This is a genomic window from Paenibacillus sp. LK1, from assembly GCF_002750415.1.
In the GTDB taxonomy this organism is placed as follows: Bacteria; Bacillota; Bacilli; order Paenibacillales; family Paenibacillaceae; genus Paenibacillus; species Paenibacillus taichungensis.
Map to the genome: position 1 here is coordinate 1 of NZ_PEII01000012.1, position 57671 is coordinate 57671.

General features: G+C 46.9%; 59 protein-coding genes and 1 other annotated feature (1 of these 60 running past the window's edge). Of the genes, 48 read left to right on the top strand and 11 right to left on the bottom strand.

Annotated elements, in window-relative coordinates:
- The 5 genes from CS562_RS33205 to CS562_RS23885 all read left to right on the top strand — a co-directional run.
- A partial coding sequence (locus CS562_RS33205) for a hypothetical protein (protein WP_218966748.1) occupies positions 1-264 on the top strand: 264 nt, incomplete at its 5' end.
- A gap of 135 nt (positions 265-399) precedes the next feature.
- The gene (locus CS562_RS23870) at positions 400-981 is read left to right on the top strand and encodes a hypothetical protein (protein ID WP_099858423.1); all 582 of its coding nucleotides are present in this window, start codon (positions 400-402) and stop codon (positions 979-981) included.
- Positions 982-1023: 42 nt separating this feature from the next.
- Positions 1024-1779, top strand: coding sequence for a nucleotidyl transferase AbiEii/AbiGii toxin family protein (locus CS562_RS23875; RefSeq protein ID WP_257219593.1), 756 nt, complete (start codon positions 1024-1026; stop codon positions 1777-1779).
- 288 nt (positions 1780-2067) lie between these two features.
- Positions 2068-2511, top strand: coding sequence for an Imm48 family immunity protein (gene imm48 / locus CS562_RS23880; protein ID WP_099858424.1), 444 nt, complete (start codon positions 2068-2070; stop codon positions 2509-2511).
- Between the two features lie 84 nt (positions 2512-2595).
- Positions 2596-3132, top strand: coding sequence for an RNA 2'-phosphotransferase (locus tag CS562_RS23885; RefSeq protein WP_099858425.1), 537 nt, complete (start codon positions 2596-2598; stop codon positions 3130-3132).
- 188 nt (positions 3133-3320) lie between these two features.
- Here the strand turns inward: CS562_RS23885 and CS562_RS23890 are convergent, their stop codons facing one another.
- Together CS562_RS23890 and CS562_RS23895 are read right to left on the bottom strand one after the other, a co-directional pair.
- Entirely contained in the window at positions 3321-4178 is an 858-nt protein-coding gene (locus CS562_RS23890; protein ID WP_099858426.1) for an SDR family oxidoreductase, read from the bottom strand.
- Positions 4179-4316: 138 nt separating this feature from the next.
- On the bottom strand, positions 4317-4742 hold the full coding sequence (locus CS562_RS23895) for an Rrf2 family transcriptional regulator (protein ID WP_063567255.1): 426 nt from the start codon (positions 4740-4742) through the stop codon (positions 4317-4319).
- Between the two features lie 76 nt (positions 4743-4818).
- Between CS562_RS23895 and CS562_RS23900 the strand changes: the two genes are divergently transcribed.
- A complete protein-coding gene (locus CS562_RS23900; RefSeq protein WP_256716752.1) occupies positions 4819-5046 on the top strand; it encodes a helix-turn-helix domain-containing protein in 228 nt (75 codons plus the stop codon).
- 52 nt (positions 5047-5098) lie between these two features.
- Here CS562_RS23900 and CS562_RS23905 read toward each other — a convergent pair whose 3' ends face one another.
- The 4 genes from CS562_RS23905 to nirB all read right to left on the bottom strand — a co-directional run bounded on the left by CS562_RS23905 (position 5099) and on the right by nirB (position 9580).
- Complete coding sequence (locus CS562_RS23905) at positions 5099-5728, bottom strand: YfbR-like 5'-deoxynucleotidase (protein ID WP_076288042.1); 630 nt, start codon at positions 5726-5728, stop codon at positions 5099-5101.
- Positions 5729-5916: 188 nt separating this feature from the next.
- Positions 5917-6699 carry a formate/nitrite transporter family protein gene (locus CS562_RS23910; protein ID WP_099858427.1) on the bottom strand — a complete coding sequence of 261 codons (783 nt, stop codon included), beginning with the start codon at positions 6697-6699 and terminating at the stop codon, positions 5917-5919.
- 54 nt (positions 6700-6753) lie between these two features.
- Positions 6754-7080 (bottom strand): nitrite reductase small subunit NirD, encoded by a 327-nt coding sequence (gene nirD, locus CS562_RS23915; RefSeq protein WP_099858428.1) that lies wholly within the window; start codon positions 7078-7080, stop codon positions 6754-6756.
- 70 nt (positions 7081-7150) lie between these two features.
- The gene (nirB, locus tag CS562_RS23920; RefSeq protein WP_099858429.1) at positions 7151-9580 is read right to left on the bottom strand and encodes a nitrite reductase large subunit NirB; all 2430 of its coding nucleotides are present in this window, start codon (positions 9578-9580) and stop codon (positions 7151-7153) included.
- Between the two features lie 298 nt (positions 9581-9878).
- On the opposite strand from nirB, the gene CS562_RS23925 reads away from it, so the two are divergent.
- Positions 9879-10586, top strand: coding sequence for a metal-dependent hydrolase (locus CS562_RS23925; RefSeq protein WP_099858430.1), 708 nt, complete (start codon positions 9879-9881; stop codon positions 10584-10586).
- Positions 10587-10809: 223 nt separating this feature from the next.
- On the opposite strand, the gene CS562_RS23930 is transcribed toward CS562_RS23925, so the two are convergent.
- Together CS562_RS23930 and CS562_RS23935 are read right to left on the bottom strand one after the other, a co-directional pair.
- A complete protein-coding gene (locus CS562_RS23930) occupies positions 10810-11127 on the bottom strand; it encodes a hypothetical protein (protein WP_099858431.1) in 318 nt (105 codons plus the stop codon).
- Positions 11128-11329: 202 nt separating this feature from the next.
- Positions 11330-12403 (bottom strand): M42 family metallopeptidase, encoded by a 1074-nt coding sequence (locus tag CS562_RS23935; protein ID WP_099858432.1) that lies wholly within the window; start codon positions 12401-12403, stop codon positions 11330-11332.
- Between the two features lie 616 nt (positions 12404-13019).
- On the opposite strand from CS562_RS23935, the gene spoVAC reads away from it, so the two are divergent.
- From spoVAC to leuS, 17 genes are all read left to right on the top strand, one after another.
- Entirely contained in the window at positions 13020-13523 is a 504-nt protein-coding gene (gene spoVAC, locus CS562_RS23940; RefSeq protein WP_076288048.1) for a stage V sporulation protein AC, read from the top strand.
- The gene (spoVAD, locus tag CS562_RS23945; protein ID WP_076288049.1) at positions 13520-14536 is read left to right on the top strand and encodes a stage V sporulation protein AD; all 1017 of its coding nucleotides are present in this window, start codon (positions 13520-13522) and stop codon (positions 14534-14536) included. Before spoVAC ends, spoVAD begins: the two co-directional genes overlap by 4 nt.
- A gap of 3 nt (positions 14537-14539) precedes the next feature.
- On the top strand, positions 14540-14890 hold the full coding sequence (gene spoVAE, locus CS562_RS23950) for a stage V sporulation protein AE (RefSeq protein ID WP_053781314.1): 351 nt from the start codon (positions 14540-14542) through the stop codon (positions 14888-14890).
- Positions 14891-15097: 207 nt separating this feature from the next.
- Complete coding sequence (locus tag CS562_RS23955) at positions 15098-16054, top strand: AAA family ATPase (RefSeq protein WP_076288050.1); 957 nt, start codon at positions 15098-15100, stop codon at positions 16052-16054.
- A 3-nt stretch (positions 16055-16057) separates the two neighbouring features.
- Positions 16058-17305, top strand: a complete 1248-nt coding sequence (locus CS562_RS23960; protein WP_099858434.1) for a DUF58 domain-containing protein — start codon at positions 16058-16060, stop codon at positions 17303-17305.
- The gene (locus tag CS562_RS23965; RefSeq protein WP_099858435.1) at positions 17302-19515 is read left to right on the top strand and encodes a transglutaminase TgpA family protein; all 2214 of its coding nucleotides are present in this window, start codon (positions 17302-17304) and stop codon (positions 19513-19515) included. The genes CS562_RS23960 and CS562_RS23965 overlap by 4 nt, the downstream gene beginning before the upstream one ends.
- Before the next feature lie 109 nt (positions 19516-19624).
- Positions 19625-20152, top strand: coding sequence for a YqeG family HAD IIIA-type phosphatase (locus CS562_RS23970; RefSeq protein ID WP_076288052.1), 528 nt, complete (start codon positions 19625-19627; stop codon positions 20150-20152).
- On the top strand, positions 20149-21276 hold the full coding sequence (gene yqeH / locus CS562_RS23975; RefSeq protein WP_024628522.1) for a ribosome biogenesis GTPase YqeH: 1128 nt from the start codon (positions 20149-20151) through the stop codon (positions 21274-21276). The genes CS562_RS23970 and yqeH overlap by 4 nt, the downstream gene beginning before the upstream one ends.
- Positions 21277-21317: 41 nt before the next feature.
- Positions 21318-22181, top strand: coding sequence for a shikimate dehydrogenase (gene aroE / locus CS562_RS23980; protein WP_076288053.1), 864 nt, complete (start codon positions 21318-21320; stop codon positions 22179-22181).
- An 88-nt stretch (positions 22182-22269) separates the two neighbouring features.
- Complete coding sequence (gene yhbY, locus CS562_RS23985; RefSeq protein WP_063567269.1) at positions 22270-22563, top strand: ribosome assembly RNA-binding protein YhbY; 294 nt, start codon at positions 22270-22272, stop codon at positions 22561-22563.
- 15 nt (positions 22564-22578) lie between these two features.
- Positions 22579-23169, top strand: a complete 591-nt coding sequence (locus CS562_RS23990; protein WP_072734524.1) for a nicotinate-nucleotide adenylyltransferase — start codon at positions 22579-22581, stop codon at positions 23167-23169.
- On the top strand, positions 23153-23719 hold the full coding sequence (yqeK, locus tag CS562_RS23995) for a bis(5'-nucleosyl)-tetraphosphatase (symmetrical) YqeK (protein ID WP_099858436.1): 567 nt from the start codon (positions 23153-23155) through the stop codon (positions 23717-23719). Before CS562_RS23990 ends, yqeK begins: the two co-directional genes overlap by 17 nt.
- 22 nt (positions 23720-23741) lie before the next feature.
- Complete coding sequence (gene rsfS, locus CS562_RS24000; RefSeq protein WP_072734522.1) at positions 23742-24089, top strand: ribosome silencing factor; 348 nt, start codon at positions 23742-23744, stop codon at positions 24087-24089.
- Complete coding sequence (locus CS562_RS24005) at positions 24086-24991, top strand: CvfB family protein (protein ID WP_063567272.1); 906 nt, start codon at positions 24086-24088, stop codon at positions 24989-24991. The genes rsfS and CS562_RS24005 overlap by 4 nt, the downstream gene beginning before the upstream one ends.
- Positions 24992-25130: 139 nt before the next feature.
- Complete coding sequence (locus CS562_RS24010; RefSeq protein WP_076288056.1) at positions 25131-25901, top strand: class I SAM-dependent DNA methyltransferase; 771 nt, start codon at positions 25131-25133, stop codon at positions 25899-25901.
- Positions 25902-26078: 177 nt separating this feature from the next.
- Positions 26079-27035, top strand: coding sequence for a phosphotransferase family protein (locus CS562_RS24015; RefSeq protein WP_099858437.1), 957 nt, complete (start codon positions 26079-26081; stop codon positions 27033-27035).
- 98 nt (positions 27036-27133) lie between these two features.
- Positions 27134-27400: a binding site (T-box leader), on the top strand.
- A gap of 71 nt (positions 27401-27471) precedes the next feature.
- On the top strand, positions 27472-29916 hold the full coding sequence (gene leuS, locus CS562_RS24020; RefSeq protein ID WP_099858438.1) for a leucine--tRNA ligase: 2445 nt from the start codon (positions 27472-27474) through the stop codon (positions 29914-29916).
- Here the strand turns inward: leuS and comER are convergent.
- Positions 29897-30742 carry a late competence protein ComER gene (gene comER, locus CS562_RS24025; RefSeq protein WP_076288059.1) on the bottom strand — a complete coding sequence of 282 codons (846 nt, stop codon included), beginning with the start codon at positions 30740-30742 and terminating at the stop codon, positions 29897-29899. The two genes, leuS and comER, sit on opposite strands and share 20 nt — an antisense overlap.
- Before the next feature lie 186 nt (positions 30743-30928).
- On the opposite strand from comER, the gene CS562_RS24030 reads away from it, so the two are divergent.
- From CS562_RS24030 to CS562_RS24040, 3 genes are all read left to right on the top strand, one after another.
- The gene (locus tag CS562_RS24030) at positions 30929-31534 is read left to right on the top strand and encodes a ComEA family DNA-binding protein (protein ID WP_076288060.1); all 606 of its coding nucleotides are present in this window, start codon (positions 30929-30931) and stop codon (positions 31532-31534) included.
- Positions 31535-31630: 96 nt separating this feature from the next.
- Complete coding sequence (locus CS562_RS24035) at positions 31631-32152, top strand: deoxycytidylate deaminase (protein ID WP_076288061.1); 522 nt, start codon at positions 31631-31633, stop codon at positions 32150-32152.
- 104 nt (positions 32153-32256) lie between these two features.
- Complete coding sequence (locus CS562_RS24040; RefSeq protein WP_257219594.1) at positions 32257-35121, top strand: ComEC/Rec2 family competence protein; 2865 nt, start codon at positions 32257-32259, stop codon at positions 35119-35121.
- Between the two features lie 620 nt (positions 35122-35741).
- Here the strand turns inward: CS562_RS24040 and CS562_RS24050 are convergent.
- Positions 35742-36044, bottom strand: coding sequence for a hypothetical protein (locus tag CS562_RS24050; protein ID WP_053781298.1), 303 nt, complete (start codon positions 36042-36044; stop codon positions 35742-35744).
- Between the two features lie 458 nt (positions 36045-36502).
- On the opposite strand from CS562_RS24050, the gene CS562_RS24055 reads away from it, so the two are divergent.
- The 3 genes from CS562_RS24055 to holA all read left to right on the top strand — a co-directional run bounded on the left by CS562_RS24055 (position 36503) and on the right by holA (position 39583).
- A complete protein-coding gene (locus CS562_RS24055) occupies positions 36503-37051 on the top strand; it encodes an RNA polymerase sigma factor (RefSeq protein WP_024628507.1) in 549 nt (182 codons plus the stop codon).
- A complete protein-coding gene (locus tag CS562_RS24060) occupies positions 37048-38307 on the top strand; it encodes an anti-sigma factor family protein (protein WP_099858440.1) in 1260 nt (419 codons plus the stop codon). The genes CS562_RS24055 and CS562_RS24060 overlap by 4 nt, the downstream gene beginning before the upstream one ends.
- A 259-nt stretch (positions 38308-38566) precedes the next feature.
- Positions 38567-39583, top strand: coding sequence for a DNA polymerase III subunit delta (gene holA, locus CS562_RS24065; protein ID WP_076288065.1), 1017 nt, complete (start codon positions 38567-38569; stop codon positions 39581-39583).
- 167 nt (positions 39584-39750) lie between these two features.
- Here the strand turns inward: holA and rpsT are convergent, their stop codons facing one another.
- Entirely contained in the window at positions 39751-40023 is a 273-nt protein-coding gene (rpsT, locus tag CS562_RS24070) for a 30S ribosomal protein S20 (protein ID WP_024628504.1), read from the bottom strand.
- Between the two features lie 175 nt (positions 40024-40198).
- Between rpsT and gpr the strand changes: the two genes are divergently transcribed.
- The 18 genes from gpr to CS562_RS24160 all read left to right on the top strand — a co-directional run.
- Positions 40199-41200 carry a GPR endopeptidase gene (gene gpr, locus CS562_RS24075; protein WP_063567283.1) on the top strand — a complete coding sequence of 334 codons (1002 nt, stop codon included), beginning with the start codon at positions 40199-40201 and terminating at the stop codon, positions 41198-41200.
- Positions 41201-41364: 164 nt separating this feature from the next.
- On the top strand, positions 41365-42660 hold the full coding sequence (locus tag CS562_RS24080) for a stage II sporulation protein P (RefSeq protein WP_099858441.1): 1296 nt from the start codon (positions 41365-41367) through the stop codon (positions 42658-42660).
- Positions 42661-42714: 54 nt separating this feature from the next.
- Complete coding sequence (locus CS562_RS24085) at positions 42715-43074, top strand: DUF3679 domain-containing protein (RefSeq protein ID WP_099858442.1); 360 nt, start codon at positions 42715-42717, stop codon at positions 43072-43074.
- A 146-nt stretch (positions 43075-43220) separates the two neighbouring features.
- Positions 43221-45035 (top strand): translation elongation factor 4, encoded by a 1815-nt coding sequence (gene lepA, locus CS562_RS24090; protein WP_099858443.1) that lies wholly within the window; start codon positions 43221-43223, stop codon positions 45033-45035.
- Between the two features lie 68 nt (positions 45036-45103).
- A complete protein-coding gene (hemW, locus tag CS562_RS24095) occupies positions 45104-46288 on the top strand; it encodes a radical SAM family heme chaperone HemW (protein WP_024628499.1) in 1185 nt (394 codons plus the stop codon).
- A gap of 117 nt (positions 46289-46405) precedes the next feature.
- Positions 46406-46876 carry an N-acetyltransferase gene (locus CS562_RS24100; protein WP_063567287.1) on the top strand — a complete coding sequence of 157 codons (471 nt, stop codon included), beginning with the start codon at positions 46406-46408 and terminating at the stop codon, positions 46874-46876.
- 253 nt (positions 46877-47129) lie between these two features.
- Positions 47130-48161, top strand: coding sequence for a heat-inducible transcriptional repressor HrcA (gene hrcA / locus CS562_RS24105; protein ID WP_076288070.1), 1032 nt, complete (start codon positions 47130-47132; stop codon positions 48159-48161).
- A 39-nt stretch (positions 48162-48200) separates the two neighbouring features.
- Entirely contained in the window at positions 48201-48776 is a 576-nt protein-coding gene (gene grpE, locus CS562_RS24110) for a nucleotide exchange factor GrpE (RefSeq protein ID WP_076288071.1), read from the top strand.
- A gap of 156 nt (positions 48777-48932) precedes the next feature.
- Positions 48933-50777, top strand: coding sequence for a molecular chaperone DnaK (dnaK, locus tag CS562_RS24115; protein ID WP_076288072.1), 1845 nt, complete (start codon positions 48933-48935; stop codon positions 50775-50777).
- 129 nt (positions 50778-50906) lie between these two features.
- A complete protein-coding gene (gene dnaJ / locus CS562_RS24120) occupies positions 50907-52031 on the top strand; it encodes a molecular chaperone DnaJ (protein ID WP_099858444.1) in 1125 nt (374 codons plus the stop codon).
- Between the two features lie 152 nt (positions 52032-52183).
- Positions 52184-52552 carry a hypothetical protein gene (locus CS562_RS24125; protein WP_063567301.1) on the top strand — a complete coding sequence of 123 codons (369 nt, stop codon included), beginning with the start codon at positions 52184-52186 and terminating at the stop codon, positions 52550-52552.
- Between the two features lie 270 nt (positions 52553-52822).
- A complete protein-coding gene (locus CS562_RS24130) occupies positions 52823-53002 on the top strand; it encodes a YfhD family protein (protein ID WP_099858445.1) in 180 nt (59 codons plus the stop codon).
- On the top strand, positions 52995-53387 hold the full coding sequence (locus tag CS562_RS24135) for a hypothetical protein (protein ID WP_076288074.1): 393 nt from the start codon (positions 52995-52997) through the stop codon (positions 53385-53387). Before CS562_RS24130 ends, CS562_RS24135 begins: the two co-directional genes overlap by 8 nt.
- A gap of 162 nt (positions 53388-53549) precedes the next feature.
- A complete protein-coding gene (gene prmA, locus CS562_RS24140; RefSeq protein WP_076288075.1) occupies positions 53550-54515 on the top strand; it encodes a 50S ribosomal protein L11 methyltransferase in 966 nt (321 codons plus the stop codon).
- A gap of 3 nt (positions 54516-54518) precedes the next feature.
- Entirely contained in the window at positions 54519-55193 is a 675-nt protein-coding gene (locus CS562_RS24145) for a site-2 protease family protein (RefSeq protein WP_099858446.1), read from the top strand.
- A gap of 145 nt (positions 55194-55338) precedes the next feature.
- Complete coding sequence (locus CS562_RS24150) at positions 55339-56103, top strand: 16S rRNA (uracil(1498)-N(3))-methyltransferase (RefSeq protein ID WP_099858447.1); 765 nt, start codon at positions 55339-55341, stop codon at positions 56101-56103.
- Positions 56104-56105: 2 nt separating this feature from the next.
- Positions 56106-57452, top strand: a complete 1347-nt coding sequence (gene mtaB, locus CS562_RS24155; RefSeq protein WP_099858448.1) for a tRNA (N(6)-L-threonylcarbamoyladenosine(37)-C(2))-methylthiotransferase MtaB — start codon at positions 56106-56108, stop codon at positions 57450-57452.
- Positions 57453-57563: 111 nt separating this feature from the next.
- Positions 57564-57671 carry the start of an NUDIX hydrolase gene (locus CS562_RS24160; RefSeq protein ID WP_099858449.1) on the top strand. It continues 327 nt past the right edge of the window, so the window shows 108 of its 435 coding nt (coding positions 1-108); its start codon is at positions 57564-57566; its stop codon lies beyond the right edge, outside the window.

Sequence of the window (57671 nt, forward strand, 5' to 3'; positions counted from 1 at the left end):
ACACAACTGGACGATCAGGGCGATGGGGCTAATATCCACAGTGATGTGACCCACCTGACGGGCCAACAGGGCCAGATTCTAAACGCGCATACGTATGATGCCTTCGGCAACATGCAGTCTACAAGAGAGGAACGAAGCAAGCCGTTTCTAATATACGGGAGAAATGCAAGAAGGCAAGTTAGTTTTTGTCTCCAAAAATTCTATATTACGGAGTGCCAACATTTTAATAAAGAATACACGAAGTTCTATGTTGTGATGACTTAATATAATTAAGATTATGAAAATAGCTGAACAATATAAAACAGGAAACCGATGAATAATTTAGAAGGTTATTCAGAAACTTCGATGACAAATAACGATTACATATAGCATCATAGAGAAATGACAGGGAGTGAGCGAATGGAATTTGAGTTTCATATTACAGTGAATGATTTAACGTTTGAAGAGAAGGAAAGCTTTATTGAACTGTGTCAGGTGGAGCAAGTTAAACCGGTTATGATCGTGCTGGATCAGGGGGAATACATCCATCAGCCGATGATTACAGGCTTAATACATAGTACTGATTTTGATGAAGTGAACAGCATCATTAAACAGATGGTCATAAGGTTCCAAGATAACGACTTTACAGTTGTACGAACAAAGGTAGAGGTTCCAGCGAAGGAAGAGAAGTATTTTCATCAACGAATGGTTGCGCATTCCATCCCGTATTTTGAATGGCATGGCAAAGTACAAGTGGATGATGTAGAAAGATTAAAGGAGCTATGTGAAGGCGATGGTGGGCATATTTCAAGGAACTCGCTGAATGCGAATGGGAAAATTAGATTTGTTACGGTCAGAGAATATAATAGTTCTGAAAAATTCTACAGAAGAGTAGAGAAGATACATAATATCTTACAGCAGAACAAGATCGAACTGTTAAAACAGCAATATGAACTCTGCATCTACGACAGCCGGGAAGAACTGGATCGTGGATGGATCTAACCGAATGTTGAGTACGATGAGATGAATAGAGGAGGAGAACAGGTGTCTGGAAAAAATGTACAATTACATAGTTTGAATGAGGATGAGAGATTCATTGTTGTATTAGAAGCTCTATTGAAGCGCGCTTCTCTGGTGAATAGTCCATTTGTATTAAAAGGAAGTTTGCTAACAAGACAGTATTTGGAGAATCCCAATATTCGTTACGTAGACGACATCGACTTTTTGTATGTAGGTCGAATTGAGACTGAGGACCAAGCCAATGAAATATTTACAGACTGGATGATCCGGGTGACGGAGATGGACCTGAATGACGGTATCGTATTTCGAAGCTTTAGTGAGAATGCCTTCTGGCGCAGAATAGACTACGCGATGGCGGATGATTTCCCAACGGTGAACACGGAGCTTGCCTTTTATATTGATAGTGAACCAAGGAGCGAAAATGAGTATGAAGATGAGGATGAGCTGCATCTTGATATATCCTTTAACCTCGAATTGAATGAGAAGTCTATCGCTCTATCGTACCAACCTATGGTTGGAGAAGCTTTTGTCGTTCCTCACACCGTGCCACTCTCCATTCAAATCGCTTGGAAGCTGCATCAAACGATAGTGAGGCCCCGATTCAAAGACTTGTATGATTTGCAGCATCTGTTGTCTAACCCGTCATACGATCAACAGGCTCTGCAGGAGACACTACAGACCCTGGTCAACGAGTGCAATATAGACCCAGCAATTACAAGAGAGGATATGAAAAAGGTACTGGTTAACGAACTGCATGATGTGTATTCGAGGTTAAACTAGGATTACGACCTGCAATATTATGCAGGAAGTCGCAGTCCTGAAGTTTACTTTATGGAGTTTGTTTCGGAGCTCCGCAAAACGATGAATCACGCCGGGATTAATAGTTACGCTTATGATCATTTACCAAGTTGTACTACGCACAAATAGAGCTTCTCATATACAAGTAAGTTGAATCATTGTTTGTCTAACCGTAGATGAATTTGAAAGGAACACCCTATCTCCGATACAATGTTCTCATAGAGTCTGAGAGAATGGATCCAATATGGCTCAGAAATGGAGAATTACAATATGACTGATTTTATCAACGCTGACGATATTAACGACGTGATTTTGGCTGCGGCGGCTTCAGAGTTGGAGCAGATGGTGGGCAAAATATGTGAACTGATCGGTACGCCTTTGGAACAGACAACGGAACTGGAGCGTCAGGTGATAGCTGCTTTTGGATTTGGCGCGGTATATGGCATCACTCATCGGGATCAGCTGGCGGAGCCACAGGCTCATGCACTGAGCATCCGTATGCTGATTAAACCTTTTAACTATAGTGAGCAGCAGGCTGTAGATTTTGCCGATGATCTGATCCGGGTGGCTTCCGATCGGGAAGTTCATCCGGTGATGAACACGATTATTCATCGTGGCATCGATGGACACCGCCAGTTTAATCAGGAAGATGATGAGGGACTCGCCCGCAACATTCAGGAGATTTTAGCGGCGGTAAAACCGGAGAGAACCTGAAGAAGCAGAGCGATCACCCTTTCATGTAGTGGTACAGACAATATATGTCTATTGAATTGTTAACTTAATTGGGAGATGATCGCAATGGATCTGATGAAGTTAAGTAAAGAGCTCTCGTACGCCTTGCGTCACGCCCCTTGGGAGTATGAGCTGGAGCTGGACGAAGAGGGCTGGGTGGAGATTCCGCAATTGCTGGTGGCTTTACATGAAAGTCCACAGTGGAAAGACGTCACGGAAGCGGATCTGGAGCAGATGATTCAAGCTTCTGAGAAAAAGAGACATGAAATCTGTTCTGGCCGCATCCGGGCATTATATGGTCATTCGACTCCGCAAAAGATATCCAAAACACCTGCCGATCCACCGGAGATACTCTATCATGGCACCCCACTGCGGTCGGTTGCTTCCATTGTGGAGCAAGGTTTGCAGCCTCGTCAGAGGCAGTATGTTCATCTATCTGCAGATATGGATACCGCCAATCAGGTGGGACGAAGACGTGATGACGAGCCGGTAATATTGAAAATTAATGCCGCTCAAGCGGCCAAGGACGGAATTCTTTTCTATCATGGCAACGAAAATATTTGGCTGGCCGATCACATTCCGGTACGATATATCGAGCAATGATCGATGTAACGTTGATGGAGATTACCGATATCTAAATCGAATTCAAGTCACAATTAAACTAGTTTAGTATAAAGAGTACGTTCAACTGCTATATCTTTTTATAGATCGCTGTTACACCAAAAGGGACACATCCAACATTCGCTGGTGTGTCCCTTTATGATTCGAACTCTATTATCTTCTGCTTAAACTTACTTGCCCAAAATCGCTTTAACACCCTCACTCAATGGTTGAGCCGGACGGCCAAGTAATGTCTCCAGTGTATCACTCTCTACAGCCAGCGCGCCTTCACGGATGGCACTTTGCATATCAACGAGCATAGAGACTACAAAGTCAGGTAGACCTGCACCCTTCATGATGTCCGCATACGCAGCATCATCTACGTTTTGCACGTTGATGTCCTGTCCAAGTACTTCCCCAACGATGGCTGCTAACTCAGCTTGAGTACGAAGTTTACCAGACAACTCATATACTGAATTCTCATGTCCCTCACCTGTCAGTACTGCAGCGGCAGCATGCGCATAGTCACTGCGAGTAGCCCAGCCGACTTGGCTGGCGTTAGTTGCATGCACCCAAGGTGCGCCCTGGGTAGCTGCTTGAACGCTGCCTGCTTCATTTTCCAGGTACCAGTTGTTGCGCAGGAAGGAATAAGCAATGCCGGATTCGCGGATAGCCTGTTCTGTGGCACGATGTACTTCAGCCAGTGAAAGGGTGTTTTTCTCCGCATTCACAACGCTGGTATAAGCGATGAATCCAACGCCTGCTTTCTTGGCAGCGTGCACGGCAGCTTGATGTTGGCGAATACGGGTTTCATTGTCACCGTCTGTGGAGATCAGCAGCAGCCGATCCACGCCTGCAAATGCTTTTTCCAGCGTTTCCGGTTGATCGAAATCACCGTGACGAACGTCAACACCTTGAGCGCGCAATGCTTCCGCTTTCTCCGGGTTGCGTACACTTACAGCCAAATCCCAAGCAGATACCGTTTGTAACAGTGCTTCTACGACCAGTGAACCCAAGTGACCTGTTGCTCCAGTAACTAAAAATTTCATTGTATTTTCCTCCTATAAAGTATGTTTTGTGTCGACACTAATGTGAAATGTCAATCTACATGAATGGATGTAATCGTATGTGTTATAACAGGTGTGATTACAACAAAAGGTTTAAAAAAAGCTCGTAATGAGCTTTTTTTATTCAGAGACGTGAACCTGATCCATCATCTGTTGTATCGTTACACGTTTCAAACGCTGCTCCATAGCTAGCTGAGCCTCAATAAGTTCGGCACGCAAGGTTTGTTCGATCATGCTGCCAACCGGACAATTTGGGTTCGGATGCTTGTGGAAGTTAAACAACTCGCCATCCTCCACAACCTCAAGTGCACGATATATATCCAAAAGGGTAATGTCCGCGGGGTCCTTTAACAAAGAAGCACCGCCAACACCGGGTCTGACCTCAATCAGGCCGGCCTGTTTCAGCTTGGACATAATGCGCCGAATAATGACGGGATTGGTATTCACACTTTTGGCGATAAAATCTCCCGTGCACTCATTGGGCACAACAGCGACCAGGGACAGCGTATGAACCGCAATGGAAAAGCGACTGCTGATTTGTTTCATGCATGATCACTACCGTTGTAACTATAATAGTTACAAATAAACGTGATGTCAATGAGAGATTTTGAAGTAGCTAAGTGTGGATTACCTGGGGAAGTGTTTCAAAAAGGTGACGGGTGAAACCCCGCTCAAATACATGACTGGGCTTCGAATCAACGAAGCAAAGCGCATGCTCGCGGCCTTTGAAGATATGGATATCAAGACAGTAGGTAAAGCGGTGGGATATAGTGATTCCCATTATTTTAGCCGTATTTTCAAAAACAAGACGGGACTGTATCCCAGCGAGTATCGCCAAAGGTTACAATAACGAAAAAAAGCCCTGTCCATGGCTCTTGAAGAACCACGATGACTGGAGCTGGTTATTGTGACAAAGCATCTTCCGTGATTTGGCGGATATCAAATGGGGAGCGGTTACCTTCCTCAATGATGTCAGGGAGAATATGTTCGAGGAAATATTGTACACAGTGGAGATCAATATTTTTGATTTTGATTAGGGCATATCGGTACATCACGATAAATTCCTTTTCTGTATTGCCACGCTGCAGTTCAGCAAACGCTTCGTACACCTGATCCATTTTGTCGGCCACTTCCAGAATAAGTCCTTCGACAGAATTGTCTTTGCCTTCACGCAGCTGTCTACGGAAAATCGGCTGGAACTCTTCAGGAATATTTTCGTTAATAAAATGCTCAACCATGCCTTCTTCTACCTGCTGTAGCATCGAACGAAGCTCCAGTGAATAATGTTTAACCGGCGTTTTGATATCACCGATGAAAATTTCGCCATAATCATGACTGCTGGTGATCTCATAAAGCTTCTTCCAATCGATGGCTACCCCATGCTGTTCCTCAATATCGGCGAGTGTTTTGGCATACTGCACGACTTTCCAGGAGTGGGCGGATACGCTGTGTTCCTCGAACTTGAATTTTCCCGGGGTACGAATAATGCGTTCGAGATCGTTGAGTGATCTAAAGTACGTATGAATTCCCATGTGTGCAATCATCCTTTTTAGTTATAAGTATGCACTAATTATAACTTGATTATGTCAACTACAGATTAACCCTGATACAGTCGAAGGTAAAGTAGAAGTCGAATCGCTAAATAGCAAAAAACCATCATGTCCTCCCGATTGTAGAATGAGAGAACGTGATGGCTTTTGTTGAGAAGATGGGAATTGGGCTAGCCTTTCTTCCTCACGGGCGAAACAAACCAGTACGCCATACCTACAAACAGCGCACCGCCGATAATATTACCGAGCGTGACCGGAATCATGTTATGCATCCAGCCTGCCAGAGTAATTGTCTCCGGGTGGTTTGGCAACAACCAGGACAAGGAGAGCAAAGTCATATTGGCGACGCTGTGTTCATATCCACTCGCAATAAAGGCGTACAGACACCACCAGATGAGGACGAGTTTGGCAATATCTTCTTTTGAACGGGCCGCCATCCAGATCGCCAGACAGACCAGCCAGTTACAGAGAATGCCACGGAAGAAAAGTTCACTAACGGGAGCAGCCATCTTTTTGGCAGAAACGACAAAAAGCAGATGTTCCGGTGTCGCCGTCTTGAAGAGACCGCTGCCCACAATAAGCAGACTGAGCAGAACGGCACCGATCAGATTGCCAAGGAAGACGAGTCCCCAGTTTTTGAGAGTATCCCGAATAGTAGTCCGACCAGCTAGTGTGCTCATTGTAAAGAACATATTGTTACCAGTAAACAGCTCCGATCCAGCAAAGATGACGAGTGTGAGGGCAAGTCCAAAAGACATGCCCATCAGCATCATCTGCAGTGGGGACTGGGCAGCAAGCAGTGGGGCACCGATACTGAATATCAGAATGATGCCAAGGCCTACATATGCGCCAGCCATCAAAGCGGCAACCATGTAACGTGGCAGGCTTTTGTTCATTTGATCTCGTTTTTTAACCGCTGCTTCAATAATTCCTTCAACATTTGATGTATACATGACGATTTCCCCCATTATGGTGCATCTGTCGTTGACAGTGAAAATCTTATATTGCTATAAAGCGACCCAGACCTGCCCGTTCTCGACCTTCACGGGATACATCTGCACTTGTCCCTGATCGGGGGCCTGCACAAGACCTGTGTTTAGATCAATTTTCCAATCATACAGTGGATCGTACAGATAATACCCGGAGACAATCCCTTCCGCCAGCGGTCCACCCTTGGGATGAGGATTTCTATTTTCTGCAGCAAAGATGGTGCCATCTGAGGTGCGAAATACAGCTAGTTCATGGTCTTTGATCTCAACCACTCTACCTATCTGCAGCAGAAATTCTTCGATCTCTCCGGCAGGATAATAGATGGCAGATTGCTGTGTTGTCATATGAACATCTCCTTCATTATCAGTTTCACGTTACAGGGTCAATATATATCATAATGGCAGAGACAGAGGACTACGGTCGAGCAGAAACTTCTATGCCATGGAAAAGTTTGTTCTGGCCTTCCTCGTTACGCAGTGCTTTTTTCCAAGGATCTTCCACTTGCTCAAGAGCGAATTCAATTCGTTCCATAAGCGCCTTACGCTCTTTCACGTCATCGACAACAACGGCTCGAATCTGCTCCAGACCCATACGTTCCACCCATTCGGATGTTCGCTCCAGGTAGTTGGCTGTCTCCCGATAATGCTGCATGATTGCTCCGCAAAGCTCAACTAGTTCTTGATCGGTCTTCACCTTGCACAGGGAGTCAGCCAGTCTCGCCTTGATGCCGCCATTGCCTCCAATAAATATTTCCCAGCCGCCGTCATTGCCCACGATTCCGATATCTTTTGTACACGACTCTGCACAGTTACGAGGGCAACCGTTTACGGCATATTTGAACTTGGCAGGTAGATCGAGACGTTCGAACTTGCGTTCTAGCAGAGCACCCATCGCCATGGAATCCTGCGTGCCGAAGCGGCAAAATTGTGAGCCGACACATGTTTTGACTGTACGCAGCGATTTGGCGTATGCGTAGCCTGAAGGCATATCCAATTCAGCCCAGACTTTGGGCAGATCTTCTTTTTTGACTCCAATCAGGTCCAGCCGCTGACCTCCAGTCACTTTGACGGCTTTTACATCGTATTTGACCGAAATGTCGGCAATGCGTTTCAAGTCTTCCGGCGTTGTGACGCCGCCATACATGCGCGGTACCACCGTATACGTGCCATCTTTTTGAATATTGGCGTTCATACGTTCGTTGACAAAACGGGATTCCTTTTCATCCACATGGGTATCTGGTGCAATCATGCCAAGGTAATAGTTAATGGCCGGGCGGCATTTGGAACACCCTTCGGGTTGATTCCAACCCAGAACATGCATGACCTCTTTGGTCGTTTGCAATCCTTTTTGTCTAATCTCCGCTACGATCTCATCCCGGCTGAGGGAGGTGCAAGCGCAGATTCCCTGTTTGGCACCCGCTGTAAAGTTGTCTCCAAGCACATATTGCAAAATCTGTTCAACAACCGGTTTACAGCCGCCACAAGAGCGGGTTGCACCCGTACAGGCTTTGATTTCGTCTACGCTGGTCAATCCCTCATTCGTAATGGCATCGACAATGGTTCCTTTGGTTACTCCGTTACATCCACAGACAATTTCGTCTTCTGCCATGGTTTCCACGGATGTGGCTTTTTTGTGCCCACCGCAGCCTGTACCCATCAGTGAAGCATACAGTTCATCTGTCATCTCAGCCTGTTGTTTAATCAATTTCTGTAATTCGGCAGAATCCGTAATATCACCAAAGAGTACAGCGCCAACCATGATATTATCCCGAAGCAGAATTTTTTTGTAGGTGCGTTTCCAGTCGTCTTTATGTGAAATGATCGTATGTTCGGGACTGTCGATAAATTCACCGGTCGAAAAGACGTCTACGCCCGAAATTTTCAATTTCGTGGATACCACAGAACCTTCATAGGGAGCTGTATCAACACCGCATATATGTTTGGCCAGAATCATGCCCTGTTCAAACAGTGGGGCAACGAGGCCGTAGCATACACCGCGATGTTCGGTGCATTCTCCGACAGAATACACGTTATTTAGTGACGTCTGCATATAGTCATCCACTACAATGCCTCGGTTAACTTCCAGGCCACTTTCTCGGGCTACACCCGTATTGGGTTTGATGCCTACTGCCATGACAACAAAATCAGTGTTCAGCACGGAATCGTCTGCAAAACGAATACCTTCTACCCGTTCTCCACCGAGAAGCTCTGCGGTTTGTGCGCCCATCTTGAACCGGATGCCCTGTCGCTCAAGTTCGGTTTTTAACATCGCAGATGCCTGAGGGTCAAGCTGGCGTTCCATCAGATCCTCCATCAGATGCACGACTGTAACTTCCATGCCGAGCTGGACCAAGCCTTTGGCAGCTTCGAGGCCGAGAAGACCTCCTCCAATGACAGCCGCTTTTTTATATTGTTTCGCTGCTTCCAGCATGACGTTACAATCCGCTATATCCCTGAACCCAACGACCCCTTGTTTGTCATGACCCGGTACAGGAAGAATGAAAGAGCTGGAGCCGGTTGCGATGATGACTTTATCGTAAGGGAAACGTAAGCCTTCCGCAGTTACGACTTCACGTGTTTCTGACTCAATGCGTGTTATGGTTGTACCCGTATGGAGGGTGATACCGTAATCTTCATACCAATGCAGATCATTAAGCACAATATCATCAATTGTTTTGCTGCCTTCCAGCACATAGGACAGCATTATCCGATTGTAATTGGGATAGGGCTCTGTGCCAAAGACGGTAATGTCGAACCGGGAACTCAATTTCAAAATTTGTTCAACTGTACTTATGCCTGCCATACCATTACCGATGATAACCAGTTTTTCTTTATTTCCGTTCATGGTTGTATGCCTCCTTTAGTGGATACTTTACGTTACCAGCATTTTTAGTGGATTATATTTAAATCATACCGTTCAATGTTGACATTATATGTGATTAATTTCACTAATAATGATAGAAGCTTCATAATGAAACAGGCTTATTCAGAATATCTACAGTAAAGGTGCGCAGGAGTATTCGATGGAGAAAGATTATAATTGAAATGAGAAATGCGAACTATTGTTCTTATATAGTTTTCGTTGTAAAATCTGGAGTGGACGGTTTATGTTCCCTATTTCTTCGAAAGGAAGTTTTTGCACCATGATGGGAAGATCCCACCTGATTATCGGGACCACTGTATCCCTCTCTGTTCTGCAGTTGGCCGGTATGCCTTTGACTGCACCGGCGGTTACCGTGGCTCTGATCGGTTCGCTGCTGCCAGACATTGATGAGCCGAATTCGCTATTGGTATCCAAAGCATTGCCGAACAGCCTCATTAGGCTATTACAGACAATCCTGCTGCCTGTCGCTGTATTTGTGTACTTCTATGTTCAGGCGAAACCATGGAATCTGCTGCTCGCCATTTTGATTGCGATGGTATCATTCCTGCCGTCGCGTTCCCTGCGCAAAGTGTTGATGTTTGCAATCGGATTGGGACTTGTATTTTATGGGCATGCATTCGCACCATGGAATCTAATTGCTGGCAGTCTGTTAATGCTCTGTACCACTTTAACCCACAGGGGATTGACACACACATTATATGGAACCGCCGTATGGACTGGGTTGCTCTACAGTACAACTCATTTGCAGGGGCCAGAGATCTGGGTAGCCGGAGGTACAGCCTATGTCATGCATCTATTGGCAGATTCGTTGACGAATCGCGGCATTCGTCCATTGCCACCACTCAAGTGGCGTATAAGGATTAATCTCATGAGTACGGGCACGAAGCAAGGGGCCGTTGTGGAAAATGTGTGCATTGTGCTGGCTCTTATTGTGGCCTGGATTGCATTCTCTCCTTTATTTCTGTGATATCTCAAAAATACCAGTCCTGCAATAGGACTGGTATTTCTTTGGTTCATATCCATGGCTGTATTCAATTTGGAGATGGTCAGATCATGTGGTTGTGGGTGTACTCGACAAACCTTCAATATCTGTTGAACCAAATACAAACAACATTACAAGGATAACTACAATTATCAGTTCGGCGAAGCCAATTCCGTCAAAGTCAGACATCATATCAACCTCATTCCTCTTAGGAATTTATCCTTTTCTGAAAAGCCCGAACGACATCATCCAGAGTCACATCACCCATTTCGTCAAGAAATTGGACGAGTTTGTCGGTGTTCGATGGTGTAATACTTTTTAGTGTTTTATACTGTCCAACCAATTCAACAACCAATGTGGCCTCTCGAAACAACGTAACAGCATCCACTCTTAATTTCCCGCTCACCAGCAAGGCTGCGACGATAATTTCCAGGTTCTTTCCTTTAAGGTTGCCATTGAGAAGGGTGTTGGCAGCATTTGTTTTGGTGGAACCTTTATTTGATTTTCCATTCCTTCTCATTGCCATAATAGGTCCCCCGCTACTTGATGTTTAGTTCTTCTACCGTTGTTATATCGTATGAATCTTTTCTATATATGTTCTAGCTATTAAACTAGTTGCAGCAAAAAAAAGAGACGTCCTGCTGAAGCAGAACATCTCTTGAGGTTTTAATCTAAAAGAGGGAAGCCATGAAGCTTATGTAATTCAAGATCCTCCCCTGAATCGATCCTTACGCGTTTCCGATAATTGTGTTTAGTGTTGTCTGATCCAGACCCTTCACCAGTTTCACGAGCAATTCTTTTGCTGCATCATAGTCATCCGTATGAATAATGGAAGAAGAAGTATGAATGTAGCGGGCGCAGATGCCAATTACCGTGGAAGGCACACCGATACCGCTCAAATGTACCGCTCCGGCATCCGTACCGCCAGGAGAGATGAAATATTGCATTTTAATTTGATTGGATGATGCTGTGTCCTGAACATATTCAACAATACCGCGATGGGTGAACATGCCTGGATCGAAGATACGCAGTAAAGCACCTTGTCCAATATGTCCAAATGATTGTTTGTCTCCTGTCATATCATTCGCGGCACTGCAGTCCAGTGCGAAGAAAATATCCGGCTCAATCAGATTGGCAGCCGTGCGTGCACCGCGTAGCCCCAATTCTTCTTGGACTGTTGCACCGCAATAGAGAGTGTTTGGTAATTTTTCTTTATGCAATGCTTCAATCAGCTCAAGTGCAAGGCCTACACCGTAACGGTTATCCCATGCTTTTGCCATAATTTTCTTCGGATTAGCCATCGGTGTGAACTCACAGATCGGCACAATCTGCATGCCTGGGTGAATGCCCCAAGACTCTGCTTCTGCACGGTTATCAGCACCGATATCCAAGTACATATGGTTAAGATCTACCGGTTTATTGCGCTGGGATTCATCGAGAAGATGAGTAGGTGTCGAACCGACAACCCCTGTAATCCGGCGATCCGGAGTGATGAGTTCCAGACGTTGGGACAATACAGCCTGACTCCACCATCCACCGAGGGGGCGGAATTTGATCATGCCTGTTTCCGTAATGCCTGTGGTCATGAAGCCAACTTCGTCGAAGTGACCTGCAACCATGACTTTGGGTCCAGACGCTTCTCCTCGCAATACACCAAAAAGGCTACCCAGGCGATCCTGGACAAATTCATCCGTATAAGGAGACATTTGTTCTTTCATCCATCCGCGAAGCTCGCGTTCAAATCCTGAAACGGAAGGGAATTCCGTTAATGTCCGAAACATTTCCAACGTTTTTTGATTCATGTGTCGACAACTCCTCTGCTTGTATGTAGATCAGGTCTCAGCAGAACGGCTGCCGGACTGTTGTCCTTCAAAAGAGAAGAACGTTTATTTAACCACTGGTCACACTACAGTATGAACCTTGCGCAAGTAATTGTCCATGGTTATGTCACGTATCTCAGGCATAAATACTTGCTCGTTTGATGATTCATCGGGTCATGAAATCCGCACCAAACACAGTCGACAAGCAGCAACATTGAATAAGCATAGAGTGAGGAACCATTTTGCTTAACCTTTTTCCATGAGGGTATTTAATATGCTAATAATTTCACTTGCCTGACAACAGGAAGGAGCTGGGACAATAGATGGAGCCACCCGATGAAGGCAATGAAACCATGCTTTGTATCGTCCTCTTTATTTTGCTCGTAATCATTCTGCTTTATTTATAAATTTCTCCAGACCTCTGATCCGGTGCTGAGCGACTCATCTGATTCAGCTGCTTCATCGTGCTGGAAACAAATGCTGTCTTTCGCCGGATACATAACTTTCCCAACCTTAACAAACAATGAATACAGGATTACACACAGTACATGCAGTCACATCTGTTGACTCATTTTCATTACAAGGGAGGTTCTGTATCTTGCCAGCTCAAACTAAGGGTAGTAGTAAAAAATCATCATCATCCCTGTCCATCAGTGAACAGGAATATAAAAAAGTCGCCAAAAAACATGAGCCTGCCCGTCCAATCTGGGCGAACTGTATTAAGGCATTCCTCGTTGGCGGATTGATTTGCGTCATTGGACAGGCTATCCAGGAAGCGTTTATGGCGGGGTTTGACATGACATCAAAGGAAGCTGCAAGTCCAACCGTTGCGGTCATGATCCTCATTTCAGTTATCCTGACCTGTCTCGGTGTCTACGATAAAATGGCGCAATGGGCGGGTGCAGGGACGGCTGTACCTGTCACGGGATTTGCCAACTCGATGTGCTCTGCAGCACTGGAGCATCGTGCCGAGGGACTGGTGCTTGGAGTTGGTGCCAACATGTTTAAACTTGCAGGCTCGGTCATTGTGTTTGGTGTTGTTGCTGCCTTTATCGTGGGAATCGTATACGCCATTCTCGGTTTTGGAGGTGGACATTTATGAAACGCTTGGGCCAACAAACCTGGCAATTTGAGAACCGTCCACGGATTATTGGCAAATCGGCAGTTGTTGGGCCAGATGAAGGCCAAGGGCCTTTAGTATCTGATTTCGATTATGTATATGACAATTTGGAGATTGGGGAGAAGACTTGGGAAAAGGCAGAGCGCAAGCTTCTCGAACAGGCTTCTCAAATGGCATTAATCAATGCGAATATCACGAAGGAAGAACTGCAGTTCTTTGTTGGCGGGGATCTGATGAACCAGATTATCAGTAGTTCCTTTTCGGCCCGTAAGCTGGGTGTACCTTATCTGGGGGTATTTGGTGCTTGTTCAACTTCTATGGAAACGTTGGCTTTAGCCTCACTCATTGTGGATTCGGGTGCAGGTGATTATGTACTGGCAGGTACGGTGAGTCACAACTGTACGGTGGAAAAGCAATTTCGCTATCCGACAGAGTACGGTTCACAGAAGCCGCCATATGCGCAGTATACGGTCACGGGTTCTGGCTGTGGTGTAGTCTCACGTACTGGTGAAGGCCCGGTAGTTACCAAAGCGACAATTGGCCGAATTATGGATATGGGCATCAAAGATCCCTTTAACATGGGAGCTGCGATGGCTCCAGCGGCAGCAGATACCATTGTTTCGCATTTCCGGGATACAGGTCTGGAACCGGGTTATTATGATCTGATCGTTACGGGTGATCTTGCTTCGGTTGGACTGCCCATCGTTAAAGAGCTTCTGCATAAAGAAGGTGTTCCAATGGAACAAACGGTCTTCAATGATTGTGGCCTGATGATATATAACCTGGAAAAGCAGCCTCAAGTTGTAGCTGGAGGAAGCGGCTGCGGATGTTCAGCGACCGTAACTTACGGTCATATTTTGAACCGGATGCAAAAGGGTGAACTCAATAAGGTATTGGTGGTCGCTACCGGTGCATTGTTGTCTCCACTTTCATATCAGCAGGGCGAGAGCATTCCTTGTATTGCGCATGCCGTAGCCATAGAAAAGGAGGGATAAAGGATGCAGTTTTTATGGGCATTTATTGTTGGCGGATTGATATGTGTCGTGGGACAACTTCTAATGGATGGTGTCAAACTGACTCCAGCACATACGATGAGTACACTTGTTGTCGCTGGTGCGGTTGCGGATGCGTTTGGGCTGTATGATCCACTCGTCAAATTTGCAGGGGCAGGCGCTTCCATCCCCATTACCAGTTTTGGTAACTCCCTCGTGCACGGGGCATTGACGGAACTGGAGAAAGAGGGATGGATCGGTGTCATTACGGGGATATTCGATTTGACCGCGGCGGGTATTTCCTCAGCGATAATCTTTTCTTTTCTCGCGGCATTGGTGGTTCGGCCCAAAGGGTAATAGAGCATGGCAGAGCTAGCCATTATATATGGAATCAGCAGAGGCTTCGGATAACTTCTATCCGAGCCTCTTTTTGTCGTAATCATGCGATAACTGCGGTGAATCTGACGCCTGGAAACAAATTATGAGTTCCTTCGAGTGTACGCGCGCCCTTGGATCATGTACAATAAAAGGAAATCTATATGCTTTTTTAGGAGGTTAGACCACATGCCTGTGCGCAAAGAGTCGATCCAAATCATATCAGCAGTTCGTTCTAATCTGGAATCATGCATAATGGGGAAATCCTTTGAAATTCAACTTTTGCTCACAGCTTTGCTTGCAGGCGGACACGTTCTGATTGAAGACGTACCAGGAACAGGCAAGACGCAGTTGGTTAAAGCGTTATCGAAATCCATGCGCGGAGAGTACCGCCGCATTCAATGTAATCCTGATATTTTACCAAGTGACATCACGGGCGTATCCGTTTTCCATCCACGTGATGAGCGTTTTTACTTCCGTCCGGGTCCGGTCATGACCAATATTTTGCTGGCAGACGAAATTAACCGGGCAACTACGAAAACGCAGTCCGCATTGCTGGAAGTCATGGAAGAGCGCAGTGTGACGGTAGATGGCGATACGTATGATTTGCCTCATCCATTTATGCTCTGTGCAACCCAGAATCCAATTGATTTCGAAGGAACATACACATTGCCGGAAGCACAGCTGGACCGGTTTATGTTGAAAATAAGTCTGGGTTATCCCGACAAGGATATCGAGAAAACGCTGCTGAAGCAGCATCAGTCGGGTCAGCCTGTTGATCGGCTTGAATCCGTAACCCATATGGATCAGATATCAGCCATTCAACAGGAGATCAAGGAAGTATTCATCGGTGATCCGGTCATGGATTATCTGCTTGATGTCGTTCGCAAAACTCGCTCCCACCCATCCGTATTGCTGGGCGCAAGCCCGCGGGCGGCCATTTCATTTATGATGGCGGTGAAGGCATTTGCCTTTTTGCAAGAACGTGACTACGTGCTTCCGGATGACGTGAAAACGATGGCACCTTACGTCATCTCCCATCGGATTGTGCTGCGTCCCGAATCGAGACTGGACAGCATGAGCTCTGAGGCTGTATTAACTTCCGTACTTCAGCAGGTTCGAGTGCCCGTCTCCATGGGGCAATAATTGATGAAGCCGCTTTTGAGTACATTCAGAAGGGGAATACGCCACCCCCGCGTATGGAGCATCGCGGCGGTGTGGATGTGCTGTTTGGCTTATGTTTTATTCCAGGGAGGGAAGACCTCCCTGATGTTGCTGTCGATGGTGACTCTACTGTGTATTTACCTTGCAATTGCTGGTTTTAGCGGTGTACGGCGTACTCATGGCGTGCGCAAGCTCTCTTCTGGTCAGGATCATGAAGAGCTGCTGCATGCGGGTGATCAGGTACAGGTAAAGTTAAGTCTGAACATCCCGGGATTTTTACCCCTTCCATATGTGGTTGTGCGCGAAATGTTGCATCGGCATAACGGCGAATCTTGGTCTTTCAAAGAAAGCCTCATTCCCAGCATGCGAGGGTATGGTGAATTGTCATTTCAGACCCCACCGCTGGAGCGAGGAAAGTATGTCTTTTCCGAAACGGAATGTGCCAGCGAGGATATCTTTGGTCTGATCGAGCATCGGGGAACGTTCAAAGCTAAAGGCGAATTCCGGGTGCTGCCGCGGACGGTATTTATACCGTACTGGCAGCTATATGACCGCAAATCACGGTTATCTGGTCCACAGACAGCCTTGACTCGCTCACGCAGGGAAACGACCCAGATTAACGGCGTGCGTGACTACGTTTATGGGGATCGCCTTTCCCGCATTCACTGGAATGCAACGGCTAAGACGGGAACGTGGAAGTCCAAGGAATTTGAACATGAGTCAGTACCGAAAACGATTCTGGTGCTGGATGCGCTGTCAGGCAGCTATGAACATGGTGAGGCCTTTGAACTGGCTGTGTCCACGGCTGCTTCGCTGCTGGAATATGGTACAAGAGAACGAATGGGTATGGGGCTGCTGACACTGTCGGAGAAGACATCATTTTTTGCTCCCAGCGAAAGTCCGATGGAACGGCAGAAGATGATTCATCATCTGGTAGATATCCAATATAACGGCCAGGAGAATCGGCTGCTGCCAGGTGTCGAGAAGATGTCACGTCAGTTTCCTCAAGGCGCGTATTTTGTAGTGATATCTCCCCAGAAAGATGAAAAAGTTCTCGAACTGCTCAGATGGGCTGACACACGGGGGATGACTCCTTGTCATATTCTGATTGAACCTACTGATTCCCGCCGGAGTTCCGAGTGGAATGCGATGCTTCGTGGAAGAGGCACAAGATCCTTTACCGTTTCCCATTTGCAGGAGCTTCCAACGGTTATGGGGGGAGGTAGTGTATGAGTACTAAAGGCCAAGAGCTGACATTGGGGAGAAGATCCTGGTATCATGCAGCTTCGTTGCTCTGGATTTTCCTGATTGGCATGCAGTGGATATCATTTACACAGGAATCCTGGTATACCGAGACCACTTCATTGGTACTGTGGACGCTCGCTGCGGTCAGTATTCTGGAAGTTATTCTGCCTTTCAAAATAATGATTCGAACCATAATCAAGGCGATTGTCCTTGTATATATTTTGCATAAGACATTAATTGATTACACGGTTTATATTCCTTACGGCACGTTAATGGAGCGTACAGAGCAATTTGTGCTGCACCTGACACCTTACATCTGGTTCTCCCTGTGCGCGTGGGTGATGCTTGAAGCTGCCCTACGTCTGGTGACTACAACGCGCCGAATTCTCGTTTTTCTGGGCATTAACATTATCTCGATGGGAATTCTGGACTCTTTTACCCAGTTTCCACTCTGGATTGAAATCGCCTGGGTTATGTTTGCAGGAATGGGATGGCTGGTATGTCAGCACTTCCGTAATTTCCAACTGCAATATCCACAAGGGTGGAAGCGAATTATCCGACATCCTTATAAAATTCTGGCGAACATTGCAATCATATTCTCTCTGATTATCGTAGCCAGTGTGAATATGCCGGAAGTTCCTCCTACCCTTACTGATCCTTATACCGCGTGGCGTAACTACACCGGAAGTTCGGGGAGTCAGACAGGCAACGGAACACTGGACATTCCGACAGCTACCGAGTCAGGATACAGCAGGGAAGACAGCCAGCTTGGCGGAGGATTTAACTTCGACTATACACCTGTCATGTCCGTCACTACCAATGAGCGCAGTTACTGGCGTGGTGAAACGCGGGCAGAGTATACGGGAACAGGTTGGGATGATCGCGGACGAGGTGCGACAGAGGATGTTGAAGCGGGACAAGCTCTGGAGAATGATGAACCCGGAAATGTAACCACCAAGCAAGTCACTCAGAAAGTGACGATGTTGAATGATAACGTGTATCCGATCCTCTTTGGAGCCTATTCCATCTCGGAAGTCACATCTGTCAATGGTGAAGCGAATTCGGACCGGATGTTATGGAATCCGGAGCAGGCAGAACTTCATGTCGTAACAGACCGTCAGCAACCGCAATATCCGAAGACGTATACGATTGTATCCGAAGCGCCAGTTATTGTGGAAGATGAACTTCGTACCAAAACTTTTGATGATCTGTATACGAACAACCCGGCAGATGATATGTACCTGCAGCTGCCATCCAGATTCCCTGATCGGGTGACGGATCTGGCCGCTGAAATTACAGCATCAGCAAATACGCCGTATGAAAAAGTGGCATTACTGCAAAACTATTTACAACAAAATTTTGATTACACAAACAATCCGGATTTATCCCGAAAAGTAAGCAGTGACTTTGTGGAAGGATTTTTATTTGACATTCGTGAAGGGTATTGTGATTACTTCTCGACTGCGCTGGTTATGATGGCGCGCTCTGAAGGGATTCCTGCTCGTTGGGTGAAAGGATACGCACCTGGACAGCTGTCGCTGAATTCAGATATGCAGGCCCCTCGCCAACCTGGGGCCGAGATCGAGACGACTTACACTGTAACGAATGCAGATGCGCATTCTTGGGCTGAAGTTTATTTTGGCGAGTATGGCTGGATTCCGGTTGAAGCGACGCCGGGCTTTGACATGCCGCTGCTCACGGAACAACCAGATGTACAGCCTGTAGATGAGCCTGAAGAACAACCTGAAGAGGAACCGGTAAAAGAGGAAGAACAGACTCCTGCGCCTGAACAGGCTTCATCCAGCATCCCGACTTTTGTAATCTGGGCTGCGGGAGCCATCATCGTATTGTGGGTGGCTTATATGTTCTGGCGAAATCGCCTCTCGCTTCGATTCTTCGTGCTTCGTCTGCGGACAGGTGGACCGCTAACGCCTGAACAAAAGGTAGTGGCAGAGACCGAACGCTGGATTCGATATGTGAAGCGCAAAGGGTTAACTCGGAGCGGCGACGAGACACTTCGTGAATCGGTAACTCGCTGGAGCCAAGCGAAACCAGCTGCAGCAGCGACATTGCATGAACTTCTAGCGAAGTTTGAACAGACTCGCTATAGTCCAGCTTCTGTAACTGCGGACGACTGGAAGGCCGTCTATCAGACCGCTTCGAAGTTGCGTAAGGAACTTAAAGCGGAACGGGCGTAATGTCGCCCGTCCCGTTTTTCCTTTTTTCCTATGCCATCAGGCGCTGTATGCATTTTCAGGAAAGACGGATTTGTGATATAGTGTGTCGTATGAAACTGAGGTGACTTCTTTGTTTGAAATGTTAATGCCCAAGCTGCGTGTAGACACGGTTTTTGACATTAATCTGGAAGAGCTATACGCTCAAGGCTACCGTGGAATTATAACTGATCTGGACAATACACTCGTTGGGGCCAAAGCTCCTGACGCCACGCCCGAACTGATCGAGTGGTTCGCACGTGTCAAAGAGGCTGGTTTCCAGCTCATGATTGTGTCCAATAACAATTTGAATCGTGTATCCCTGTTTGCGACGCCACTGGATATCCAGTTTGTGCATAGTGCACGCAAACCATCGAATGTTCCGTTTCGTAGAGCAATGAAAATGATGGAGTTAACTCCTGAAAAAACGATTGTCGTAGGCGATCAGATGCTTACAGATGTCTTTGGAGGTAATCGACTGGGACTTTATACGGTTCTGGTGTTGCCAATCTCCATCGGAGATGAAGGCTTCATGACCCGCTTCAATCGGCGCGTGGAACGGATTGCTCTAACGAGTTTGCGCAAGAAAGGCTTATGGCTTGAGGAGGAAAAGAAGAAATGACAGAACCGCATAACGGCAATATTGCCGTAAGGTGCAGCGGATGCGGAGTGCATCTGCAAACGGAAAACCCGGAATTACCAGGATTTATCCCCGAAAAAGCGTTGGATCGTGAACCCGTCATTTGCCAGCGTTGTTTCCGTATCAAAAATTACAATGAGTCATCATCCGTTACAGTGGATCAGGACGAGTTCCTGGCCCTGCTGAGCAAAATCGGGGATAAGGATGCACTTGTCATCCATATCGTTGATTTGTTTGACTTTGATGGCAGTATCATCTCTGGTTTGCAGCGTTTTGTAGGCAACAATCCGGTATTGCTTGCCGTAAACAAAACGGACTTGCTACCAAAAGTAACCAACTGGAACAAGGTCCGCAATTGGGTGCAGAAACAGGCCAAAGAACAAGGTTTGCGTACGGTAGATGTCGTTCTGTGCAGTGCGAAGCAAAATCAGGGCTTCGACCGACTGCTTGAGCTTGTTGGGACGTATCGCGGAGATCGTGACGTATACGTGGTTGGTGGTACCAATGTGGGTAAATCCACACTGATTAACCGTCTGATTCGTGACTACAGTGATCTCGAGCAGGAACTCACAACATCCCGCTATCCGGGGACAACGCTGGATATGGTTAATATTCCACTGGACGATGGAAAAGCTATTATTGATACACCGGGAATTGTATACCCTTGGCGTTTCAGTGAGATTGTATCCCGTAAGGATCTGGCTGCCATTATGCCGGAAAAACCGCTTAAACCGGCCGTTTACCAATTGAATTCTGGTCAGACGCTGTTCTTTGGCGGTATGGCTCGTTTTGACTTTGTAGAAGGAGATCGTCAGTCCTTCACATGTTTTATCAGCACTGCGCTTGATATTCACCGGACGAAGTTGGAACGTGCAGACGACTTGTATCGTGACCATCTGGGTGAGTTGCTGTCTCCACCAACGCGTGAAGATGCAGCAGATATGCCTGAATGGACCAGACATGAGTTCCGAATCAAACGTGGTAGTCAGTCGGATGTATTCATTTCCGGACTGGGCTGGATTAAGGTTAACGGTGAGAATGGGGCCCTTGTAGCTGTTCATGCTCCAAAAGGTATTCGTGTATTGATCCGCCCATCCTTGATCTAATGTAATCACAGTAGCATTTTCATCAGATCGGAGGCGGAAGTATGTCGGAACAGAAAAAAACAAATCCTTCACTACCTGTCCTGCTTGGCGTCATGGGTGATCCTATTGCACATTCCAAATCGCCTGCCATGCATAATGCGGCTCTGCAGGCTGCAGGAGTGAATGGAATGTATATGCCACTGCATGTTCGTCCCGAGCAGCTGGAATCAGCCATTCGAGGCATTGTGGCGCTGGGGTATCGTGGTGTGAATGTAACCATTCCGCACAAAGAACAGGTCATGCAGTATCTTGATGTCATTGATGAAAGTGCACGCCTGATTGGCGCGGTGAACACCATTGTTAATGAAGAAGGCAAGCTGACCGGGTATAATACGGATGGCATCGGTTATGTGCGTTCCTTGAAGGAAGAAGCTGTTCCTGAACTCGCAGGCAAACGTATCGCTGTACTGGGGGCTGGCGGAGCAGCGAGAGGTGTGATATACGCCCTTGCTTTGGAAAAGCCTGAACAGATTAGTATTCTTAACCGTACTGCCGACAGAGCCGTAGCCCTTGCTTCCGATTTGCGGGCTCATGGACTGGGCGACATCACGGGTAGTGGAATGGAAGAGGCTGCTGCGGTACTGGCTTCGGCAGATATCGTGATTAACACGACAGCCGCAGGCATGCATCCGCATGTAGATGACGTGCCTGTTGACCCTGCACTCATTCGAGCAGGCGCAGCAGTAAGCGACCTTATCTACAATCCGCTGGAAACACGCCTGCTTCGCGAGTCAAGGCAGCGTGGATGTACTGTGCATGGTGGTCTTGGTATGTTTATATACCAGGGTGCGGTAGCATTCGAGCACTGGCTCGGCATCCCGGCGCCCGTGGAGACGATGCGGCGAGCTGTGTTAGACAGTTTTTAATATTGTAAAAATATAATTGAACGGTCAGGCCCCGACAGTCATTGTGCTGTTGCTGAGGCTTGCTCACCATAAGGAGTATGGAGTATTCATGTTAAACGGTAAACAAAAGCGCTTTTTGCGTTCACAGGCACATCATCTGACCCCTGTATTTCAAATCGGCAAAGGGGGAACGAATGAGCACCTGTTCCGTCACATCGAAGATGCGATTGAGAAGCGCGAATTGATGAAAGTGCAAGTGCTCAACAACAATGACGAGGACAGAAAAGAGATGGCCGAAGAAGTTGCCCGTGAAACGGGTAGTGAGCTTGTACAAGTCATCGGTAACACAATCATCCTGTACAAAGAATCGCGCGATAACAAACAAATCGAACTACCTAGATAAGGGAGTGTGACGCGGGTGAAGATCGGTATCATGGGTGGTACGTTTGATCCGATCCACATGGGACACCTCCTGGCAGCTGAAGCGGCAAGGGATTCGCATGCACTGGATGAGATCTGGTTCATGCCTTCCCATGTTCCACCTCACAAACGCGGCGCCGGAGCTTCGGGACAGCAACGTCTCGATATGACGGAAGCGGCTGTGAAAGGTGTGCAGCAATATGAGGTGCTGGGTATCGAGATGGAACTTGGCGGTGTGTCCTATACCATTGATACCATGAAGGAGCTTTGGCGCCGCTATCCGCAGCATGAATTTTACTTCATTGTTGGAGCGGATATGGTGAACTATCTTCCCAAATGGGAGCAGATCGAAGAGCTCGCCGAACGTTTAACCTTCATCGGTGTGGGAAGACCGGGATTCCAGTTACATCTGGATGACCTGCCGGACGCGTTGCAGGATCGGGTATTGTTGGCTGAGATGCCCCTAGTGGACATATCATCGACAGCCGTACGCAGACGTCTTGCCAAAGGTCATTCGGTACGTTTCATGATTCCTGATGAGGTGCACCAATACATTGTAAGGAGCGGTTTATATGGAACTAAGCCGTGACGAACTGATCCGCGCAGTTTCCGGTCAAATGCCAGAGAAGCGTTGGAAGCATACGCTGGGTGTCATGGAGTCGGCAGTGTTATTGGCTGAAAAATATGGTGCTGATCCTGTAAAAGCGGATTTGGCAGCAATCTTGCATGATGTGGCCAAGTATTGGCCCGTATCTGAGATGGAAGCGGTCATCCGTGATAATGGTTTGAACGAAGAACTTTTGCAGCATGACAAGCAACTCTGGCATTCCGAAGTGGGTGCTTTTGTTGCTGATCGTGACTACGGCATCGATGATGCCGAAATTATTAATGCTATTCGTTGGCATACCTCGGGTCGAGTAGGCATGAGCCTGCTGGATAAAGTGGTATGTCTTGCGGATTATATTGAACCGGGAAGAGATTTCCCGGGAGTAAATCATATTCGCGAACAGGCTGAGCTCAGTCTGGAAGAAGGTCTAATTGCCGGTTTTGACTCAACGATCAGCTTGTTGATCTCGCAGCGCCGTGTCATTTACCCTTTGACCATGTTGTCGCGGAATGACTTGATTGCACATTTATAGATTAGATTATGGAGGTTGGTTCATGACAGTATCATCGAAAGAACTTATGAATATGGCGGTTGCGGCCGCTGACGATAAAAAAGCATCCAACATTGTAGCACTGGATCTGATTGGTATCTCGCTGGTAGCGGACTATTTTGTTATCTGTCACGGGAATTCCGATACTCAGGTACAGGCGATTGCAACAGAGATTCGTAAACAGGCGCATGCTGCCGGCGTGAATATCAAAGGCATCGAAGGTATGGATTCGGCACGTTGGGTATTGATGGATATGGGTGATGTGGTTGTTCATATCTTCCACCGCGACGAGCGTGAGTATTACAACATTGAACGACTGTGGTCTGATGCCAAAGTGGTGGAAACGGTATGAGTTTGATCGCAGGAACAGTCGTCAACTTGCCGGTTTCACGTGAAGTGTCTCCATTTGGCTACTTTTTGACGACAGGATCGGAAGATGTACTGCTTCACTATACGGAGCTCACACGGGACGTGAAAATTGGAGAAACGCTGGAGGTCTTTCTGTTCTTTGATACGGAAGATCGCCTTGCGGCAACCATGAAAAAACCATATCTCACTCTTGGTGAAATGGCACGTCTGGTTGTGGCTGATATTCACCCACGCCTCGGCTGTTTCCTCGAGATGGGGCTTGGGCGGCAATTGCTGCTCCCGATTCGTGAGCTGTCTGAATTGGAAGAGCTGCGTCCCCAGGTGGGCGATGAAGTCTTTGTTATTATGGAACATGACAAGCAGGGACGTTTGCGTGCGAAATTGGCCGGAGAACGTGAGCTTGCACCATTGTCTTTCCATGCGCCAACCTCATGGGTTAATCAATGGGTTGAAGCTACGGTGTACAAGACACTTCAGATGGGTACGTTTGTACTTGTTGAAGGTGGAGTGCTGGGATTTGGAGCCATTGGCATGATCCATTCCTCGGAGCGTAACCGGATGCTGCGTCTGGGTGAAAAGGTAAACTGCCGGGTAACTATGGTCCGTGAAGATGGACGTGTCAATCTGGCGATGTCTCCTCTCAAAGAAGTTGGTCGCAATGAAGATGCAGACAAGCTGCTAGCTTTCATGAAAGAACGCCCTACGGGCGGCATGCCGTATTCGGATGCAACCCCGCCGGACATCATCAAGCAGCGCTTTGGTATTAGTAAATCCGCTTTCAAACGGGCCTTGGGCAAACTGATGAAGGACGGTCTGGTAACTCAAAAGGAAAACTGGACCTATCTGACAGAGTCTGTACCTCAGGATCAGAACGAGGACAAGTAGATAAACAGGTATCATGGATCAAGTATGCGCTTGAATCCACAAGTAAAGGCAGGGCAAGGCTGGGTGAACTCCGGACGCCCCTGCTTTTTCTTTTGTTCAAATGAGATTTGAAAATGAAATTGAAAGTGCGGTGCCTGACATGTCTTACCGGAAATTTGCCTATGTGTACGATGAATTAATGGAGGATATGCCTTATCCGGACTGGATAAGGTTTGCGAGAACGGCTTGGGAACGGCATGGCATGCCGAAAAGTGTGGCTGAACTGGGCTGTGGGACCGGCTCAATTACGATCCCACTGGTGAACTCCGGCTTTGAAGTTACAGGTATTGACCTGTCGGCGGACATGTTGTCTGTTGCGCGAAGTAAAATGGAGGCCACACCTCAAGGCCACCGCTTATATCGGGAAGGCAGTGTCCGCTGGGTGCAGCAGGATATGCGGGACTGGAGAGTTCCGGAGCCTGTGGACTCGGTGATATCGTTCTGTGATTGCGTGAATTATCTGCTTGAAAAAGAGGATGTCGTTCGTACCTTTCAGCGTACTTACGAGATGCTAAAGCCGGAGGGCACATTCCTGTTCGATGTACATCATCCGAATACCCTTATTCGATACGAAGAAGAGCAACCATTTGTGTTGGACGAACGCTCCGTATCGTATATTTGGACCTGTGATATGGATCAAGATCGGTGTGAGATTGAGCATCATCTAAGTATATTTTCACGTGTGGCTGAGAGCGGCAAGGATATGTACCAACGGTTTGAAGAGGTTCATGTTCAGCGCGCGTATGATCCGGACTGGATGAAGCTGGAGCTCACGAAGGCCGGCTTCAGAGATGTACGTGTATATGCTGATTTTGAGTGGAAAGAGGCGGGAGAAGGCGCACAGCGTCTATTCTATGTAGCCGTGAAATAGGAGTATGATAAAGAACTGTCCTTATGATGTATAAGGGCAGTTCTTTGTCTATAAGAATGTTTTTTTATATGTAATAAAAGTTATTGCCAGTAGGGTTAAAGGAAGCCATAATAGTTGGATGGAAAACGTTTTCTAATTAGTAGAATCCTGAAAATTTAATTCCGGGTGGGGTGTAGAATGGAAAGTACATACAAAACAAGGCTGACTTCCGAACAATTAGACAGAATTGTGCAGCAGCACTTTAACACAGGTATCCAAGAATACAAAGAGATGATCGACGGCTGGGCAAACCACGCTTACTTTATCACCAAGAAAGACGGACAGAAGGTTGTACTCAAAATAGCTCCTTCTAATGGCGTTAAGCTGATGCGCTGTGAACAGCAAGTTATGGTTGCTGAGGTTGAGGCACTACGACTTGTGGCAGAACTTCAGGATGTACCCGTTCCCCGGGTATTGGCCTACGATCCATCGCTCACCCTGGTTCCGGCAGAATATTTTATTATGGAATACATGCCAGGAACGCCGTATAACAAAGTCAAAGATCAGTACAGTGCAGAAGAGCAGGAATCCATAGAGCAGCAGCTGGGTGCCCACAATCGTCGAATCAATGAAATTAAAGGAGAGAAGTTTGGTTACTTTTCCTCAAAGAAACCGCATTATACGACGTGGAGAGAAGCTTTCCTTTGCCTAATGGATGATATGCTGGGAGATAGCAGAGCAGCGGGTGTGGAATTTTCGATTCGTTATGAGGAACTGGAGCGTTTGATTCAAGAAAAATCGGATGTGCTGGATGATGTCAAAGAGCCTGTGCTTGTGCATTGGGATTTGTGGGATGGGAATGTATTGGTGGAGGCGGGGCAGATCACGGCCATTATCGATTTCGAACGTTCCCTTTGGGCAGATCCTCTGATGGAGCACTACTTCAGTCATTTTAATAATACACCGGGATTCCTCAAAGGCTATGGTAGAGCAGTTACAACAGACAGTGAACGAAAAAGAAGAAGTTTATATGATCTGTACTTTGATCTGGCGCTGAGAATCGAGTGTCCATATCGTCAATACGATAACAAGGAACATATTCAGTGGTCGATTGATAACCTAGAAGAAGGAATCAAGCGATTCCAGTCGTCTTAATGTGTATACTGATGCATGGCATTGCTTATACTCAACAGACAGTGTAATATTGACTTTAATGCTGTTTTTTTATATAATGTTTCCGATCATATCGTATACATATTTCGATGATAAGGATCAGTAGTGAGTCCTGTACATGACAGAGAGCCGGCGGTTGGTGCAAGTCGGTTGACAGTATTTCACGAACTCGCCTTGGAGAAATGCGGTGATTACACCATCTTGCAACCGACTCATTAACACTCCGGTTCAGGAATGGAAATCCGCATCGGTTAACCGCCGTTACAGGTCCAAAGGGAGTGGATGACGAAGCACGATCGTCCGCTAACTAGGGTGGTACCACGGGAATTCAACCTCTCGTCCCTAGCGCTGCAAACGCTACGGGATGCTGAGGTTTTTTTGTTGCAATAAAAGCGAATAACCAGAGGAGGAACAATAGATGAGTGAGAATCAACAGCCGAAACACGGCTATAAGCCACAAGACATGGAGAAAAGTTGGCAGCAATACTGGGATGACAACAAAACGTTTAAAACGGGTGAGGACCCGGCTAAACCGAAGTTCTATGCCTTGGATATGTTTCCATATCCATCCGGCTCAGGCCTGCACGTAGGTCACCCGGAAGGATACACGGCAACGGATATCGTATCCCGTTTCAAACGTATGCGCGGCTTCAATGTATTGCATCCAATGGGTTGGGACGCTTTCGGCCTGCCTGCTGAGCAGCATGCATTGGATACTGGTGAGCATCCACGGGATATTACATTCCGCAATATTGACAATTTCCGTCGCCAGATCAAATCACTGGGTTTCTCATATGACTGGGATCGTGAGATCAGTACAACAGACCCTGACTATTACAAATGGACGCAATGGATCTTCATCCAGTTGTACAATAAAGGCCTGGCTTATGTAGATGAAGTGCCTGTGAACTGGTGCGAAGCTTTGGGTACAGTACTGGCGAACGAAGAAGTTATCGATGGCAAGAGTGAGCGTGGTGGACATCCGGTCGTTCGTAAACCGATGCGCCAATGGGTATTGAGAATTACGGAATATGCAGAGCGTTTGCTGGAAGACCTGGAAGAGCTGGACTGGTCGGAAAGTATCAAGGATATGCAGCGCAACTGGATCGGCAAATCGACCGGGGCGGAAGTTACTTTTGCCATTGAGGGTCATGAAGAAGTCATCAAAGTGTTTACGACACGTGCAGATACTTTGTTTGGCGCAAGTTATGCTGTATTGGCACCTGAGCATGAGCTGGTGGAAGTCATTACAACTGCTGAACAGCGTGAAGCAATCAAGTCATATCAGGAACAGGCTGCTCGCAAAAGCGATCTGGAACGTACCGATTTGGCTAAAGACAAAACGGGTGTGTTCACAGGAACTTATGCAATCAATCCGGTAAATGGAGCGAAGGTGCCAATCTGGATCGCCGATTATGTTCTGGCTGGATACGGGACAGGGGCGATCATGGCCGTTCCGGGACATGACGCTCGTGACTGGGAGTTTGCAAAACAGTTTGGTCTGGACATCATCGAGGTTGTACAGGGTGGCGACGTGACACAAGAAGCGTATTCCGGAGACGGACCGCATGTGAACTCCGATTTCCTGAACGGATTGAACAACGAAGAAGCTATTGCGAAGATGATCGCCTGGTTGGAAGAGAACGGTAAGGGACAAGGCAAGGTCACCTATCGTCTGCGCGATTGGCTGTTCAGCCGTCAGCGTTACTGGGGTGAGCCAATCCCGATTCTGCATCTGGAAGACGGAACGATGAAGACGGTGCCGGAAGATCAATTGCCTTTGCTGCTGCCGGATATTGACCAGATCAAACCTTCGGGCACTGGAGAGTCACCACTGGCGAATGTTACGGAATGGGTTAACACCGTAGATCCGGAAACGGGAATGAAAGCACGTCGCGAGACGAACACAATGCCACAATGGGCCGGTAGCTGCTGGTATTACCTGCGCTTTATCGATCCGCACAATGACAAGGAACTGATCTCTCAAGAGAAACAGCAGCAGTGGCTGCCGGTTGATCTGTACATCGGGGGAGCAGAGCACGCAGTGCTTCACTTGCTGTACGCTCGTTTCTGGCATAAAGTGCTGTATGATCTGGGTGTGGTGCATACCAAAGAGCCGTTCCACAAACTGGTCAACCAAGGCATGATCCTGGGAACCAACAATGAGAAGATGAGTAAATCCCGTGGTAATGTTATTAACCCGGATGAGATCGTTAATGAATTCGGTGCAGATACATTGCGTCTGTATGAAATGTTTATGGGGCCTCTGGAGGCTACAAAACCGTGGAACGCTAACGGGGTTGAGGGCATGCATCGCTTCCTGTCACGTGTATGGCGTCTGTTCATCAACGAAGATACAGGTGCAATCCATGACAAGATCACAGCCGATGGTGGAACTGATGAGTTCAAGCGCACTGCACACAAGACAATCAAAAAGGTTACAGAGGATCTGGAACATCTGCGTTTCAACACAGCGATCAGCCAGCTGATGATCTTCATCAACGATGCATACAAAGCAGATACGCTGCCGCGTGAAGCCATGGAGAACTTTGTACAGCTGTTGTCACCGCTGGCACCGCATATGGCAGAGGAGCTGTGGAGCCGTCTCGGTCATGATGGTGGAATCTCTTATGTAGCTTGGCCTGAGTATGATGAGTCCATGACGGTGGATGCCGAAGTGGAGATTGTTGTTCAAGTGAATGGCAAAATTGTAACCCGTGCTACGATCGCGAAGGATCTGGACGCACAGGGCATGCAGGACTTTACAATGGAACTGGCACCTGTGAAGCAGGCACTGGAAGGCAAGACCATTCGCAAGGTCATTGCCGTTCCAGGCAAACTCGTTAATATTGTTGCCGGTTAATCTCACCGGTTTTGAATAGTTCATCCAGCTTCAACAAATCTTCATCATATTTGTCGTGAGTCGTCTGGATCAGACTGTCAAAAACACCATTCAGACTTACCTTTAGCAGGGCAAGTGCCTGTGCGGTGATGCCGCCAGGTACAGCCACGCGAGCCTGAAGTTCTTGCGGGGTGTATCCTCCTTCGGTGAGCAGCTTGCCTGTTCCCAGGAGCATCTCGCCGGCAAGAGCGCAGGCGTCGGCTCGTTTGATGCCTGTAAGCTTGACGGCACTCTCGATCCATTGCTCCAGAAAGAACGATATGAATGCAGGTCCGCAGCTGGAGAAGTCGGATGTGATCCGGGTACAGGCTTCATCCACTTGATAGGGTCTGCCGATATGACTGAGCATCCCTTCCAGCACAGCGCGGTCTTCGGTAGTCATTCGCTCACCGTGAATACACAGGGACGCTCCGCTGCCGACCTGGTGCGTAACGCTGGGGATAACTTTGGAGACTTTGCAAGGAAGTGAAGATTCCAGATGGCGCAGCTGCACGGGACTGGTGATCGAGACGATTATATGATTGGGATTCACGACAGGCAGGATGTCGTCAATGACATGTTTGAATTCAAGTGGCTTCACGCACAAAAAGATGATATTGCTGCGGATGACGGTTTCCCGGTTGCTCTGTGATTCATGCAGACCGGGGTAACGGAGGGATAACTGCCGTACTTTGGAAGGGGTTCTATTGCTGGCGGCGATCTGCCGTGGCTCAAGTGCACCGGATTGAATCAAGGCATAGATCAGCAGGCTGCCCATGCTGCCGGTTCCGATAAATCCAACCTTCATTGTTCAGGCCTCCTTTCATGCTTTACGGTAATGGCGCAGTTCTTTCCCTCTAGTGTATGCGTCAGGACCTGCTTCACATGACATGAAAATAGTACAGCTTGGTTTACCAGGCAAGTCCAACGGTTCGGAAGCACCGCCCGTGTTCAGAATAGATTTATTTTGAATCCAGGGAGAGGTGTGGAAGAGATGAGATGGAACAAGGGGATGACCATTGCTGCTGCGGTGGTCGGATGTATACTAATATTATGGTCGGGCAAAAGTGAACAGCCGCCTTCTGGCTGGGAACCTATGCAGCTCGCCACCGAGAAGCCGACGATAGAGCAGGAAACCCCTGCTGTACAGTCGGCTACTTTGGTTCAGGAACAAACGAAAGCTTCCGATGCAGAACAGAGACCGTTAACAACAGAGGCCCCTGTAGAGACTAATCTGGTTGATGCCACAGCAGGGAAAGTGGTTGATCAGACAGTTGCAGTGGATCAGACAGTTGCAGTTAAGCAAACGGATACTCCTACTGATGGGACACAAACGAAATCCGAGGCAGCGGTTGTTTCAACAGACAATAACCAAGCAATGGTGAGCAATGAAGCTGTCGACAATGGTAAAATTGATGTCAATACAGCTCCGGCAGCGAAGCTTATGGACCTTCCTGGAATTGGGGAGAAAAAGGCGCAAGCCATTATTGATTATCGTAATTCGCATGGTCCCTTTACCAAAGTCAGCGATCTGACCAAAGTGAAAGGAATCGGAATGAAGATGCTGGAGAAAATGGCTCCTTATGTGCAGATCAGGTAATCACGCAATATTAAATATTAGGATATAAGTTGAATTGGAAATGACATAAGAAAGAGGTATGGGTTCAACTTTCATCAGATGGGGAGGGAAACGGTTATGAGCACAGCAGACGTACGCAAAGACTGGGATACGTATTTTATGGACATCGCATATATGGTCTCTACCCGTTCCCGCTGTTCACGCCGCCATGTTGGCGCCGTACTTGTGCAGGGGAAGAAACTGCTTGGGACAGCCTATAACGGTGCGCCCATGGGGGTTCCGGACTGCTCGGAAGCAGGGTGCATGATCTCGGAAGAATACGAGCTGGTGGTAACCGACGGTCAGGAGGAAATGGTTAAAAAGCAACGTTGCATTCGTACCATTCATGCGGAGCAGAATTTGCTTTTGTTCACCGATCGAATTGACCGCGAAGGCTCTTCTGTATATGTCACGGATGAACCTTGCTGGACTTGCTCCAATATGCTCGCGAATAGCGGTATTACAGAAATCGTGTTTCATCGCCCATATCCCAAGGATACAGGCAAGGTTACCAACATGATGAAGCAAAAAGGCATTACGTTTCGTCAGCTGGGAAATTACCAGCCTCCACGTGAGACGATGATGACGGTAAGTGATTAGAACCAAAATAATATTCAAATTTGCGGGGAAGAACCTCCGGTTGCTGTATCAGCTGCCGGGGGTTTTTCTGCGTTCATACGGGTGACACAAAGGAGGGGAAGAAAATGAAAGGCAGACCTTTACTGGTATTTACCGTCTGCTGGTTATGCGGTAGCGGGATGGCATGTGCATTATCGGGTTGGTCCTTGATCGTGGGATTGATCGGGGCATTCGTTTGTCTGCCTCTTTTACTACGATGGATTGATATACGAGGTTGGTCCATCTTGTTGCTGATCGGGGCACTCGTTGGCGGTGCTGTGCACTGGGAATGGAATGATGCGCGGAATCGGAGCAGTCTGCCCGATATCAAACATACGGCTGCGGAGGATTTGGACGGTTATGCAGCTACATTCGAAGGAACCCTTATGTCGGATGTACGCATAGATGGGGATCGGGCCGATTTTGAAATGCTAGCCACGTCGATGCTTCCGCTATCCGATGCATCAACAGCAACAGTGTCGGAAGCGGGAACTGCGCCTAACGTGAGGGAACGTCTAATGGTCCAAGTTCGCCTGGCTGAGGAAGAAGAACAGCAAGTAGCAGCGGGGTGGAAGCGAGGAGATTCGATCACATTGACGGGAGCGCTTACGCTTCCCGGCGAAGCCAGAAATTTTGGTGGGTTTGACTATCGAAATTACTTACGAACTCTTCATATCCATTGGTTGTTTAAAGTGAAGGGGGCCAGTTCAGTAACCACCGTTCCGCCTGAAGGGCTGGGGAAACTCAACATCCTTCGGTGGAATGACATCGTTAGGCATAAGCTTGGCGCAGCGGTAGAACGGATATTTCCCGAACCTCATGCGGGCTATATGAAAGGTCTGATTATCGGGATGGCTAATGATATCGATCCGGATACATATGGACAATTTTCACAGCTTGGTTTAACTCATATATTGGCGATCTCCGGAACACATGTCGCGGTTTATGTGGCATCGCTGCTGCTCCTTTTATCTTGGCTTAGGTTAACCCGAGAAACCTCGCTCACTATTGTGTTACTGCTAATACCTGCATATGTACTGTTGTCTGGCGGTTCGCCATCGGTCATTCGTGCGGGTATCATGTCCATGATTGGTTTGTATATGGCGCGGCGCGGGCTTGCGCGGGATGGATTGCAGATGATCAGTGCAGCAGCGTTGTTGATGATGTGGTGGAACCCGTATTTTTTATTAAGCGTGAGCTTTCAGCTATCTTTTCTGGTAACAGCTGGACTAATGATTTACATGCCACTGATTAATCGGATATTTAGCAGTTGGCCCAAGGGCCTTGCAGCAACAGCTTCTGTGACGGTAACAGCACAGCTCATTTCGTTTCCGGTCACGATTCTGTATTTCAACCAGTTTTCTCTGCTTTCATTTGTCGCTAACTTCCTGCTTGTATCTTTGATCAGTGCCATTGTACTTCCTCTTGGAACGGTTGCCCTGTTTTTATCGTTTATTTGGATGCCTCTAGCCAAACCATTGGCGTGGATTGCTATTATGCTGAACAAATTGACCTTTGTAAGTGTGGAGTGGATGAACAGCTTGCCTGGTTTTGTGCTGATCTGGGCTACCCCATCGCTACTATGGATTGCAGCATATTATGCCGTTCTCTATGCACTTTTGAGGGTCCTTCATCGCGGCCGAGGTGACCAACCTGCAGTTCAGGGCACAGAAGAGGATACGGCTCCGCTGAATCGCCGATATGTTGGGGGGGCGCCTAAAGCGGCTCTGGGGCTGTCTGGATTGTCTAATGTATCATCACAAGGGTTAAACAAAGGTGGACGTGAGGCTAGTCCTGGTTCGATGACAACCTTAAGTGCAAGTATTGCCTGGCCGGAATATACCAGTGCATTTGCTGCTCGAGGGGCGGGTTTTTACTCTGGTGAACGGATGAACGTCTTCCACAAATGGATGTGTGCGCTACTAGCTCTCAGCTTTGTGGTGGAATTATGGTGGGCTTACCGGACACCGCAGCCTGCGGGGACAGGCGTGGTGCAGTTTTTGGATATCGGACAAGGGGACAGTACACTTATTACAACACCTGGGGGTAAACATATTTTGGTCGATGGTGGAGGTACAGTCCAGTTCGGGAAGTCAGAACAATCCTGGAAGACACGACGTGATCCATACGAAGTAGGGGCCAAGGTGGTCGTTCCTTTATTAAAAAAGCGGGGAATTCATCGGCTGGACGCCGTAATCGTAACCCATGCCGATCAGGATCATGCTGGGGGATTACAGGCTGTGCTCGAACAGATCCCGGTGGAACGGTTCATGTTTAATGGGACAACCAGTGGTACAGCCAATTTTGAGAAATTGCTGGATACCGCTATAGACAAGCAGATACCGTTATATGCCATTCGCCAAGGGATGTCCTACTCTCCTGATGGGGAGACCAGACTACATTTTATATATCCGGATCTGGAGAAGGCGAAGGATACAGGAGAAAGATTGCCCGTCTCAGAACATCAGAATCATGATTCGGTTGTCTTTTTGCTGGAGATGGCAGGCGCCTCCTTATTGTTCACGGGAGACATGGATGCTGCAGCCGAGCAGGATCTGCTCTTTATGATTCAGGATGGATCACTTGCAGCCTCGTTTGGACAGTACGATGCAGATGCTGCATTAGCAGATGGTACTGTTCAGGAGATGTTCACACGTCACTCGGGGGAGAATCATAAGGAGGTTCCTGTCACCATAGATGTATTAAAAGTTGCACACCACGGTAGCAAAACATCATCAACGGAAGCTTGGTTACAGTATTGGAATGCATCCGCATCCGTGATATCTGCTGGGGCCAACAATACATATGGACATCCTAATCCTGGTGTGCTTGATCGTCTTGTAAAATCGGGTACAGAGATCTATCGAACTGATCGAATGGGGGAAATTCAGATGAGAATCAAAGATGGAGAGATTGATGTGTGTTATAAGTTGAGGATGGATGAATCATGAATTTTTGTGAGAGTTGGCTAAAATGGATTACTCTCTTGCTTTTGAAATAGCAACTATTAAGCTAATTATAGTCGCACTGAATAAGTTAATCGTGTGATCGATTTCATCCCATGTTTTATGGCGTATTATCATATTGAATACAATAAATGATAGACTACAGAGTAGAAAAAATCCTAGGAAGTATTTTAAGAAGATTTTCAAACTCATAAATCTGCCTCATATCCGCTTATAAATTTTGTTGCACCGTTGTGGACTCTATTTCGTTTGTGCGGCTCGAATTACTATAAAAATAGTGTCCCGATTTTCCGTTAGTTGTCTGATTTCGCTTCTATACGGACCTATATTTTCTATTTTAAGTTATAAAGCGGGATTAATTATGCTGTTTATGTGAAACTAATGTAAAATTTCGTGTAAAATATGTAATACTACTGCGTTAATCATGTTCGCTTAATAAAGGTGAAATCTACACTGTCCCAATCCACAATCTTATTGTGATTTATTAATTTTCTGTATGAAGCACTTCATATGCTCAAAGAATAAAACCAAAAGCCCGCTTTCCGGATACTCCTCGGGGAGAATGCCGGAAAGCGGGCTCATTTGGAATGACTTATAACAATGAATTATTCAACGCCATCTTTAAAGTGTTTACTCCAATGTTTGTCACCTTTGTGCAACAGATCTTCTACAGTTTTCTCAAGCGTAAGCAAGAGCTGTGCGCGAACATCAAGCACGGTTTCTCTGTACAAGCGTTCTTCCGATCCGACGATTTTATCGCCGTATAATGCCTGTGCAGCGGTGTATTTCCGATGTTCTTCAACCAGGGTATCGATAGATTGCAACGCATGTTCCACAAAATGGGATATGCTTTGATATTCTTTGGGCATTTGTTCTTTTAACGCTTGAATTTTTGCAAGAGCTGGCATGCTCATCACCTCGTGTTATGAATGTAAATTTACAATACACTGTTTTCATGAAAATTACATTAAAATGAGCTTAAATTTGTACGAAATTTGAATTTTTTTATTTTCAATGCTATAAGTGTGGTTAGCTATAATGTATGCCATTGTCATTAAATTGAGTCGTGTAAGTACTGGAATGACTTTTGAGCTGGCTTGATGACTCGTTATGCAATTTCTGTTATTCTAAGAGAAGATTTCAGCGGCCCGAATACATAAGCCGTTATTTTGTTATGGCAATATAAGAAAAACGTCTATCCACGTACCCCAGGGGAACAGACCGCGTTTAGTGGAAGTTTTTCTTGCGATATCAGGACGCGGTATCTCTGAAGTTTTACTTTATGATATCTAAAAAAAATACTTAACTTTGCAACAATTTTATTGATGGTCACGTCTGTAAGGTTGCAGGGAGAGGGGGATCCTTTGTGGTAGAGCCGGAACTCATCAGAGCCGCTCAATCGGGCGATCGCGACGCTCTAATTACCCTATTGCGGGACATTGAACAGCATGTTTATCGAACCGCATATTACATTCTAAATAATGAACAAGACGCTTTGGATGCTGCTCAGGAAGCGTTGATCCGAATTTACACCAAGATTAATTCATATGAGGAAAAGGCCCAGTTTAAGACATGGGTTCAGCGCATCGTCACGAATATCTGTATTGATAAATTCAGAAGAACCAAGCCCTCCGTCTCCATTGACGAGCATGATATGGTTTTTCAGGACAATCAGGATGTGGAATTCGAAGTGATGTCCACATATGTGGCAAAGGATATTCAGGATGCTATTAACAAGTTGCCTGAGCATCATCGTACCGTTATTGTTCTAAGATATTTGCAGGACTTATCCTATAACGAAATTGCGGATTGCCTCGATCTTCCGTTGAATACGGTTAAATCTTATTTATTTAGAGCCAGACAGCAATTACAGAATCTACTACAGGAGTATCAGAAAGGTGGTGTGACAGGATGAAATGCGAAGAGGTGGTGGAATGGATGCACCGGTATCTGGATCATGATCTGGGCGAGGCGGAAACTGCGCAGATGCTACAGCATGTGGCCCAATGTCCGGAGTGCGCTGAAAACTTTAGTTTGCTCAGAGCTCTCTCCAGAGAACTGGAAGATTTGCCGCAGGTAACCCCGAGATTCAGTCTGGTTGATGCCATTATGCCGCAACTGGATGCAATCGACGAAGCAAAGAGGGAACAAAGCAGTACCATACAGGAAATGAGTCCTGTCCCTGCTGCGTTTGAGAATTTACAGCGTTCAAGTGAGCGAAAACCGAAGCAAAAATGGTTGAATTCCATGGCAGGCCGTATGTCCATGGGTGCAGCAGCAGCAGCAGTTGTACTGGGCGTTGCCATTTTTGGGTATCAACCAGAGAAGATTGAGAATGCGGAAGTGATGATGAGCACTGGAAGTACTCAAGAAGGCGGGAATGAGGATCAAAATCCACTGAGCAGAGAGATTAACAATGAAGATTCTTCCTCCTCTTTACAGAGCGATAACAGTGTCTGGGTTGATAGTTCGGAAAGTCAGCCATCCGCTGAAGATAAACAAGCTCAAGAGATTGGTCCTAAAGAAGACAGTTCAGAGAAGGTGCAGGAACCTGAATTGAAGGAAGAACAAACTTCTAAACAGCCGGATACAGGGTCAGAATTGAACAAGAGTGATGCAACGAAAAACGCCCCGTCCAGTTCTAATCCTGCTGACAGTACCAAGAGTGTTGATCAGCAAAAAAGTCAAGATTCAGGAGCCAGTACTGGACCTTCGGGAGGTTCTACTGAGAGCGGAGCAACAGAGCCTGAAAATGGGGATGCACAATCATTCACTACTTCTCAGGATATGCCTGATGTTAAGGTAGAAGAGCCGACAGAGGGCCTGACGAGTCCTGATTCCGAGACAGGTATGGATGTTGCGGGAGGAAATAAAGGATTGACGGCCACCGATTCAGGTGCACTTGCCACCACGACTCCAAAAGAATGGAAATCACCCGATGGCTCCTATCTGGTCATGCTGCTCGGCGATCAGATCAGCATTTACTCTAAACCTGCCGCTGACTCGGATGTGCTAAATCTGGTTGAGCAACGTAATGTGGAGGGTACACTAAAATCTGCGAGCTGGTCTCAGGATAGCGCTGTATTTAATTACGAAACAGATCAAGATGGAACAACAGTGAAAAAATCGTTTAACGTGTCCACTGCCTCAAGCGGAACCTCTGCCAAATAGGCTGTAAATTATACGTTTGGCCTCAATAACTTGCCGAACATTTCTGTTGTATCAAGAATATATTGAAAGTAATAACAACGTCCTATCTCAGTTGGCATAACTGACGTCGTATGACCGCGCACCAGCTTTTTCTAGAATTGTTGGTGTCCGCGTTTATATAGATGTAGGACAGGGGGCCTTCATCCGTTAACCGGGTGTAAGGCCCCTTTGTTGTCTGTCACGTTTTCTGGTAGGATAAGAGGGATAAGGGGGCACCGTGATGGATGTAAAGAGTGCGACAAAGGCAATACGTAATGGAGAAACGGCTCCGGTATATGTGCTGTACGGAACGGAGAAGTATCAGATACAGCAATTTACGGATATGTTAAAACAACAGGTGATTGAAGAAGAGCACCGAGAATTTGCGATCATTCCATATGATCTCTCTGAGACACCTGTGGAGGTTGTCATTGAAGAAGCGGAGACGGTTCCTTTTCTTGTTCCACGTAAACTCATTATCGTTCGCGATGCTAATTTGTTTACAGCAGGCAAGGATTCCAAAATTGATCACCAGATTGATCGACTGCTTACATATATGGACAATCCGGCAGATTATAGTACGATTGTGTTTCTGGCTCAAGGGGATAAACTGGACGAACGTAAAAAATTAGTGAAGGCAGCGAAGAAACAAGCTGTTGTTCTTGCATTTGCTCCACTAAGTGGGGAGGAGTTGCTGGGTTGGATTGTAAAGCTGGCGAAGCAGCGGGATGTATCTTTTGAGGCTGGAGCGGCTGACACGCTTGTGAGCTATGCAGGAACAGGCCTTCAGACGTTATCTGCGGAAGTGGACAAGTTATGTTTGTTTGCTGGTAACGGAGGCACGATCAAGCGCGCGGATATCGAATCACTGGTGGCTCGAAGTACCGAGCAGAATGTGTTCGCTTTGGTGGAGGAGCTTGCTAACTTGAGGCTGGAGAAAGCGTTGGGTCTTTTTTATGAGTTGCTGAAGCAGCGTGAAGAACCAATCAAAATTGCTGCCTTGATTGCCCGTCAATTTCGAATTATGATTCAGGTAAAAGAGTTAGGGCAGCAGAGTTACTCCCAACAGCAAATTGCCAGCCAGCTTGGTCTGCATCCGTATGCTGTTAAAATTGCTGGTGAACAGGCTCGCAAGTTTCAGGCAGAACGTTTGAGGCTGATTTTGAGTCACCTCAGTGAACTGGATTATCAGATGAAGACCGGGGCAGTGGATAAAGTGCTCGGACTGGAGCTTTTCTTGTTAAGGCTTGGAGCTTAAACTTAGATATAACGGTAACACAAAGCGGCCTTTATTCCGTTGATGGTGAGATCATCGGAATAAAGGCCGCTCCGTTTCAATAGAGTGCTTATAGAATCAGATACTAAAAAATCCTGAAAGCTCGTGCTGTTCAGGATTTTTCCATTAGATCGTATAAGTAACGCTTCTTACGCTTGTGCGGAAAGAGCGTTCAGTTTTTTCGCCAAGCGAGACTTTTTGCGGGCTGCAGCATTTTTATGAACCAGACCTTTAGTTACAGCCTTGTCCAGCTTTTTGGAAGCAGCTTGAATCGCAGCTTTTGCAGTATCAACTTCGTTACTTACCAGAGCAGCATCAGCAGCTTTAACAGCTGTACGGAGTGCAGATTTCTGGGAAGCGTTGAGTGCGCGGCGCTTGTCGCTCGTTTTTACGCGTTTAACAGCGGATTTGATGTTTGGCATTACATTCACCTCCTGTAAGGCATTTGCATGAATACAAACGTTTCACAACTTAAAATATTCTAGCACGCTGGCATGCAAATTGCAACAGATTTTCCTATGATGTTCGACAGTGCTGCATAAAGCACACCATTTTCCCACACAATATGCTCAAATGCGGTAAGGGAGGCAGGGACAGATGACACTGGATTTGCAAAATTATGCAGTTCGTACCGACTTGGCAATTGACTCCAAGGAGATGGCTCAGGGGGGGCAGAAACAGACGATTCCCGGGCTGCGGGAGGATGTGGATGAGAAAGACGGTATTAAAATCACACGTATTGATGTGCTTGATGATGCAGCCGCTACAGCAATTGGGCGTGTAAAGGGGCACTATGTCACTTTGGAAGTTCCATCGCTTCGTAACGGGGATACCGATCTTCAGGAGCGGGTGGCGGCAGAATTCACGCGAGAGATGGAAGATTTTTTGGCCAAAGCGGGAATTAACAAGACGTCTAAGGTGCTGATCGTAGGTTTGGGTAACCTGAACGTCACGCCTGACTCACTTGGACCGCTGGTAGTGGAGAATCTGATGGTTACCCGCCAGTATTTTGAGCTGGTTCCGGATCAGGTTGCACCCGGTTATCGGGAAGTCAGTGCTATTGCGCCAGGTGTGCTGGGTACAACGGGTATAGAATCCAGTGACATCGTACAAGCGATCGTGGATCGAACGAAACCGGATGCAATCATTGCGATTGATGCGCTGGCTTCACGCTCCCTCGAACGTGTTAATACAACGATTCAAGTGGCAGACATCGGCATTCATCCTGGCTCAGGAATAGGGAACAAACGACGTGGACTGACACGTGAAATATTGGGTGTTCCCTGCATTGCCATCGGTGTACCAACCGTATGTTATGCATCGACCATCGTGAATAACGTCATCGAAATGATGCGTACTCATTTCCGGCAAGAGACTGATCAAACGAAACAGATTATGGGCATGCTGGACGATATCGGCGAAAATGACCGTCTCAGTTTGGTAAAAGAGGTACTGGAGCCACTAGGTCATGATCTGATCGTTACCCCCAAAGAAATCGATGAATTTGTCGAAGATATTGCCAATATTATTGCAACAGGTCTGAATGCCGCGCTCCATGATGCGGTAAATGCTGAGAATGTAGCTGCCTACACCCATTAATTAACACTTTGAAATTTAAAATGCTTGAGACTCCTGTGAAGAAGGTCCGAATCTATCGGACTTTCTTTTTTTGTATGCAATCTTCTTTTTCCTGTTCTATCAAATCTGGCAGGCTCATAGAGTTGAAGTATAAGCGTTGTCCAGCAGGGAAGGAGACAGAAGCAATGAACAAAATATTGGCCTGGAATATTGGTAAATGGAAAAAGAGATGTTTGCACGTGCTGGCTATGGGCCGTACGTTATTGTTGCTTATGATCATATCTGCTTTGTTTTTTGTTGTACTCGGTCTGGGGGGCATGGCAGAGAAGCGTTTGAATAGCTCACCTGTTTCTTCTATGAAAGGTTTTGCGGGAGCCGTTTCAAGTAGCTTTTTTGTGGACATGCTCGGCATGGAAATGCCGCATCTAACTCAGAAAGAACAAGCATCTGCATTTTCTGGTGAAAATCTGACTTCGTTTGTATTCCAACTGCTGACGAATGTTAATCCGCAAGACCCCAAAAGCCTGATCGCTAGAGAAATGCCGGGCATGGGTTCCAATCAACCCGTACTGCTGCGACCAGGCTCGGGAAATGAAAAAGCTGAAGCTCCAGAAGATTATCAGCCGGGTCCTGGACTAATTGATACGGCTTCGGCAGGCGGAGGGAAATCAGGTGGCGAGCAGCATATCCCACCAGGTCAGGATAATCCCGATCCATCCGATCCGCAGGATCCGGGTGATGGTGAAGTAAAGGGTGATCCCCCACCGAAGAATGGTGGTAAAGATGAACCGAGCAAACCAACGACAGGAAAAAAAGCGATTCTTGTTTACCATTCCCATCCACGTGAAGGATACAATCCTCTCTTGGGCACGAAGAGTGACAATCCTTCCTCTGGTAAATCGACTGGTAATGTTTTTCAAGTGGGAACCTACTTGTCCGACAGTTTGGAGAAGCTGGGGATTGGAGTGGAACATGCGCAAGAAGATTATCCAACCAAGGTCAAGGATTATAACTGGAATTATTCCTATAAATACTCCCGTCAGACGGTGAAAGCTGCACTTGCTCAAAATGACGATCTTACGTATCTCATCGATATCCACCGTGACTCTCAGCGTCATAACAAAACAACGACAACCATTAATAATCTGGGTTATGCCAAAGTATATTTTATTATAGGACATGAAAATCCAAACTGGCAGCAGAATGAAGCCTTTGCGGCCAAAATTCATAAGAAACTGGAAGCGAAATATCCAGGGGTGTCTCGCGGCGTCTGGGGTAAGGACGGCGGCGGGGCCAACAATGGCGAATACAACCAGACGCTTTCTCCCAACAGCATATTGATTGAGATTGGCGGCATCGACAATACAGCTGCTGAACTGGAGCGGACATCCAAAGTACTAGCCGACATGATCGCAGAGGTGTACTGGGATGATCAGAAAGTGGACAAAGCGAGTGCGGATAAGACGTCAAAAGGTGGCTAGTAGTCCTGATATGGAAGAATAGAAGAATCGAAGATATAACAGGAGGCGAGGAATGTGTCCAGATTCGGTAAAAGATTGTTTTCCATCTGTGTATTGATGTTGCTGGGTGTTCTGTTTGGAATGCAGCTGGCAGGCAGCAGCTTTAATAGGGGCGATGATTCGACTAGCAACCCTGCAGTGGTGAAAACGGAGCCGGTGTCACCGGTTGCCGAGTCTGTTCCGACCACGTCCGTACAACAGGAGGTTAAAGAACCTCCAGCAGTACCTGTTCTGTCACCGAGTCAGGTGCTTGGCGCAGAGCAGAGCAAAGCGCCGGTCGACGTACTGGCTGACAAAACAGCAGGTCTTCTTCAAAATCTGTCCCATAACGGAATGAAGTGGGTTGTATCCTTATTTAGCGGAGTCGCTGAATAAAAGGCTATGAAATATAGGCAAAATATACCCTTGGAAGTTCGCAATTGTGACGATAATTATAAAGTTGAGGCAACGCGGGATTGATGCACCCTGCATCAACTGTTATAATGAAGTGATTGACACTAGGCTGTTTCTGGGGGTAAGGAATGACTGACATTCGGGCAAGACAACGTAAAATTCGTAACTTTTCAATTATTGCACATATAGATCACGGCAAATCAACACTTGCGGACCGGATCTTGGAGTACACAGGTGCGCTAACTACACGTGAAATGCAAGAACAAGTATTGGACCAAATGGAACTTGAACGCGAACGTGGAATTACGATCAAGCTGCAGGCGGTAGCGCTAACTTACAAAGCCGATGACGGCGAAGAGTATCTGTTGAATCTGATTGATACGCCTGGACACGTAGACTTCACATATGAAGTATCACGCAGCCTTGCTGCATGTGAAGGTGCTTTGCTGGTTGTGGATGCGGCTCAGGGTATTGAAGCCCAGACGCTGGCTAACGTGTACCTGGCATTAGATAATGATCTTGAAATTTTACCGGTAATTAACAAGATTGACCTTCCAAGTGCTGATCCGGATCGGGTTAAACAGGAAGTGGAAGATGTCATTGGATTGGATACAAGCAATGCAGTTTTGGCTTCAGCCAAAGCGGGTATCGGTATCAAAGAGATTCTGGAGCAAGTAGTGCAAAGTGTTCCTGCTCCACAAGGTGATCCTGACCAACCTTTGAAAGCGCTGATTTTTGACTCTCACTATGACCCGTACAAAGGCGTAATTGTTTACGTGCGTGTTATGGACGGCAAAATCAAATCAGGTTCCAAAATCAAAATGATGGCAACAGGCAAAACGTTTGAAGTCATTGAAGTTGGAGCGTTCAAACCTCGCATGACTATCGTGGACGAGCTGAACGTAGGTGATGTTGGATTTATCGTTGCAGGTATCCGGCATGTGGGTGATACACAAGTCGGGGATACGGTGACAGATGCCAAAAATCCAACACCTGAACCTTTGCCGGGTTACCGCAAAATTAATCCAATGGTATACTGCGGTCTCTATCCGATTGAAACATCGGATTACGTTGACCTGCGTGAAGCGTTGGAGAAATTGCAGTTGAACGATGCATCGCTCAGCTTTGAGCCGGAGACTTCCAGTGCACTCGGTTTTGGATTCCGTTGCGGATTCCTTGGACTGCTTCACATGGATGTTATCCAGGAGCGGATTGAACGTGAGTTCAACATTCCATTGATAACGACTGCACCAAGCGTAATTTACCACGTGACGTTGACCAATGGTGAAGTTATGCAGATTGACAACCCATCCAACTATCCTGAGGTGGGAAGAATTGATTACGTTGAAGAACCGTATGTTAAAGCTTCGATTATCGTACCCAATGATTATGTAGGTACCATTATGGAGCTTTGTCAGAATAAACGCGGTGAATATGTGAATATGGAATATTTGGACACAACTCGGGTTACCATTACGTATGAGATCCCGTTGTCCGAGATTGTATATGACTTCTTCGATCAATTGAAATCAAGCACCAAAGGATATGCATCCTTCGACTACGAGCTGTCCGGTTATCGTCAGTCTAATCTGGCGAAAATGGATATCTTGCTTAATGGTGAGCAAGTCGATGCCTTGTCCTTCATCGTTCACCGTGACCGTGCGTATAACCGCGGACGCATTATCTGTGAGAAGCTGCGCGAGCTGATTCCACGGCAAATGTTCGAGGTGCCAATTCAGGCATCTGTGGGTACCAAAGTTGTAGCTCGTGAAACGGTAAAAGCAATGCGTAAAAACGTACTTGCCAAGTGTTATGGCGGTGACATCTCGCGGAAACGGAAACTGCTTGAGAAGCAGAAGGAAGGTAAGAAGCGGATGAAGCAGGTTGGTAACGTAGAGGTGCCGCAGGAAGCGTTCATGGCGGTGCTGAAAATTGATGATTAATAACCAATAAACCAAGCTGAAAGGGAAGCCGGATGGCTTTCCTTTTTTCAAATAGAGGGGGACTTGCCATGACATTGGCAGCACACAGCCGGAAAACAGGTGCACCCCAAGCGGTGTATCTTCACATTCCCTTTTGCACAAATAAATGTTTTTACTGCGATTTTAACTCCTATGTATTGAAGGACCAGCCTGTTATGCAGTACCTTGAAGCGCTGGAACGGGAGATGGAACATACGGTTAAAGCAAATCCGCCAGGAGAAATCAAAACCATATTTGTGGGCGGCGGCACGCCGACTGCACTGAAACCGGATGAAATGGCCGTATTCCTGAAGTCCGTTAAGACCTATTTCCCGAACTGGGCAGATGATATTGAGTTTTCAATGGAAGCTAACCCGGGTACGACGGACGCGGAAAAGCTTGCGGTTATGAAAGAAGGCGGAGTAAACCGCGTCAGCTTTGGAGTACAGGCTTTTCAAAATGATCTGTTGACAGGTATTGGCCGGATTCATAATACAGATGATGTATACCGCAGTTTAGAAAATGCCCGAGCAGCTGGATTGCATAACTTGTCCATTGACCTGATGTTTGGTTTGCCAAACCAGACCGTCGAGATGTTGAACGAGAGTATCGATAAAGCGCTGGAGCTGGATTTGCCGCATTACTCCATTTACAGTCTGAAGGTGGAAGAGAATACTCTTTTCCATACGTTGTATCAGAAGAACCAGTTACCGCTTCCTCATGAAGACGACGAGCTGCAAATGTATCTTCTATTAATGAAGCGTATGAAAGAAGCAGGTTACGGACAATACGAAATCAGTAACTTTGCCAAACCCGGCTTTGAGAGCCGTCACAATATCACGTACTGGCGCAATGAGGATTATTACGGTCTCGGTGCAGGTGCACATGGATATGTAGGCCGCGAACGCCATATGAATATAAAAGGTATAAACCCGTATGTTGAAGCTTCCAAAGGAGGTCTGCCGCGTCTCGATCATTTTGAGATCAGTCGCGCCGAGGCAATGGAAGATTATCTGATGGTAGGGTTGAGAATGCTGGAAGGTGCTTCATCCTCGCGGTTTAGCGATCAGTTCGGGGAGCCTATGGAGGAAGTGTTTGCGAAGCCTTTGGGTAAAATGCTGAATGCAGGACTGCTGGAGAAGACGCCAGACGGCTTCCGGCTTAGTGAGCAGGGCATCCTGTTCGGAAATGACGTTTTTGCCGAGTTTATCGGGTCTATATCGCTGAATTCGTAGCTTGAAATTCTATACGCTCTGTTGTATATTTATTCATATTGATTTTACAGAGCGTGTAATTTATACAACTACGAAGTCGGCTTTCCTCTGGAAAGCTTCTTATAGGAGGAGAGCTGGATGTCGGCAATATGCAGAAAAGCCGTACCGGAAGATGTTGAACCATTATTTGAAATGATTAAGGGCTATGCAGAGCGTGGGATCATGCTTCCGCGTTCACGGGAAGTACTGCAACGGCAGCTGGAGCACTTTGTTGTAGCAGAAGTGAATGGTCAGGTTGTAGGCTGTGGATCTCTCTGCCGTCTGGGAAATGATCTGGTGGAAGTCAGATCGCTCGGTATCTCCGAAGGTCACAAAGGCATGGGCATTGGCTCACTATTGCTGGACCGACTGGTAGAGGAAGCGGAGAAGCAGCAAATTCCCAAGGTCATGGCATTGACGTATGAAGTGTCCTTTTTTCTCAAAAACGGTTTTGCCGTGGTGAATAAGGAGATTTTCCCGGAAAAAGTATGGACCGACTGTGTTCATTGCAGCAAACAAGATTGCTGTGATGAGATTGCTGTATTGAAAGAGTTGAATATTTCAGCCTGATAAATGAATGAACCGTATGGATTGAGCCGAGTATACTCTATCTCACCTGCGGTTCTTTTTAATTCATGAGCTGTACAGTAAAGTTGTTATGTCTTGGAGACATTGGTCTATACTATAAATAGATGAGCGTACTCATCAAACTGACTTGACAATGCTCACGTCATTTTGGTATTTTTGTATTACCGCTTAGCACTCATCTAACCGGAGTGCTAACGACATGGGACAGTACAGTCAGAAGGAGGGAATACTCACCATGTTAACAGAGCGTCAACGAATGATTCTGAACGCTATAGTGGATGACTATATCCGTTCAGCTGAGCCCGTAGGGTCCCGGAGCATTTCCAAAAGGGGAGATGTTGGATACAGTCCGGCGACGATCCGTAATGAAATGGCGGACCTTGAAGATATGGGCTTTCTGGAACAGCCGCATACATCGGCAGGACGCATACCTTCACACAAAGGCTATCGATATTATGTCGATCATTTGGTTCCCTGGAATCAGGTGGAGCCACAAGAGCTGGACGACCTGAAGTCATTTTTCGCAGAAAAGCTGAACGTGATGGAACAAGTTATTCAGCATGCCTCAGTCATTTTGTCACATATGACGAATTATACTTCGATCCTGCTCGGACCGGAAGTTTTTCACACGTCACTTCGTCATTTTCAACTGCTTCCGCTTAATGAAAACGAGGCTGTAGCCATTATCGTAACGAACACGGGTCAGGTGGAGAACAAGACAGTTCAGATTCCACCCGAAATTTCGGTAGCGGAGATGGAGAATGTAGTTCGTTTATTAAACAGCAAGCTGGTTGGCGTGCCAATTTACAAATTAAAGTCTCGTCTCTACACCGAGCTTGGGCAAGAGATGGAACGGCATATTACACGTTACGAGGAAGTCATGCAGGTGCTGAACAGTGCCTTTGACAACGAGCATGACAATCGTCTGTTCCTTAGTGGTGCCACCAATATGTTGACCCAGCCAGAGTTTAAAGATATTGAAAAGGTAAAAGATATTCTTGACCTGCTGGATGAGACACCAACACTCATGAAATTGATGATGCCCGTGCAGGGTGGATCTGGTATTCAGGTGCGAATAGGTACCGAGAATGATCATGAAGCCTTCGCCAATTGCAGCCTGATAACGGCATCCTATTCATTGGATGGAGAGGCTTTGGGATCCATCGGAATTTTGGGACCTACGCGAATGGATTACGCACGTGTCATTCATATTTTAAATACATTATCCCGTGATTTGACGGCCATGCTAACGCATCGCTTCAAATAAGGGAATGAAGCATTTCATTCTTATAAGGAGGTGAACATCTTGAAAGAGGAGCAATCATTCGCAGCAGAAGAACAGGAACAACAAGCAACTACAGCAGCGGAACAGGAGCCTGTCAACGAAGCCGGAGCTGCAGAAGCACAGGCGGAAGAGATGACAGATCAGGAGCAAGATGAGATCGCACGTTTGAAGGCGGAAGCTGAGGAACATCAACAGCGTTTTGTCCGTGCGCAAGCTGATTTTGATAACTTCCGTCGTCGTACACAAAAGGAAAAAGAAGAACTGGCGAAATACGCTTCGATGAAGCTGGTCACCGAACTGGTGCCGGTCATTGATAACTTCGAGCGTGCCATGGCTACTGTACCGGAAGGTACTGAAGTCGAATCCTTCTCCAAAGGCATCGAAATGATCTTCCGTCAGCTGGAGACTGTGCTGAACAATGAAGGTCTGACGTCAATGGATACGGTAGGACAACCGTTTAACCCTGAATTCCACCAGGCGATTATGTCAGTGGAGAGCGACGAGTATGAAGAAGGTACCGTTGTAGAGGAAGTCCAAAAAGGCTATATGCTGAAGGATAAAGTACTTCGTCCGGCTATGGTCAAAGTTAGCTCATAATTTCTATTACAGAATGAATTGAGTTCACTCTTGATTGTACGATGCCACCGAAGTTTAATATAAAGGTTAGTACACACATAGAGCACGATTAGGAACAACAAATACAAATAAGGATCAATCTGATCCATTTAAATTGTCGAGGGAGGAAATTTTCCGATGAGCAAAGTAATCGGTATTGACTTAGGAACAACAAACTCATGCGTAGCGGTTATGGAAGGCGGCGAGGCTGTCGTTATTCCAAATCCGGAAGGCGCACGTACAACCCCATCCGTAGTGGGTTTCAAAAAAGATGGAGAACGCGTTGTCGGTGAAACGGCTAAACGTCAAGCGATCACAAATCCGGATCGTACGATCATCTCAATCAAACGTCATATGGGTACATCCCACAAAGAAACAATCGATAGCAAAGATTACTCTCCACAAGAGATCTCTGCAATCATCTTGCAAAAACTGAAATCCGATGCTGAAGCTTATCTGGGTCAAACGGTAACTCAAGCGGTTATCACAGTACCAGCCTACTTCAATGACAGCCAGCGTCAAGCAACAAAGGATGCAGGTAAAATCGCAGGTCTGGAAGTTCTGCGTATCGTCAACGAGCCAACAGCAGCAGCTTTGGCATACGGTATGGAGAAATCCGAAGATCAAACGATTCTCGTATATGACTTGGGTGGCGGTACATTCGACGTATCCATCCTTGAACTGGGTGACGGCTTCTTCGAAGTTAAAGCAACTAGTGGTGATAACCAACTGGGTGGCGATGACTTCGACCAAGTAATCATTGATTATCTCGTAAGTGAGTTCAAAAAAGATCAAGGCATTGACTTGAGTAAAGATAAAGCAGCGGTTCAACGTTTGAAAGATGCAGCGGAAAAAGCGAAAAAAGAACTTTCCGGCGTATTGACTACAACTATTTCCCTGCCGTTTATTACTGTGGCTGATGGCGTTCCTCAACATTTGGAGTTGAACCTTAGCCGTGCGAAATTCGAAGAAATCTCTGCTGGTCTGGTTGAGCGTACGCTTGAACCAACTCGTCGTGCACTGAGCGATGCTGGAATGACAGCTAACGATATCGACAAAATCGTCTTGGTTGGTGGTTCCACACGTATTCCTGCAGTACAGGAAGCAATCAAAAAACTGACAGGTAAAGACCCTCACAAAGGTGTTAACCCGGATGAAGTTGTAGCTTTGGGTGCTGCTGTACAAGCGGGCGTACTGACAGGTGACGTGAAAGACGTTGTATTGCTTGACGTAACTCCATTGTCCCTGGGTATTGAAACTGCGGGTGGCGTATTCACTAAAATGATCGAGCGCAACACAACGATTCCTACAAGCAAATCCCAAGTGTTCTCCACTTATGCAGACAACCAACCAAGCGTTGAGATTCATGTTCTGCAAGGGGAGCGTGAGATGGCAGCGGGTAACAAATCCCTCGGTCGCTTCATGCTGGGAGATATCCCTCCAGCTCCACGTGGCGTTCCACAAATCGAAGTTAGCTTCGATATTGATGCCAACGGTATCGTTAACGTATCTGCAACAGACAAAGGTACAAATAAAACTCAAAAAATCACCATCACTTCTTCCAGCGGTTTGAGCGATGCTGAAGTTGAGCAAATGATGAAAGATGCTGAGTTGCATGCTGAAGAAGATAAAAAACGCAAAGAACTCGTTGAAGCGAAAAACAGCGCAGATCAACTGATCTACTCTGTTGACAAAACGATCAAAGATCTTGGCGAAAAAGCTGACGCAGGTGAAGTTGAAAAAGCGAATGCTGCAAAAGAAAAACTGCAAGGCGTTCTGGCTTCCGACAATCTGGAAGACATCAAAGCCGCTACAGAAGAACTGACAGAGATCGTTCAACAACTGTCTGTGAAACTGTATGAGCAAGCACAGGCTCAAGAGCAAGCAGCTCAAGGTGCTGACGAGCAACAGGGTTCTGCAAAACGTGACAACGTTGTAGACGCTGATTACGAAGTTGTAGATGAAGATAAAAAACAAAACTAATTCACGATTTCTTGTGAATTAATCATCGGTGACGTTCGGATCGAAGGGAAAGTCATAGCCGGGGCTCCCGTGCTTTGGCTTTCCTTTTGTCACGATGTGCGATATGGTGAATGATATGGGGGTGGAAGAGTGGCTGAAAAACGTGATTATTATGAGGTACTCGGCGTCGGCAAAAATGCCAGCGACGAGGAAATCAAAAAGGCATACCGCAAGCTTGCCCGTCAGTATCACCCTGACGTAAACAAGGCTGCTGACGCGGAAGCCAAGTTTAAGGAAGTTAAAGAAGCTTATGATGTAGTCAGTGACGGTCAGAAGCGGGCACAGTATGATCAATACGGTCATATTGATCCAAATCAGGGCGGATTCGGCGGCGGTGGCGATTTTGGCGGCGGCGGCTTTGGCGACATCTTCGATATGTTCTTTGGTGGCGGCGGCGGTGGACGACGTGATCCAAATGCTCCGCAACGGGGGAACGATCTGCAATACACCATGACGATTGAGTTCAAGGAAGCGGTATTCGGTAAGGAAACTGACATTACCATTCCTCGTACCGAAGGCTGTGATACTTGTCATGGCTCAGGTGCGAAACCAGGAACTAAACCAGAAACCTGTTCCGTCTGCCAAGGTAGTGGTCAACAGGAAGTGGTTCAAAATACACCGTTTGGCCGTATGGTCAACCGTCGTGCTTGTTCGAACTGTAATGGTTCTGGACAAATTATCAAGGAAAAATGTACAACATGCAGCGGCAGCGGTAAAGTGCGCAAACAACGCAAAATTCATGTTCGCATTCCAGCGGGTGTAGATGACGGCGCTCAATTGCGTATGACTGGTGAAGGTGAAGGTGGTCTGCGCGGAGGACCAGCAGGAGATCTGTATATTGTCATCCGTGTGAAATCACATGATTTCTTCGAGCGTGAAGGCGATGATATCTATTGCGAAATTCCGCTTACCTTTGCTCAGGCCGCATTGGGAGATGAGATTGAAATTCCAACGCTGTCTGAGAAAGTGAAGCTAAAAGTACCTGCCGGTACACAGACAGGAACGTATTTCCGTCTCAAAGGCAAAGGCGTACCACGCCTGCGCGGCATGGGGCAAGGGGATCAGCATGTGAAAGTCGTTGTCGTTACGCCTAGCAAGCTGAATGACGAGCAGAAAGACCTGCTTCGCCAAATTGCTGCGCTGGATGGAGAACAAACTCATGAGCACGAGCAATCCTTCTTTGACCGGGTGAAACGGGCTTTCCGTGGAGACTGAGTCTTAATCATTAATTTAAAAAAAGGACACCACAGCGGTTTTTCCGCAGGGTGTCCTTTTTTGCATAATATGGGCGCGCTTGCGGAAAGATACCAGACATGAGCATTCAGTGGTTTACTGATGTGCCGAAACTAGGGAAGCAGGTGAACCGGATGACCGAAAAAAATATATTGGCTTATTTCCATAGCCCGGAGCAAGCGGAAGGGGCAGCCAAAAAACTGGAGGCATTACGAGTGGAAGACCTGTCTATCAATCGATTCAGTCGTTATGCGGGTGTCGGGCCAAGCGGAGCATCTTATACACCAGGCGTATCAGGCAGCTTTTCTTCCTGGGTACCAGGTGCTCTAGGCACAAATGCCAGCGCGGGAATCATGGCGGCAGCAGATCCTTCTGCGAGCGGTATGAGCGATGGCGGACAAGAGGGTCCGACAGGCAGAGATGTACTACTGACCGTTGTTGTTGACGAGGCAGTACATCACCGTGCCCTATCCATTATCGAACAAGCCGGCGGTATGATTTAGTTTCACCAAATCTATATAAGATGGACAGAGCATTACACTTTAACGGAGAGTGTAGAACCAATCTGAAGAAGTGAAGCGTTCGCCTGAAAGCATTCGCAAGAAAGCTACTTCGGAAGCATACGCTATCACCGGATTTCTCCCTTTAAGAAGGGAGATGAAGAAATCTGGGGATAACAGCGATCGGAGGATGGTACTACAGTCGGAGTGGTACAGTGTAACAAGTATTAGTTCATTTTATATAGATACCTATTTTGAAGGAGGAGCATAACGATGGCAGAACATGAACGTCCAGGCAAGATTTTGACGAAAACGGAAAAGATGAAGAGAATGCAGTCCGCCAAAAATGAGGATGTGGAATTCAGTGCCGAAGCTGCGGATAATGAAGATATAGAGGCTTTGCGCCGCAGTGAAGCGGCCGATCGTCGTCAGGGTCGGGAGATTCATGACTGAAGGTCGCTCTGCAGTGATTATCGAAGCAGTGTTTACAAGCTGGTCCGAGGCTGAATCTGCACGCAGAGCTCTGGAATTGCTGCACCCGAACCAATTGAGTATCGAGAGTCTGAATGACACATCGTCTTCAGTGGATCGGGGAGCGGCTGAGAGCACAGATAACTCAACCATGGCCGTGATTGGGGGATTCAGTGGTGAGCTGAATGTACTTTCCCTTATTAGCGACGAGACCGAAGTATTGTCGGGTGGACAAGTGTATGACGATCCGGAAGCTGGCTCTGAAGGCAGGCCCAAGCAAGAAATCTTGCTGACAGTATCCGTATCCAGTGACTCTCTCCCGCAAGCTGCAGAGATGATTACCCAGAATGGTGGACGCTTTTGCTAACAAGTTAATCGAGTGTAGTCATAATTAAAACAGGGTATTCGAGCAGTCAGGCTGCGGGTATCCTGTTTTTGTTGTTTCTTTTACTGCTGCGGTTTTGTACTCCTGCTCGCTTGTGTAGTACAATGGTTGGGATGTTTGAAAAATGAGGAGGAAAAACGAAGTATGTTATGGCATGAACTAACAATACATACCACAGAAGAAGCTGTGGAGATGATTTCGAATTTTTTACATGAAGCGGGTGCTGGAGGGGTCTCAATTGAAGAGTCCGGTACTTTAAATAAAAAGCGGGATACAACGTATGGCGAGTTGTACGAGTTTCCATTGAATGATATTCCTGAAGGCTTTGCGGTCATTAAAGGATACTTTTCCGAAGGTACGGACATGGATGCATTGCAATCTGAAGTAAGTCCACGCATTGAGCAACTTTCCGAATTCGATATCCAAACGGGGGAGGTTCGTTTTGAGACTCGAACAGTGGATGAAAATGACTGGGCGAACGCCTGGAAACAATATTTCAAGCCAGTACGTGTCTCGGAACGTCTAACCATTAAACCGACATGGGAAGAGTATACACCGGAAAGCCCAAATGAGAAAATTATTGAGCTTGATCCAGGCATGGCGTTTGGTACAGGAACACATCCAACCACTTCGCTTTGTCTGCGTACACTGGAATCGGTCATTCAGGGTGGCGAGGAAGTCATTGACGTGGGTACAGGCTCTGGCATCTTGGCTATTGGAGCTGTCCATCTCGGAGCAAAACATGTGCTCGCGCTGGACCTTGATCCGGTTGCGGTAGCAAGTGCCAAGGAAAATGTGGAACTGAATGGGCTGGGACAACAAATTACGGTGAAAGAGAGTGATCTGCTGTCTGTTCTGGGCAGTCAGGACCCTGCGCTGGGCGTGAAGCTTCCGGTGAAAGTTATCGTTGCCAACATTTTGGCTGAGATTATTATGCTGTTTGTGGATGATGTCTATCATGCGCTTGAGTCTGGCGGCGTTTATATTACTTCAGGCATCTGGAAAAATAAAGAGCAGCTTGTCCATGATGCGCTCGTTGCTTCCGGCTTCGAAATAAGTTCGGTGCACCGCGATGAGGACTGGGTCGCGTTTGTGGCCAGAAAGAGGTAACCGATGGACTTAAACTCCTTCTTTCGTTATCCGCTGGATCAGCTACCGTTCTTCCTGTTGACGATCCTGATTGCTTTTACAGTGCATGAATTTTCTCATGCCTATTTTGCCAACAAATTCGGCGATCCAACAGCCAAGCTGCTGGGTCGGGTTACACTGAATCCAGTTGTACATTTTGACTTGTTTGGTGTGCTACTGCTCCTTATTGCCGGTTTTGGTTGGGCACGTCCTGTCCCAGTGAATCGGGCGAACTTCGACAAACCGAGATTAATGGGTGTCATTGTATCTGTAGCAGGGCCTGTGAGTAACTTGCTGCTCGCAATCATCGGTACGATCATCTATGCGTCCCTGGTTGGTTCGGGGGCATTGGGTGGTATTGAGAATGAGCGTTTGTTAACGGCGATCTCGACCTTCTTTTATATGTTTAACCTGACGAACTTTTTCCTGTTTTTGTTTAACCTTATTCCATTGCCACCGTTGGACGGTTATCGAATTCTTGAGGACATACTGCCCCCTTCAATTAGCCGCAAGCTGCAGGGAGTAGAGCAATGGTCCATATTTATTTTCCTGTTGATTCTTGTAATCCCACCGTTGCAAAGAGCAACGATTCAGCCTTTATACCAATTGGCCTATGATATGTATGTTGATTTTTCATATTTGATTTTGAAACTGTTTTAAGAGGAAACATTAGGAGCGCTTTTGGACTGAAATACTGGTCAGAAGGACATAAAAGTTGTATGATCATCTGTGGCGATTGGATTCACGCCGGCCATCAGGCGGGGTGAATTCCAGTCATAACAGGATAGAATGGGTGGACAGACTAATGCAGCGTTATTTTGTATCTGCAGAACAGTTTAATGAACATTCCGTGGTCATCACGGGTGATGATGCGCGCCATATCGGCAAAGTGATGCGTGGTAAACCTGGAGATAAACTGATTGTCAGTGACGGAAACTCCAAAGAAGCTTTGGTGCAGATTGAAAGCATCGAAGCCCAGCAAGTAACAGCGAATATTGTGGAATCTCTCGAAATGGACCATGAAGCGCGTATACGTGTAACCGTGGCTCAAAGCTTGCCAAAAGGCGATAAGATGGAGACGGTCATTCAAAGATGTACAGAGATCGGAGCGGTTTCCTTTGTTCCTTTCCTGTCTGAGCGTACGATTGTGCAATATGATGCCAAGAAAGAAGGCAAACGGTTGGAGCGGTGGCGCAAAATTGCCAAGGAAGCCGCTGAACAAAGCCATCGGAACCGCATTCCATCCGTCGAGCAGCCACTTTCCTGGAAAGGGCTGCTATCTTCTTTTGAGGGCTACAGTCTGGTATGTTATTGTTATGAAAAGGAAAATGGCAAGCAGTTAAGAGACGCTTTGAAGCCGTTTGTGGAGCAGCTTGCACCTGGTGCGAGTGCAGAAGTGTTGATCGTTGTTGGACCTGAGGGCGGATTCTCGGAGAGGGAAACGATTGAAGCCGATCAGGCGGGTGCTGTATCCGTTGGACTGGGCAAACGCATCTTGCGGGCCGAGACAGCTGGAATGGCGGCGCTAACTTGCGTCTTATATGAATCCGGAGAAATGGGGGGAATGTAATTATGCCATCCGTGGCGTTTTACACCTTAGGCTGCAAAGTTAATTTTTATGATACAGAGGCGATTTGGCAATTGTTCAAAAACGAAGGATACGATCAGGTAGACTTTGACGAACAGACAGCGGATGTATACTTGATTAATACTTGTACAGTAACCAATACCGGCGACAAAAAAAGCCGCCAGATTATCCGTCGTGCCATTCGGCGCAACCCGGATGCGATTGTAGCCGTTACAGGCTGTTATGCGCAAACTTCTCCGGCAGAGATTCTGGACATCCCTGGTGTGGATCTTGTTATCGGTACACAGGATCGGGACAAAATTTTGCCATATGTCAATGAAATTCAGGAATCACGTCAGCCCGTCAATGCTGTGCGCAACATCATGAAAACGCGGGTATTTGAAGAGATGGACGTACCGGGTTTTGCCGATCGTACCCGTGCATTTCTGAAAATTCAGGATGGCTGCAATAACTTCTGTACGTTCTGCATTATTCCGTGGTCACGTGGACTTTCCCGTAGCCGGGAAGCAAATAGCATCATCCAACAGGCTCATCAACTGGTGCACGCCGGGTACAAGGAAATTGTCCTGACAGGCATTCATACTGGTGGATACGGGGATGACATGGAGAATTACGATCTGACAGATCTGCTATGGGACTTGGATAAAGTAGAGGGCCTGGAGCGTATTCGGATCAGTTCGATTGAAGCCAGTCAGATTGATGATCGGATGCTGGATGTGATCAAACGTTCAGACAAACTTGTGCGGCACTTCCACATTCCGCTGCAAGCGGGTGATGATACCGTACTGAAACGTATGCGCCGTAAATATACGACCGAAGAGTTTTACAATAAAATGCTTCGCATTCGGGAAGCGATGCCGGATGTAGCGATTACAACCGACGTTATTGTTGGGTTCCCGGGTGAGACGGATGAGATGTTCCGTAACGGCTACGAGCTGATGAAGAAAATCGGTTTTTCCGAAATGCACGTATTCCCATATTCCAAGCGGACCGGAACACCGGCAGCGCGTATGGAGGATCAGGTGGATGAGGAAGTTAAAAATGCACGCGTGCATGAACTGATTGATCTATCCGAGCAAATGCAACTGGCATACGCCAAACAGTTTGTGGGGCAAGTACTGGATGTCATTCCTGAAGGTGAAGCCAAGGGCTGTGAAGGCAGTGGTAAACTGCACGGTTATAGTGACAATTACATTCAGCTGGTCTTTGATGGTTCCATGGATATGGTAGGCAAAGTATGCCGTGTCAAAGTGACCGAGGCGGGTGTGAATGAAAGCCAGGCTACGCTGGTTCGAGTGTTGGAAGAAAATCTCAAGTCCGCAGCGATGTAATCGAGGCGTCAGAAACAAGGATTTCATTTCCTTGGGGAGCGTACCCGTGGAGATGAGGTCCTTCTTTTTCCAAAAAAAGATAAAGACAATTCCGTAATGGGGGAGAGCAACATGAACAGAAAAGAAATTTCGGCAGGCGGAGTCGTCTACCGCACGGGAGAAGACGGAAAGCTTCAAATTCAACTGATTGTAGATCGCTACGGCAAAACGACTCTCGCC

What these genes read in the sequence shown, in the direction of transcription:
- mtaB (WP_099858448.1), top strand. Translation starts at nt 56,106, where the DNA reads ATGCCATCCGTGGCGTTTTACACCTTAGGCTGCAAAGTTAATTTTTAT.
- CS562_RS23925 (WP_099858430.1), top strand. Translation starts at nt 9,879, where the DNA reads ATGATGGGAAGATCCCACCTGATTATCGGGACCACTGTATCCCTCTCT.
- CS562_RS23885 (WP_099858425.1), top strand. Translation starts at nt 2,596, where the DNA reads ATGGATCTGATGAAGTTAAGTAAAGAGCTCTCGTACGCCTTGCGTCAC.
- leuS (WP_099858438.1), top strand. Translation starts at nt 27,472, where the DNA reads ATGAGTGAGAATCAACAGCCGAAACACGGCTATAAGCCACAAGACATG.
- CS562_RS23960 (WP_099858434.1), top strand. Translation starts at nt 16,058, where the DNA reads ATGAAGCCGCTTTTGAGTACATTCAGAAGGGGAATACGCCACCCCCGC.
- hemW (WP_024628499.1), top strand. Translation starts at nt 45,104, where the DNA reads ATGACATTGGCAGCACACAGCCGGAAAACAGGTGCACCCCAAGCGGTG.
- prmA (WP_076288075.1), top strand. Translation starts at nt 53,550, where the DNA reads ATGTTATGGCATGAACTAACAATACATACCACAGAAGAAGCTGTGGAG.
- CS562_RS23905 (WP_076288042.1), bottom strand. Translation starts at nt 5,728, where the DNA reads ATGGGAATTCATACGTACTTTAGATCACTCAACGATCTCGAACGCATT.
- CS562_RS24125 (WP_063567301.1), top strand. Translation starts at nt 52,184, where the DNA reads ATGACCGAAAAAAATATATTGGCTTATTTCCATAGCCCGGAGCAAGCG.
- CS562_RS24040 (WP_257219594.1), top strand. Translation starts at nt 32,257, where the DNA reads ATGAAAGGCAGACCTTTACTGGTATTTACCGTCTGCTGGTTATGCGGT.
- CS562_RS23935 (WP_099858432.1), bottom strand. Translation starts at nt 12,403, where the DNA reads ATGAATCAAAAAACGTTGGAAATGTTTCGGACATTAACGGAATTCCCT.
- gpr (WP_063567283.1), top strand. Translation starts at nt 40,199, where the DNA reads ATGACACTGGATTTGCAAAATTATGCAGTTCGTACCGACTTGGCAATT.
- lepA (WP_099858443.1), top strand. Translation starts at nt 43,221, where the DNA reads ATGACTGACATTCGGGCAAGACAACGTAAAATTCGTAACTTTTCAATT.
- spoVAE (WP_053781314.1), top strand. Translation starts at nt 14,540, where the DNA reads ATGCAGTTTTTATGGGCATTTATTGTTGGCGGATTGATATGTGTCGTG.
- CS562_RS24015 (WP_099858437.1), top strand. Translation starts at nt 26,079, where the DNA reads ATGGAAAGTACATACAAAACAAGGCTGACTTCCGAACAATTAGACAGA.
- dnaK (WP_076288072.1), top strand. Translation starts at nt 48,933, where the DNA reads ATGAGCAAAGTAATCGGTATTGACTTAGGAACAACAAACTCATGCGTA.
- CS562_RS24010 (WP_076288056.1), top strand. Translation starts at nt 25,131, where the DNA reads ATGTCTTACCGGAAATTTGCCTATGTGTACGATGAATTAATGGAGGAT.
- CS562_RS23870 (WP_099858423.1), top strand. Translation starts at nt 400, where the DNA reads ATGGAATTTGAGTTTCATATTACAGTGAATGATTTAACGTTTGAAGAG.
- CS562_RS23965 (WP_099858435.1), top strand. Translation starts at nt 17,302, where the DNA reads ATGAGTACTAAAGGCCAAGAGCTGACATTGGGGAGAAGATCCTGGTAT.
- CS562_RS24035 (WP_076288061.1), top strand. Translation starts at nt 31,631, where the DNA reads ATGAGCACAGCAGACGTACGCAAAGACTGGGATACGTATTTTATGGAC.
- comER (WP_076288059.1), bottom strand. Translation starts at nt 30,742, where the DNA reads ATGAAGGTTGGATTTATCGGAACCGGCAGCATGGGCAGCCTGCTGATC.
- hrcA (WP_076288070.1), top strand. Translation starts at nt 47,130, where the DNA reads ATGTTAACAGAGCGTCAACGAATGATTCTGAACGCTATAGTGGATGAC.
- CS562_RS24005 (WP_063567272.1), top strand. Translation starts at nt 24,086, where the DNA reads ATGAGTTTGATCGCAGGAACAGTCGTCAACTTGCCGGTTTCACGTGAA.
- imm48 (WP_099858424.1), top strand. Translation starts at nt 2,068, where the DNA reads ATGACTGATTTTATCAACGCTGACGATATTAACGACGTGATTTTGGCT.
- yqeH (WP_024628522.1), top strand. Translation starts at nt 20,149, where the DNA reads ATGACAGAACCGCATAACGGCAATATTGCCGTAAGGTGCAGCGGATGC.
- CS562_RS23930 (WP_099858431.1), bottom strand. Translation starts at nt 11,127, where the DNA reads ATGGCAATGAGAAGGAATGGAAAATCAAATAAAGGTTCCACCAAAACA.
- CS562_RS24135 (WP_076288074.1), top strand. Translation starts at nt 52,995, where the DNA reads ATGACTGAAGGTCGCTCTGCAGTGATTATCGAAGCAGTGTTTACAAGC.
- yqeK (WP_099858436.1), top strand. Translation starts at nt 23,153, where the DNA reads ATGGAACTAAGCCGTGACGAACTGATCCGCGCAGTTTCCGGTCAAATG.
- CS562_RS23955 (WP_076288050.1), top strand. Translation starts at nt 15,098, where the DNA reads ATGCCTGTGCGCAAAGAGTCGATCCAAATCATATCAGCAGTTCGTTCT.
- holA (WP_076288065.1), top strand. Translation starts at nt 38,567, where the DNA reads ATGGATGTAAAGAGTGCGACAAAGGCAATACGTAATGGAGAAACGGCT.
- CS562_RS24030 (WP_076288060.1), top strand. Translation starts at nt 30,929, where the DNA reads ATGAGATGGAACAAGGGGATGACCATTGCTGCTGCGGTGGTCGGATGT.
- CS562_RS23890 (WP_099858426.1), bottom strand. Translation starts at nt 4,178, where the DNA reads ATGAAATTTTTAGTTACTGGAGCAACAGGTCACTTGGGTTCACTGGTC.
- aroE (WP_076288053.1), top strand. Translation starts at nt 21,318, where the DNA reads ATGTCGGAACAGAAAAAAACAAATCCTTCACTACCTGTCCTGCTTGGC.
- CS562_RS24080 (WP_099858441.1), top strand. Translation starts at nt 41,365, where the DNA reads ATGAACAAAATATTGGCCTGGAATATTGGTAAATGGAAAAAGAGATGT.
- CS562_RS23895 (WP_063567255.1), bottom strand. Translation starts at nt 4,742, where the DNA reads ATGAAACAAATCAGCAGTCGCTTTTCCATTGCGGTTCATACGCTGTCC.
- CS562_RS24145 (WP_099858446.1), top strand. Translation starts at nt 54,519, where the DNA reads ATGGACTTAAACTCCTTCTTTCGTTATCCGCTGGATCAGCTACCGTTC.
- CS562_RS24060 (WP_099858440.1), top strand. Translation starts at nt 37,048, where the DNA reads ATGAAATGCGAAGAGGTGGTGGAATGGATGCACCGGTATCTGGATCAT.
- CS562_RS24150 (WP_099858447.1), top strand. Translation starts at nt 55,339, where the DNA reads ATGCAGCGTTATTTTGTATCTGCAGAACAGTTTAATGAACATTCCGTG.
- CS562_RS24100 (WP_063567287.1), top strand. Translation starts at nt 46,406, where the DNA reads ATGTCGGCAATATGCAGAAAAGCCGTACCGGAAGATGTTGAACCATTA.
- CS562_RS24130 (WP_099858445.1), top strand. Translation starts at nt 52,823, where the DNA reads ATGGCAGAACATGAACGTCCAGGCAAGATTTTGACGAAAACGGAAAAG.
- nirD (WP_099858428.1), bottom strand. Translation starts at nt 7,080, where the DNA reads ATGACAACACAGCAATCTGCCATCTATTATCCTGCCGGAGAGATCGAA.
- CS562_RS24050 (WP_053781298.1), bottom strand. Translation starts at nt 36,044, where the DNA reads ATGCCAGCTCTTGCAAAAATTCAAGCGTTAAAAGAACAAATGCCCAAA.
- CS562_RS23910 (WP_099858427.1), bottom strand. Translation starts at nt 6,699, where the DNA reads ATGTATACATCAAATGTTGAAGGAATTATTGAAGCAGCGGTTAAAAAA.
- yhbY (WP_063567269.1), top strand. Translation starts at nt 22,270, where the DNA reads ATGTTAAACGGTAAACAAAAGCGCTTTTTGCGTTCACAGGCACATCAT.
- rpsT (WP_024628504.1), bottom strand. Translation starts at nt 40,023, where the DNA reads ATGCCAAACATCAAATCCGCTGTTAAACGCGTAAAAACGAGCGACAAG.
- spoVAD (WP_076288049.1), top strand. Translation starts at nt 13,520, where the DNA reads ATGAAACGCTTGGGCCAACAAACCTGGCAATTTGAGAACCGTCCACGG.
- nirB (WP_099858429.1), bottom strand. Translation starts at nt 9,580, where the DNA reads ATGAACGGAAATAAAGAAAAACTGGTTATCATCGGTAATGGTATGGCA.
- rsfS (WP_072734522.1), top strand. Translation starts at nt 23,742, where the DNA reads ATGACAGTATCATCGAAAGAACTTATGAATATGGCGGTTGCGGCCGCT.